The organism is Rhizobium chutanense, from assembly GCF_002531935.1.
Taxonomy (GTDB): Bacteria; Pseudomonadota; Alphaproteobacteria; order Rhizobiales; family Rhizobiaceae; genus Rhizobium; species Rhizobium chutanense.
In genome coordinates this window covers 1-48,824 of sequence record NZ_NWSV01000036.1, presented here as the reverse complement: position 1 = coordinate 48,824, position 48,824 = coordinate 1, and the positions used below count along the sequence as shown (strand labels likewise).

General features: G+C 58.4%; 42 protein-coding genes and 15 pseudogenes. 23 read left to right on the top strand and 34 right to left on the bottom strand.

Annotated features, from left to right (window positions below; genetic code table 11):
- Positions 1–370: 370 nt before the first annotated feature.
- Positions 371–2,815 (bottom strand): beta-glucosidase, encoded by a 2,445-nt coding sequence (locus CO666_RS30440; RefSeq protein WP_004674391.1) that lies wholly within the window; start codon positions 2,813–2,815, stop codon positions 371–373.
- Positions 2,816–3,283: 468 nt separating this feature from the next.
- Here CO666_RS30440 and CO666_RS34760 point away from each other — a divergent pair.
- Positions 3,284–3,464: pseudogene (locus tag CO666_RS34760) on the top strand (hypothetical protein); the annotation flags it as partial.
- A gap of 409 nt (positions 3,465–3,873) precedes the next feature.
- Here CO666_RS34760 and CO666_RS30425 read toward each other — a convergent pair.
- From CO666_RS30425 to CO666_RS30410, 4 genes are all read right to left on the bottom strand, one after another.
- Positions 3,874–4,740 (bottom strand): ISAs1 family transposase, encoded by an 867-nt coding sequence (locus tag CO666_RS30425; protein WP_237353332.1) that lies wholly within the window; start codon positions 4,738–4,740, stop codon positions 3,874–3,876.
- A gap of 286 nt (positions 4,741–5,026) precedes the next feature.
- The gene (locus tag CO666_RS30420; protein WP_097603448.1) at positions 5,027–5,923 is read right to left on the bottom strand and encodes a LysR family transcriptional regulator; all 897 of its coding nucleotides are present in this window, start codon (positions 5,921–5,923) and stop codon (positions 5,027–5,029) included.
- A gap of 131 nt (positions 5,924–6,054) precedes the next feature.
- On the bottom strand, positions 6,055–7,002 hold the full coding sequence (locus CO666_RS30415) for an SDR family oxidoreductase (RefSeq protein WP_004674385.1): 948 nt from the start codon (positions 7,000–7,002) through the stop codon (positions 6,055–6,057).
- Positions 7,003–7,013: 11 nt separating this feature from the next.
- Positions 7,014–7,796 (bottom strand): SDR family NAD(P)-dependent oxidoreductase, encoded by a 783-nt coding sequence (locus CO666_RS30410; RefSeq protein ID WP_170967852.1) that lies wholly within the window; start codon positions 7,794–7,796, stop codon positions 7,014–7,016.
- Between the two features lie 467 nt (positions 7,797–8,263).
- On the opposite strand from CO666_RS30410, the gene CO666_RS30405 reads away from it, so the two are divergent.
- From CO666_RS30405 to CO666_RS30390, 5 genes are all read left to right on the top strand, one after another.
- Positions 8,264–9,115 (top strand): SDR family NAD(P)-dependent oxidoreductase, encoded by an 852-nt coding sequence (locus CO666_RS30405; protein ID WP_008534165.1) that lies wholly within the window; start codon positions 8,264–8,266, stop codon positions 9,113–9,115.
- Positions 9,116–9,146: 31 nt separating this feature from the next.
- Positions 9,147–9,848, top strand: a complete 702-nt coding sequence (locus CO666_RS30400; protein ID WP_008534164.1) for a RibD family protein — start codon at positions 9,147–9,149, stop codon at positions 9,846–9,848.
- Between the two features lie 22 nt (positions 9,849–9,870).
- A complete protein-coding gene (locus tag CO666_RS34945; RefSeq protein ID WP_009982859.1) occupies positions 9,871–9,993 on the top strand; it encodes a hypothetical protein in 123 nt (40 codons plus the stop codon).
- Between the two features lie 480 nt (positions 9,994–10,473).
- Positions 10,474–12,423: a multicopper oxidase family protein gene (locus CO666_RS30395; RefSeq protein WP_037174857.1), complete on the top strand. Its 1,950-nt coding sequence runs from the start codon at positions 10,474–10,476 to the stop codon at positions 12,421–12,423.
- Positions 12,424–12,449: 26 nt separating this feature from the next.
- Positions 12,450–12,842, top strand: a complete 393-nt coding sequence (locus tag CO666_RS30390) for a hypothetical protein (protein ID WP_004674379.1) — start codon at positions 12,450–12,452, stop codon at positions 12,840–12,842.
- Between the two features lie 77 nt (positions 12,843–12,919).
- On the opposite strand, the pseudogene CO666_RS30385 reads toward CO666_RS30390, so the two are convergent.
- The 4 genes and pseudogenes from CO666_RS30385 to CO666_RS30365 all read right to left on the bottom strand — a co-directional run.
- A pseudogene (locus tag CO666_RS30385) lies at positions 12,920–13,587 on the bottom strand (transposase domain-containing protein); the annotation flags it as partial.
- A 47-nt stretch (positions 13,588–13,634) separates the two neighbouring features.
- Positions 13,635–13,922: a hypothetical protein gene (locus tag CO666_RS30380; protein WP_008534161.1), complete on the bottom strand. Its 288-nt coding sequence runs from the start codon at positions 13,920–13,922 to the stop codon at positions 13,635–13,637.
- Positions 13,923–14,248: 326 nt separating this feature from the next.
- Positions 14,249–14,476: pseudogene (tnpB, locus tag CO666_RS34940) on the bottom strand (IS66 family insertion sequence element accessory protein TnpB); the annotation flags it as partial.
- Between the two features lie 217 nt (positions 14,477–14,693).
- The gene (locus CO666_RS30365; RefSeq protein ID WP_004674376.1) at positions 14,694–15,161 is read right to left on the bottom strand and encodes an avidin/streptavidin family protein; all 468 of its coding nucleotides are present in this window, start codon (positions 15,159–15,161) and stop codon (positions 14,694–14,696) included.
- Positions 15,162–15,370: 209 nt separating this feature from the next.
- On the opposite strand from CO666_RS30365, the pseudogene CO666_RS35160 reads away from it, so the two are divergent.
- The 6 genes and pseudogenes from CO666_RS35160 to CO666_RS30340 form a co-directional block, all read left to right on the top strand.
- Positions 15,371–15,529, top strand: a pseudogene (locus CO666_RS35160) (transposase domain-containing protein); the annotation flags it as partial.
- 200 nt (positions 15,530–15,729) lie between these two features.
- A pseudogene (locus tag CO666_RS34745) lies at positions 15,730–15,948 on the top strand (FAD binding domain-containing protein); the annotation flags it as partial.
- Between the two features lie 604 nt (positions 15,949–16,552).
- Positions 16,553–16,831, top strand: a complete 279-nt coding sequence (locus tag CO666_RS35075) for a (2Fe-2S)-binding protein (protein ID WP_008534159.1) — start codon at positions 16,553–16,555, stop codon at positions 16,829–16,831.
- A gap of 1 nt (position 16,832) precedes the next feature.
- Positions 16,833–17,594, top strand: coding sequence for an N-acyl homoserine lactonase family protein (locus CO666_RS30350; protein WP_004674371.1), 762 nt, complete (start codon positions 16,833–16,835; stop codon positions 17,592–17,594).
- Positions 17,591–17,915 (top strand): annotated as a pseudogene (locus CO666_RS30345) (xanthine dehydrogenase family protein molybdopterin-binding subunit); the annotation flags it as partial. The gene CO666_RS30350 and the pseudogene CO666_RS30345, both read left to right, overlap by 4 nt.
- A gap of 178 nt (positions 17,916–18,093) precedes the next feature.
- Positions 18,094–18,494 (top strand): annotated as a pseudogene (locus CO666_RS30340) (transposase); the annotation flags it as partial.
- Here the strand turns inward: CO666_RS30340 and CO666_RS30335 are convergent.
- The 4 genes from CO666_RS30335 to CO666_RS30320 all read right to left on the bottom strand — a co-directional run bounded on the left by CO666_RS30335 (position 18,445) and on the right by CO666_RS30320 (position 19,891).
- A complete protein-coding gene (locus CO666_RS30335) occupies positions 18,445–18,765 on the bottom strand; it encodes a hypothetical protein (RefSeq protein ID WP_008534157.1) in 321 nt (106 codons plus the stop codon). The pseudogene CO666_RS30340 and the gene CO666_RS30335 sit on opposite strands and share 50 nt — an antisense overlap.
- A gap of 321 nt (positions 18,766–19,086) precedes the next feature.
- Positions 19,087–19,230 (bottom strand): hypothetical protein, encoded by a 144-nt coding sequence (locus CO666_RS34330; protein WP_016737394.1) that lies wholly within the window; start codon positions 19,228–19,230, stop codon positions 19,087–19,089.
- A 39-nt stretch (positions 19,231–19,269) separates the two neighbouring features.
- Entirely contained in the window at positions 19,270–19,527 is a 258-nt protein-coding gene (locus CO666_RS30325; RefSeq protein ID WP_008534156.1) for a BON domain-containing protein, read from the bottom strand.
- A 154-nt stretch (positions 19,528–19,681) separates the two neighbouring features.
- Entirely contained in the window at positions 19,682–19,891 is a 210-nt protein-coding gene (locus CO666_RS30320; RefSeq protein ID WP_008534154.1) for a CBS domain-containing protein, read from the bottom strand.
- 270 nt (positions 19,892–20,161) lie between these two features.
- Between CO666_RS30320 and CO666_RS30315 the strand changes: the two genes are divergently transcribed.
- Positions 20,162–21,214, top strand: a complete 1,053-nt coding sequence (locus CO666_RS30315; RefSeq protein WP_008534153.1) for a type III polyketide synthase — start codon at positions 20,162–20,164, stop codon at positions 21,212–21,214.
- 220 nt (positions 21,215–21,434) lie between these two features.
- Here the strand turns inward: CO666_RS30315 and CO666_RS34325 are convergent, their stop codons facing one another.
- On the bottom strand, positions 21,435–21,572 hold the full coding sequence (locus CO666_RS34325; RefSeq protein WP_257784652.1) for a hypothetical protein: 138 nt from the start codon (positions 21,570–21,572) through the stop codon (positions 21,435–21,437).
- Positions 21,573–22,346: 774 nt separating this feature from the next.
- On the opposite strand from CO666_RS34325, the gene CO666_RS30305 reads away from it, so the two are divergent.
- Positions 22,347–23,225, top strand: coding sequence for a response regulator (locus CO666_RS30305; RefSeq protein WP_016737392.1), 879 nt, complete (start codon positions 22,347–22,349; stop codon positions 23,223–23,225).
- Here the strand turns inward: CO666_RS30305 and CO666_RS30300 are convergent.
- The 4 genes and pseudogenes from CO666_RS30300 to CO666_RS30290 all read right to left on the bottom strand — a co-directional run.
- The gene (locus CO666_RS30300) at positions 23,191–23,838 is read right to left on the bottom strand and encodes a BON domain-containing protein (protein WP_008534151.1); all 648 of its coding nucleotides are present in this window, start codon (positions 23,836–23,838) and stop codon (positions 23,191–23,193) included. The two genes, CO666_RS30305 and CO666_RS30300, sit on opposite strands and share 35 nt — an antisense overlap.
- Before the next feature lie 123 nt (positions 23,839–23,961).
- Complete coding sequence (locus CO666_RS34730) at positions 23,962–24,255, bottom strand: PDZ domain-containing protein (RefSeq protein ID WP_245436896.1); 294 nt, start codon at positions 24,253–24,255, stop codon at positions 23,962–23,964.
- Between the two features lie 94 nt (positions 24,256–24,349).
- Positions 24,350–25,219: pseudogene (locus CO666_RS34725) on the bottom strand (S1C family serine protease); the annotation flags it as partial.
- Positions 25,220–25,423: 204 nt separating this feature from the next.
- Positions 25,424–25,666, bottom strand: a pseudogene (locus CO666_RS30290) (alcohol dehydrogenase); the annotation flags it as partial.
- A 16-nt stretch (positions 25,667–25,682) separates the two neighbouring features.
- Between CO666_RS30290 and CO666_RS34720 the strand changes: the two are divergent.
- Positions 25,683–25,823: pseudogene (locus tag CO666_RS34720) on the top strand (alcohol dehydrogenase); the annotation flags it as partial.
- Positions 25,824–25,974: 151 nt separating this feature from the next.
- Here the strand turns inward: CO666_RS34720 and CO666_RS30280 are convergent.
- A pseudogene (locus CO666_RS30280) lies at positions 25,975–26,430 on the bottom strand (pyridoxamine 5'-phosphate oxidase family protein).
- Between the two features lie 129 nt (positions 26,431–26,559).
- Between CO666_RS30280 and CO666_RS30275 the strand changes: the two are divergent.
- Entirely contained in the window at positions 26,560–27,381 is an 822-nt protein-coding gene (locus CO666_RS30275) for a universal stress protein (RefSeq protein ID WP_008534144.1), read from the top strand.
- Positions 27,382–27,458: 77 nt separating this feature from the next.
- Here CO666_RS30275 and CO666_RS35070 read toward each other — a convergent pair.
- The 4 genes and pseudogenes from CO666_RS35070 to CO666_RS30255 all read right to left on the bottom strand — a co-directional run.
- Positions 27,459–28,297, bottom strand: a pseudogene (locus CO666_RS35070) (HAD-IC family P-type ATPase); the annotation flags it as partial.
- Positions 28,298–28,464: 167 nt separating this feature from the next.
- Positions 28,465–29,559: a nucleotidyltransferase family protein gene (locus tag CO666_RS30265; protein WP_012489416.1), complete on the bottom strand. Its 1,095-nt coding sequence runs from the start codon at positions 29,557–29,559 to the stop codon at positions 28,465–28,467.
- Positions 29,560–29,694: 135 nt separating this feature from the next.
- Positions 29,695–30,248, bottom strand: a pseudogene (locus tag CO666_RS30260) (hypothetical protein).
- A 127-nt stretch (positions 30,249–30,375) separates the two neighbouring features.
- Positions 30,376–31,050, bottom strand: a complete 675-nt coding sequence (locus CO666_RS30255; RefSeq protein ID WP_008534132.1) for an MreC domain-containing protein — start codon at positions 31,048–31,050, stop codon at positions 30,376–30,378.
- A gap of 817 nt (positions 31,051–31,867) precedes the next feature.
- On the opposite strand from CO666_RS30255, the gene CO666_RS30250 reads away from it, so the two are divergent.
- Complete coding sequence (locus tag CO666_RS30250) at positions 31,868–33,085, top strand: phospholipase D family protein (RefSeq protein ID WP_164736484.1); 1,218 nt, start codon at positions 31,868–31,870, stop codon at positions 33,083–33,085.
- 87 nt (positions 33,086–33,172) lie between these two features.
- Here the strand turns inward: CO666_RS30250 and CO666_RS30245 are convergent, their stop codons facing one another.
- The 3 genes from CO666_RS30245 to CO666_RS30235 all read right to left on the bottom strand — a co-directional run bounded on the left by CO666_RS30245 (position 33,173) and on the right by CO666_RS30235 (position 39,501).
- Positions 33,173–35,866 carry a UvrD-helicase domain-containing protein gene (locus tag CO666_RS30245; RefSeq protein ID WP_097603444.1) on the bottom strand — a complete coding sequence of 898 codons (2,694 nt, stop codon included), beginning with the start codon at positions 35,864–35,866 and terminating at the stop codon, positions 33,173–33,175.
- 237 nt (positions 35,867–36,103) lie between these two features.
- Positions 36,104–37,345, bottom strand: a complete 1,242-nt coding sequence (locus tag CO666_RS30240; RefSeq protein ID WP_097603443.1) for an McrC family protein — start codon at positions 37,343–37,345, stop codon at positions 36,104–36,106.
- A gap of 5 nt (positions 37,346–37,350) precedes the next feature.
- On the bottom strand, positions 37,351–39,501 hold the full coding sequence (locus CO666_RS30235) for an McrB family protein (protein WP_245436895.1): 2,151 nt from the start codon (positions 39,499–39,501) through the stop codon (positions 37,351–37,353).
- A gap of 309 nt (positions 39,502–39,810) precedes the next feature.
- Here CO666_RS30235 and CO666_RS30230 point away from each other — a divergent pair, with 309 nt between their 5' ends.
- The 3 genes and pseudogenes from CO666_RS30230 to CO666_RS30220 all read left to right on the top strand — a co-directional run bounded on the left by CO666_RS30230 (position 39,811) and on the right by CO666_RS30220 (position 41,900).
- A complete protein-coding gene (locus CO666_RS30230; RefSeq protein WP_097603451.1) occupies positions 39,811–40,053 on the top strand; it encodes a hypothetical protein in 243 nt (80 codons plus the stop codon).
- A gap of 34 nt (positions 40,054–40,087) precedes the next feature.
- Positions 40,088–40,983 (top strand): annotated as a pseudogene (locus CO666_RS34705) (TIR domain-containing protein).
- Entirely contained in the window at positions 40,980–41,900 is a 921-nt protein-coding gene (locus CO666_RS30220; protein ID WP_245436893.1) for a site-specific integrase, read from the top strand. The pseudogene CO666_RS34705 and the gene CO666_RS30220 overlap by 4 nt, the downstream one beginning before the upstream one ends.
- Before the next feature lie 81 nt (positions 41,901–41,981).
- Here CO666_RS30220 and CO666_RS30215 read toward each other — a convergent pair whose 3' ends face one another.
- The 5 genes from CO666_RS30215 to CO666_RS34930 form a co-directional block, all read right to left on the bottom strand.
- A complete protein-coding gene (locus tag CO666_RS30215) occupies positions 41,982–42,926 on the bottom strand; it encodes an Abi-alpha family protein (protein WP_097603442.1) in 945 nt (314 codons plus the stop codon).
- A 124-nt stretch (positions 42,927–43,050) separates the two neighbouring features.
- Positions 43,051–43,278, bottom strand: coding sequence for a DUF2188 domain-containing protein (locus CO666_RS30210; RefSeq protein WP_097603441.1), 228 nt, complete (start codon positions 43,276–43,278; stop codon positions 43,051–43,053).
- 9 nt (positions 43,279–43,287) lie between these two features.
- Positions 43,288–43,494: a hypothetical protein gene (locus CO666_RS30205; protein WP_097603440.1), complete on the bottom strand. Its 207-nt coding sequence runs from the start codon at positions 43,492–43,494 to the stop codon at positions 43,288–43,290.
- Between the two features lie 155 nt (positions 43,495–43,649).
- The gene (locus CO666_RS30200; RefSeq protein ID WP_245436892.1) at positions 43,650–44,180 is read right to left on the bottom strand and encodes a hypothetical protein; all 531 of its coding nucleotides are present in this window, start codon (positions 44,178–44,180) and stop codon (positions 43,650–43,652) included.
- A 457-nt stretch (positions 44,181–44,637) separates the two neighbouring features.
- Positions 44,638–44,766 carry a hypothetical protein gene (locus tag CO666_RS34930; protein ID WP_280951838.1) on the bottom strand — a complete coding sequence of 43 codons (129 nt, stop codon included), beginning with the start codon at positions 44,764–44,766 and terminating at the stop codon, positions 44,638–44,640.
- Between the two features lie 122 nt (positions 44,767–44,888).
- Here CO666_RS34930 and CO666_RS30195 point away from each other — a divergent pair, with 122 nt between their 5' ends.
- Positions 44,889–45,116, top strand: coding sequence for a hypothetical protein (locus CO666_RS30195; protein ID WP_097603450.1), 228 nt, complete (start codon positions 44,889–44,891; stop codon positions 45,114–45,116).
- 172 nt (positions 45,117–45,288) lie between these two features.
- On the opposite strand, the pseudogene CO666_RS34700 reads toward CO666_RS30195, so the two are convergent.
- The 3 genes and pseudogenes from CO666_RS34700 to CO666_RS30185 all read right to left on the bottom strand — a co-directional run.
- Positions 45,289–45,603 (bottom strand): annotated as a pseudogene (locus tag CO666_RS34700) (hypothetical protein); the annotation flags it as partial.
- Between the two features lie 78 nt (positions 45,604–45,681).
- Positions 45,682–46,728 (bottom strand): S-adenosylmethionine:tRNA ribosyltransferase-isomerase, encoded by a 1,047-nt coding sequence (locus CO666_RS30190; RefSeq protein WP_097603438.1) that lies wholly within the window; start codon positions 46,726–46,728, stop codon positions 45,682–45,684.
- The gene (locus CO666_RS30185) at positions 46,725–47,447 is read right to left on the bottom strand and encodes an SDR family NAD(P)-dependent oxidoreductase (protein WP_097603437.1); all 723 of its coding nucleotides are present in this window, start codon (positions 47,445–47,447) and stop codon (positions 46,725–46,727) included. Before CO666_RS30185 ends, CO666_RS30190 begins: the two co-directional genes overlap by 4 nt.
- A gap of 85 nt (positions 47,448–47,532) precedes the next feature.
- Between CO666_RS30185 and soxR the strand changes: the two genes are divergently transcribed.
- Together soxR and CO666_RS30175 are read left to right on the top strand one after the other, a co-directional pair.
- A complete protein-coding gene (gene soxR / locus CO666_RS30180) occupies positions 47,533–47,967 on the top strand; it encodes a redox-sensitive transcriptional activator SoxR (protein WP_097603436.1) in 435 nt (144 codons plus the stop codon).
- 28 nt (positions 47,968–47,995) lie between these two features.
- Positions 47,996–48,514, top strand: a complete 519-nt coding sequence (locus CO666_RS30175; protein ID WP_097603435.1) for a hypothetical protein — start codon at positions 47,996–47,998, stop codon at positions 48,512–48,514.
- The last annotated feature ends 310 nt before the right edge of the window (positions 48,515–48,824 follow it).

Below are 48,824 nucleotides of genomic sequence, written 5' to 3'. Positions count from 1 at the left end.
AAGTCTAAACTCAAAACCACCAATCACTAGGCTCGCTCTTACCCAGGACAACCTGTTGAGGCTCCACATCTAGTCGCCGCCGGATGAAAATTCAGTGGCAGGTCACTTCTTCCATCCCTTGGTGTCCACCTATTTTGGTGGACACCTCATGCCAAAGCTCACTCAATTGCAGAAGGTGCGGGGAAAATCGCGCTTACGATCGTTCAGAAAACATTGCCTGTTTTTGGAGGCGCAGGCGGTGTTTCGCCATGCCATTAACCAAGTACCGGTTTTGAGGCATTCTCTCACTCAACTCACCCAGCTTCACCGCCAAAACTGCATACGTTGGAACTCGACCACTGCCCAATGTGGTCATTGATTTGCGGCCCATTCAGAGCGCCAAGACAGCGCCCTTTTGCGTGACAGTTAAACTCAAACGGATGTCGGTGGCCGAGAACCCAGCCATCACTGCAAATTCCCCCGCCTCTATCCGCCAACGCCGCTCGGTCGTGTCGAAGAAGGCAAATGTTCGGGCGTCAAGTATGAAACGCAACCTTCGTTTCTCACCGGGTTCCAGGGCAATTTTCGAGAAGGCTTTCAGCTCTTTAACCGGTCTGGGTATAGATGCTTCAACATCGCCGACATAGATTTGCACCACTGCCGAACCTGGCCGCTCGCTGATGTTGGTCAATTCCAGTGTCACTGTCACCGCGCCGGCAGCGTCTGGTAGCCCTACCGTCAGGTCCGACATCGCAAAGCTTGAATAACCGAGACCATGACCGAACGGGAACAGCGGCTTAATGCCGTGGCGGTCGTAGTGCCGATAACCGACGAACACACCTTCGTCATATCGCACATGGCCGTCCTTACCTGGATAGACCGCGTCATCCTCAGTATGTGTGGGGTTGTCAGCCCAGCGCACGGGGAAGGTCTGTGCCAGTCGGCCCGAGGGCTCGGCCTTGCCGAGGAGCACATCGGCGATCGCGTTGCCAGCCTCCTGTCCGGGATACCAGCATTGCAGTACTGCACGAGCACCGGAAAGCCAGGGCATTTCCACCGGTCCACCGGTTTGTAGTACGACGATCGTGTTCGGATTGGCCGCAATTACCGCCTCAACAAGCTGGTTCTGCAGACCGGGAAGTGCAATACCGCGAAGATCGGAGCCCTCGGTATCCCAGTCGCCCGTTCTGCCCACGAAGACTACCGCATGATCAGCCTTTGCCGCGACGGCTGCTGCCTCGGCAATCTCCGCTTCGGCCGAAAATCTGCCTATTCCTACCCGAATTGCGGCGATATAGAGGTTGACGTGGTCGTGCCGGGCGTACTCGGCGACGACCTCGTATGTACGGCCGGCTTCGAGCGTGATTTCACCCACGACCTCTTCGCAGCCTTCTTCAAAGAATGTGGTACCACGTATCCAGGAAGCCCAAGCGTCCACCACAAGTCTGCCGTCCACATAGACCCGGCCAAGCCCGGCCGAGGTTAGTCCGACGCGATAGACGCCGGCTTCCGAGGCTGTGAAGATGGTGCGCATTCTAGCCGAAAAGCGAAGGGGATCGACAAAGCCCTCGGCCACGGGGGGCAACCATACACCAAGGCTCGACGGTTCCTCGACGACCTTCACCGGTTCGCCAGCTAGCTCCCTTCCTTGGAAAAACTCGAAGGTTGTGGGGTTTTCGATTAGCGGCTGAAACCGATAATTGTTGCAGCCCTGAGCGTAGCACAGATTCTCCTCACCCAGCGCGTCCACCAGCCCCTGCCACGGACTGATGACATAGTGAGGGTTCAACTGCGCCGAGCCGCCTCCCATCACCTGCGCGACCTTGGCATTGGGTCCAATGATGGCGACCATACCTTGCTGAGCCAATGGCAGGATCCCGTCATTCTGTAGCAGAACTGCGCTTTCCGCTCCCGCGCGCCTGATCAATGCCCTATGTTTCGGTTGATCAATGGCGTACTCCTTAAACTCGCGATGATCGTTGATAGCGCCGGTGCGTTCCATCAAAGTCAGGATATTGCGCACACAGGCGCGGATCGTCTCGACACTAACCTCGCCGCCTTCGACCGCAGCCAGTAGCTTGGAGCCGCGATCGCGGGTCGGGCCCGGCATCTCCAGATCCAGCCCAGCATTCACGGTGGGTGCGGTCGAACGCGAGCCGAACCAGTCCGACATCACCACGCCGTTAAAACCCCAGTCACCGCGCAGAACCTCGTTCAACAGCCAATGGCTTTCCGCCGTGTAAGTACCGTTTAGCTTGTTATACGAAGACATCACGGCCCAGACCTTTGCCCGCTTCACCGCCGTCTCAAAGGGTATCAGGTAGACTTCGCGCAGCGTGCGTTCATCGATATCTGAAGAGATGGTTGTACGTTCAATCTCGGACTCGTTGCCGACGAAATGTTTTATCGTGGCACCGACTTTCGTGGACTGCAGACCTTCGATATAGCCGACTGCAAGTTCCGCCGTCAGGATCGGATCCTCAGAGAAGCACTCAAAGTTGCGGCCGTTTGTGACGCTACGCTGGATGTTAACGGTGGGGGCTAACGAGACGTGGGCACCTTTTGAAAGAACCTCGTCACCTAGGGCACTGCCGATTTCCTTGGCTAGATCCGGGTTCCAACTCGCTCCGATGGCGATGCCCACCGGGAAAGCCGCTGCAGTCACACCTCCGACAAAAGACCCCGCCCCGCGGGCGCCGTTGGGGCCGTCGGTCAAGCGCAATCTCCCTATCCCTAGGCGGTCGATGGGCGGTAAAGACCAGAACGTATCGCCGGAAAGTAGCGAGACCTGCTCCGCCAAGGTCATATTATCGAGCAATGCTTTCTTATCAATCATCTTCTCTGCTTCTTGAATCTCAATACTTACCTGTCCCAGATCAACATCTCAAGATGCATATCGGGGAAGCTGGTGATCTCGGCGCCATGGAGCCGTCCATCCATAAAAAGGACGCCCGTTTGTTCATCAAGGCGTCGCGTCCCGCCGTCGCGAGGACGACGACATGTTCGAAGCCTTCACATAGCCGAGATGCGGTCACCGCTTTCCATTGAAAACAAGGAACATCGCGGCAATCGATTTCAGCAGTGAAAGTTGTGCCGGCTGCGGCAGCGCCGGTTCTGTTACGGAGTTATTCCTCCGCAAGTTTGTGAGACAGTTCGAACATTAGCAAGCTTTATCAGACAATCTGTTGACAGACAACCTCGGTCGCGCAGCTTTCGTGTCGTCATTGATGATTCGATGCTTCCCTCGGAGGCGGATCCCGATTGATGAAGTTTCTTCACCGCCTATGGACAAGGATCGACCACAATGGACAGGCTGTTGTCCCGTTTCCGGCTACAGAGTAATCATTTTCGTACTGTCTTTCATAATCAGCATTTGCGCGGTGGGGTTTTCGGGGCACTACGCCGCGGGTCTCCTACAAGGCCGCCTGGAAACCTCGAGCGAGGTGATGCAGGTGCTCTCGGGTTTCCGTGACGTCTCCGCCTCGTCCGTCTGCATCGCCCTCACGCCGTGCTTGAATCCTCCCTACATATGCAGGCATTCCCGGTTGATATCGATCCAGATTGTCTGAGAGCTACCAGTATTCGTTGATCCTGCCGTTATAGCTTTGCCTGCTCGTCTGCACAAATTTAGATATCGAGAGATCAAAAACGGGCGCCTGGAGGAGAGCCGTGGCAGTACCGCATTCGTACCGGCTGGTCGTGTCAGACAGCCGAAGACTTGCGGATTCTCTACCATCATGGATGGCCTCGGCTCAGAGAGGGATCGGAGGCTGTCACGTATTTTTTTCCGCTTTCGGCATGTTAAAGGATGCCAGGCGATCTTGCTGCCAATTATTTTTCTGGCTGCGAGCGACCGCTTTCTGCCGGCACTCAAATTCCCCTGGTGAAGCAGGGCTATCGCATATGAGCGATGATAGAGATGAGGAACTGATCGTCCCACCCTGCCTTCTTGATCTTTCGACGAATGGAGGCCTTATCTGGATGGGCCCGGATGAGGTTGAGGGCAATCTTTCGTAACAGAGCAATGTTTGCCGGTCCGTGATCCTTACGGTTTCTGGCGGCATCCTCGCGGAACTGGACGTCGAGCACCCAGTGCAGTTTGTTTTCGATCTGCCAATGAGTTCTGGTTACCTCGATCAGGGCGGCAGCCGACATGACGGTGGAGAGCAGGAAGTAGCGGACATGGCTGGTCAGACGGCCATCGGCATGACGGCTTGTGGCCTCGACGGAGCCGATGGCCTGCAGGCCGGGGAAGTCGATGTCATTGACGGCGACGATGCAGGCACGGCGTCTTTCGCAGCGGTCATGGTCATTCTCGGCGGCGGTCTGGACGCCGAGTGGCTCGACGTCGTCCAGACGAGCAATCGTCTGTGCCAGGAGGCCGGGCTGATTGGCCTTCAACGCCAGGGCATAGTCGCCGCCGGCGGAAAGGATGGCATGAGCGGTATCGGCGCGGCAATGCAGGGCATCGGCGGTGACGATGGCACCTTCCAGCGACAAAAGCGCAAGCGCATCGAGCGCCCCTTGGACCTCGTTGCGGCCCGGCGCGGTCTGTTGGCCGATGACCAGGCCGCAACCGGCAGCCCAGACCTTGACGAGGGGCAGCGGCGTCGCCTCGTACCGCCTTGCCGTCGACCGCCACCACGCCTTCCATGCCCTTTGCAAAGGCTTCGGTAAAGCGGCTTCGAAGGCAACCTGATTGAGGCAGCGGAAAACGGTGGAGAAGGTGCCATGGCCGGCGATGCCATAGGGCAGCGGCACGATCGTCTTGAGCCACTTCTTTTTGGAAACGCCGAATCGGCCATGTCGGCGCAGCTTTCGGCGCCGCAAACGATCAGGGCAATGGCAATGAACAGGATCGACATCAGCGGATGACGTGTGTTGCGCCCCGAGGGTCGGGCAGATCTTTAAAACAGGTGGCAAATCGATTCATCCGTACCTCCAAATTATCGGAGAGTTCTTGAGTCGATTTGCCTCAGCAAAACAACTCCTTACCATCCATATGCGATTCTCCTGCCTGGTGAAGCTGTCTCGTCTGGCCGTCACTTCAATCGCCCGCAACCGGCGCCTTAAGGTAGTCGAGAAACGTCCGGAGAGCGGACGGCACCTGTCGATGCGAAACGTAGTATGCATGAAAACCCGGCCCGGTAGAGGTCCAGTCCGGCAGCACGACTTCGAGTGAACCGGCCGCAAGTTTGTCCTCGACCCGGGCCTGCAGGCAATAAAAGAGACCGCCTCCCTCCTCCGCCATGCGGATAGATAGTTCCGAATCTCCGAGCGTGAGAAGTCCCGGAACGTCGAGAGAAACCATGCGATCGCCGTCGCCAAGTTCCCATTTGCAGAGGTGATCTGTACCGGTTCGGATCCGGATGCACTCGTGCGTCAAGAGATCTTCCGGCCGCGCGGGCCGCCCTCGTTCGTTGAGATAGGCCGGAGAACCGACTACGATCCATTCGAGTTCGGATGTCAGACGCGACGCGATCATCCCCTCGGGAACCGTTCCCCCATAACGGATGCCCGCGTCAAAACCTTCGGCGACCATATCGATGAAGCGATCCTCGACGCTGACTTCGACCTCGACATCTGGGTAGCTCTTGCGAAAACTGTGCAGTCGAGGAGCGATCAGCAGCTCGGCGGCGTCACGCAGGGTGGTCACTCTCACTCTGCCCGTAGGCCCGCTCCTGAAACTGTCTAGGAGATCCATCGCAGCTTGAATGCCGAGGAAACGGGGCTCCAGTTCGGCAAGCAGCACTTCGCCGGCGGCGGTGAGACTGATGCTCCTGCTTGTCCGATGAAACAGACGGACGCCCAGACGGGCCTCCAAACCCCTGATCGAGTGGCTGAGGGCAGACCCGGAAACGCCGCGAAGCGCGGCGGCCTTTCGGAACCCCCCCGCGCACGCGATCGCGACGAAAGTTTCAAGGTCGGCCCGCGTTGATACCATGAGTTATGGATACTCGCACTTGTACTGAAAAAGATCGCCCTTGCCGGCGCCGACCTTGCTTCAGGCCGGCCGGCACCTTCAATCCTTATTTAACTGGCCCTGTATTTGGTATGTGATGGCCGAGGAAGCAGTCAAAAATTTGACCTAGTGATCCATGTTGGATCCTGCGAAGGACGGCGGAGATGGCCCGGTCGCTGAAAAACGAAAACGTCCGGGATTAGATCGTCATGCAATGAAGATCTTCGTGTCCACAGCCACGAGAGACGGCACCGGTTGGTTCCGCGAGGCGGTCTAACAGTCCCGGAGGTTCTAGTTCTGAGCTCTCGAAAACGCGGGCTACCAGTCCTGCCGGGTTGGATGGACGAAATGTCGTTGATCGTGATCTCCGGGGGCTGGTCTAGTGCATAGACCACGGCTTCAGCCACCGACGACGGCGGAATACCCTGCTTGTTGAGCTCTCCGGCGATCTTTCTGCCCGTCTCGTCATGAACCTTGTCGGCCCAGCCGGTATCGATCACGCCAGGGCTGATCATAGACACTTGGATCCCGCTACCCACGCCCACCTCCTTCCTGAGGCTTTCGGTAATACCGCGTATGAAGAACTTCGTGGCTCCGTAAACCCCTGCCGCCTCGCCGACATGAACGCCGGCGATAGAGCTCATATTCAGGATGCGGCCGGACCGGCGCTCCAACATCGACGGCAGCACCGCGGCGATCGCATGCAGATAGCCACGCAGATTGGTATCGATCATCTTGTTCCAATCGCCGACGGCGGCATCCTTCCAATAGGAAAAGAGCATGAGGCCGGCATTGTTGACCAATATATCGACCGGGCCGTACGTCGTTGTGGCGAACGCGACGAGGGCCTTGGTACTCTCAAAATCCGTGGCATCAGCAACCTTGTAGCTGGCAATACCTCCCGAACCGGTGATGTCTTCGACGATCTGACTGAGGCGTTCCTCATTGCGGCCGGCAAGGACGACGCGCGCACCTTTTTCCGCCAATCCTCTGGCGGTCGCCGCTCCAATGCCCGAGGAAGCCCCTGTGACGATGGCGACCTTGTTTTTCAGATGTGACATGACGTGCTCCTTCACTGCGGTTGGGTCAATTCGGCTTGCCGCGCGGCTTTGACGGGCTCGGGGGTCGTCCGGTTTTCCAACACCTGGCGCTTGGTTTCCTGATCTCCGCCGACGATATGGTCGATGCCGTTCATGAGAGCCTCGAACCCCTGCTGGGCGACGAGCGTCTTGTCGTTTTTTTGTTGGCCACCGAGCTTCGTACCGCCCATTCCAGCGTTCGCGTGGAAGTCGCTGTTGGTGGCGCCCGGAAGGAGTGCCGTCACCGTGACCCCGGTCGAGCGCAACTCCTCGCGCAGAGATTCCGCGAACATGTAACCGAATGCCTTCGACGGGCCGTAAACGGTTTCGTATGGCGTGGGCAGGGTCGCCGAAACCGAGGAGGTGATGAGAATCCTGCCGCGGCCGTTCTTGACCATATGTTGGACGACGCGTTTGGCCATATGGACGGTCCCGGTTACATTGATCGCAAGCAGGCGAAGCTCATCCTCGAGATCGTTATCGACAAAGGCGCCGCCAATACCGATACCGACGTTCAGAGCCGCGGCTTCCAAGGGGCGCCCCAGCCCCTGCGTAAAGGTCCAGAACCTCTCGACGCCATCGTACGTCGAGGCATCCGCTTTGAACGGATATGCTTCGGCATCAAGGCTTCGTAGCGCATCGGCGGCCTCGTTCACCTTGTCGCTTGAGCCTGAAATGGCGACATCGAATCCATTCTTGGCGAATTGTTTGGCAAGCTCGAAGCCTATTCCAGATGAGCCGCCCGTGATCATTGCGAGTGGTTTATTCCCTGTCATGATTTCACTCCTTTGGTTTGGTCAGCACCACGATCGTCTCGAGGCGCTGGTGACCAAATGCCCGTGGAGCCGATTGGTTACATGAGCAAAATTGATCGGGGCGGTGAGTGAAAATCATCCACCGATCTGGCAGGGACCAGGAGTGCGTTACCTTTTTGGTCCCGTCCGCGGTCGAACTGGCCAGGCATTCCCTACGTCACGAAGGCCCTTGAGTGAACACGGCTCATCGGTGCGTGCGATCCCGCTCACTTCAAGTAGCCGTCGCGCTACCCTATTCTTATAGTGCGATCGAACGGTCGTTCGCAGCCCGCGGATATGATCCGACGACCCAAGCGCCCGAGTAGCGTTGATGGACTTCTCTGCGCTGGTGCCATCGGCCGGCACGCTTCTCGGAGAAAAATTCCACGGCGACGGCTTGTCCGGCACACCTTCCAGCGGTGACGGTCCAATGACGGGAAAGACAAAAAATGAGCGAGAGAATGAACAGCGTCGTTGCTCCTGGCCGCGTTGCGGTCATCACGGGAGCTGCGAAGGGCATCGGCTTGGCAATCGCGAGGGCTCTCGCGGCCCGCGGCATGAAGCTCGCGCTGCTGGATCTCGACGCCGACGCACTTGAGGATGTTACTTCGACACTCGACACGGACATCCTGATCGTGAGCGGCGACGTATCAGATTTGTCGGCACTGACCAGGTTGCGGGACGAAACGATTTCGCGGTTTGGCGACGTGGCCGTTCTAGTAAACAACGCGGGCATAACGCAAGGAGCCGGCCCTTGGGACAATCCTGCAAAGTGGCGACGCCAGATCGATGTAAACTTCCGAGGTGTTCAGGCCGCGCAACACGTCTTCGTGCCCTACATGATCGAAGCCGGTCGCCAGTCGGCCGTTGTCAACCTCGGCTCCAAGGAAGGTATTACGACTCCTCCAGGTAACGCCGCATATTCGGTGGCGAAGGCAGCTGTCAAAGTCCTGACCGAACAGCTGTCGCACGAGCTTCTGAAGGAGACGGGAGGTCGTGTTTCGGCTCATCTCCTCGTCCCTGGCTACACGTGGACACCCATGAACATCGCACTCAAGCCGCAGGGCATTGCGAAACCCGATGAGGCATGGACCGCAGAGCAACTGGTGGAATACTTCCTGGTCCGTCTGCTCGACGAGAATTTTTACATCATCTGTCCGGATAACGCGGTTACGTCTGCGATCGATGCCAGAAGGATCCGCTGGGCGGCCGACGACATGATCCTGAACCGGCCGGCGCTTTCACGCTGGCACCCCGACTGGATGGATAAATTCGCAGCCTGGTTGAAGGCAGGTCACTGACGGTGGAATGTTTGTAGAGGAGAGTAATCCAATGCCCAGACCCTATGTAATCTGTCACATGATGTCGCCGCTGGATGGCCGATTGATCGTCAATGATTGGGCCGAGGCAACCGGCCATTCGGTCGATGAGCTCGTGAAGATCTATGACGGCCTGCATGAGAAGATCGGTGCCGACGCCTGGCTTTCGGGAAGAGCGACGGGAGAAGAGTTCGCGGACGCCGTCGACCGCCCCTATCAAGCAACCGGCACAGCCGCGCGACCGATCCATATCGCCAACCCGGACGCCGGCGAGTTCGCTGTCATCGTGGATAAGGACGGTCGGCTACGCTGGGACAAGAGCGACATTGACGGAGCTCACCTTGTGGTCCTGACAGGATCTGACGTGGATGATGCTTACCTGGCGGGCCTCACCCAGGCTGGCGTTTCCTATATCGTCTCGGAGAAAGATGGCGTCGATCTGAAAAACGCGCTTGACCTTCTTGGAACCGAGTTCGGTGTGAAGCGCTTGATGCTGGAAGGCGGGGCGCAAACCAATGGCCATTTCTTGAAGGCGGGTCTTGTTGACGAGGTCAGCCTGGTCATCTTCCCTGCGATCGGAGGCAAGTCGAATACACCGGCCATATTCGAGGGCGGCGAGGATGGGCTTGCCGGCAGGGCGAGGCTCACGTTTATCAGCGCCGAAGCCGCTGGCCTCGGCTCCGTGCATCTGAGATATCGCGTTGGACGTCCATAAGAGACGTCCATAGGAGAAGATTGTGGAAGGGCTCCCTCCTGCCGTCGTCGAAATGATCGTCGAGGAGCAGGGCGCGATACTCCTGAGCAAGCAACCTTGTTTCGAGATCATCGCGCAGCGCAGAGAGCCGGAAGAACTGGCGTAGTCTGCCCGTGGTGTCTCTCCGATTAGGCGGTGTGATGAACGGTATGTGACGCCGACATTAATGCCCGCGGCGGTGACCGCGATATGAGCGTCAAGGCGTTGCTCGAGTGCAGCTCGACAAACAAACAAGGTGAGACGCGTATTGCCGCACGTAACGATGCTCCCCACAAAAATGTCGGGCCTACTACACCTGCTGTCAGGTTTGTCAGGTGCGCGCCATGGTGCTGTTCCGCCCGACTTCCTACCGCGCTCTCGTGGAAGTCCTTGAAGCATAGGCACAAGATTCCTTCTGAGGCTCGATCCGGCCAGAGTGGCATGAGTCTTGAAACTTTCTCGTCGCGCGGCGGCAGCTGTCTTCTCCCGAGAAAGCGCGCGAGTCAAAGTCGAATTGCAGGTGAACGCATGGTGACGCAGTAGAACTTTGTGGATGCGGTTCGACCCGGGGAGAACAAAACTCCGGGCAGAGGTTTGGGAGGGTTGTTTGTCTGTGTCTGACAAAATTGCGATCTTCGGTATGGCGAGCGTTTTTTCGGTCACCCATGCGCTATTCGCAGTCGCTCAAGAGGCCAGGGCCGTGACTAACCCCCTGGCCTATATGCTGCAACCTATCACAAAATCCCAGGGGATGCTGAAAACCTTCGAACAAAGCCGGGAGACATTTCCGGGCGAGGTTCTGCTCGATATGAACGCTACCTATCTCGACCGACAGATCTACAATCCGGCCACGGCGCGCTACGACCACGTTAAACTGCGCGGCTATCAAGACGCCCGCCAGACCGGCTTATCCGGTGCCGACACGCCATTGGTTGGACCGACCATCGATCTACGGCCCGGTCAGACGGTGCGGGTAACGCTTCACAACCTGTTCCCTCAGGATTCCACCTGCGGCATCGGCGGTGGCAGTGCCAATACCCCCCATTGCTTCAACGGTACCAACCTGCATTCGCACGGTCTCTGGGTAAATCCGTCTGGCAATGGCGATAATGTGCTGATCTCAATCCGTCCCGGCGTTTCGTTCCAATATGAATACAACATCGCCGTTGAGCATCCCGCCGGCACCTTCTGGTATCACCCACACCTACACGGATCAACCGCATTGCAGGTGTCGAGTGGCATGTCCGGGGCGTTGATCATCCGTGGCGATCGCATGCCGACACCGACCGAGACTGGCGATATAGACCGCCTATTGAAGCAGCCGGGCGGCTCCGATATCGCCGAACGGGTTTTGGTGCTACAGCAGATTCAATATGCTTGCACCGATAACAATGGCGACATCACTTATGATTGCCAGCCAGGACAGGTGGGCGGCATCGAAAGCTACGATCAGTTCGGACCTGGCAGTTGGCCGGCTTCGGGCCGCTTCACCAGCGTCAACGGCCAGGTGCTTGGTCAGTTGGCATCAGCGGAGGCTGGCTCGGTCGAGCGGTGGCGGATGATACACGCCGGGGTTCGCGACACCATCAATTTCGAAATCCGGCGCAAGACCGGGACGACCGCGTTCCGCACGCTTGCGGCAGCGGACACCGACAGATGGATCGACCAGAATTGCGGCAAGGATACTATTCCGTATGGGGTGGTGGCCCAGGACGGGCTGACAATGGCGCAGGTGCAGATGCGGCAGCAAGCGATCCTGCAACCGGGCTACCGCGTTGACGCGCTGGTGGTGTTGCCAGGAGCGGGTGACTACTGCATCATCGATGGCGCCGCACCGGCAGCGGCCAGCGTCAACCAGGAGGCTCCAAGCCGACGGCTTCTCGGCATAGTCACTGCAGTAGGCGGCCATGCCGTCAATGGCGAGATCGGCACCTATCTTCAGGATTGGCTGATTTCGGCGGCTGAGCGCACGATGTCACAGAATGTCGCCGGCAAGGTTATCGATGACCTCAAGAACGAGATGTCGCTCTCAAGCTTTATTCCCCATCCGGACATCGACGCGGGCGAGGTCACCGGCGAGCAGCAACTGGTGTTTAACATCGATGTGAAACAGCCGGGTGCCACCTTCTTCGAGGTTGACGGCAAACCTTATGATCCCAACCGCATCGACCGGATGTTGCCGCTGAGCGGAGTCGACGAATGGACGCTCCGCTCGGATTTCGTCAGCCACCCATTCCATATCCATGTCAATCCGTTTCAGATCATCAAAATTGTCGATGCGGCCGGCAACGATGTCAGCGCGCTTGGCGCCGATGACGACGGCGATCCGCAATATCCAGGCTTGAAAAATGTCTGGAAGGACACGCTGTGGATCAAGAATCCCGGCACCGATCCGTCGGCGCGCTACACGATCACCGTGCGGACGCACTACCAGCGCTATATCGGCGAGTTCGTTCTGCATTGCCACATCCTCGATCATGAGGACCAGGGCATGATGCAGAACATCAGGATCACCCTGCCGGACGGCCAGGGTGGCACCGTTTCCGGCCATCATTAGGGCGTCGATCGCCATTGGGAGGAACTATGAGCTTCACTGGCACTTGGAGTTATCGCAGCCTGATCAACAATCCCGATTTATCGGTTGATTTCAATGCACTGGAATTTGGCCAGGGAACGCTGGTGCTGACCGAGTTGGCTCGGCGCAAGGTCGGCGGAACCATTGGTGGGCCCGGGTGGTCGCTGGAATTGACCGGTACGGTGCGTCCGGGAGACCCTGTCGAGCTGCAATTCACTGGAAAGGGCGATGTGGCCGGCGAGACCTGGATCTACAGCTATCGCGGCTACATCGTGCCGAACTGGCCGAATGGCGTCGATCAAAGGGACGCCATTGTCGGTAGCATCGTCCGCGACGTCCCGCATTCGCATGGGGTCGCCGCAGCCGGCTACGTTGCCTCCTGGTATGCCGTGCGACAGTGATGCTCCAGCATTTGCCGCAGCTCGAAGACATTCGGATCAACATTCACCGGCCAGGGTCTAGGTCGACGGACCGATGCCTCACATTTGAACCGCGTGCTCTGGCGGTTCAGCGGGATGTGCTGCCCGAACTTGTCGAACACGATCGTCGCCAGCAACTGAGGGCCGATGAAGCCGCGCGGGCGTCGCATGGAACGGTGCGGGAGCCTGACTGATCGCCTCGCAATCGCGGCAGGTAAATTTCTCGCGCACCGTCTCGATCACCTTGAATCGGCGCGGGATATCCTCCAGCGTTTCCGTCACATCCTCGCCCAGCTTCGACAGCCGCGAGCCGCCACAGCAGGCACATGCCGTCGGCGCTTCGATGACGATGCGTGCGCGCTCGACGTCTTTGGGCCACGCCTTGCGCACTGGACGCTTGCGGGCGAAGGCGCGCACGGACTGCGTTCTGGCCGCGGCCTCTTGGACGCTCAGTTCGTCCTCGGCGGCCTACGCCACGAGCTCTTCGAGCTGCAAATTCCAACTGATCGATCAGCCGCTGCGTGCGCTCGCGGCGCGGCCCGTGCTTCTCGCGCTCCAGCTTGCCGGTCAGCAACTGCAAATGCACGTTGAGCGCCTCAATGCTCGACAGCCGCGCCTTCGCGTTGGCCGCGTCCGCCTCAGCTTGCAGCCGCGCAGCACGTTCGGCCAGCAGCGCCGGATGAGCGCTGGCAAGGTCCGATGGCAGGGTAAGCGGCGGCAATGTCATAACGACATTGAATCAGATTTATCAACAATTTCAATGCAAAAATTGAGTCAAACCCGGCTGGGGCGCCAGGTTTCCTGCCGTGCGCGCCAGTCAATTCCCTCCAGCGACAACGCATGTTGATGCCCCTCCTGGTGAGGCTGAATGATTCTCAGATCGAGTTGATGAATGGTACGGTTGCGAAGGTCGCGAACCGCGTTGACGACCGCTGGGGAATTTTGGAACAAATATGCTCCGGTTGATTGCTGGTCGATGAGCAGGCGCTTCCGCCTGATTTGAACGTAAATCCAATTGACGGGAATATCGAGCCTGGCGGCAAGTTGTACGGCGCTGAGCAAACTAGGTTCGTGTGTCCATCTGTTGCGCTGTGCCTTTACCTAGATGCCCGCTGCAAGGCGGAGGCGTTGCACAGTGATTGGCAAAACCTTCTCCTCACAATTGGGCGAATGGTGTCCTTCGCGCGTCAGTATTTCAGGCTTCGACATATCCCTGTGTCGCAGACACGGGTATCAGCAAGGTCGATCCACCACGATGTTCAACCTCATACGACGGCGCGAAGTTGCCGCCTCTACGTCCCACCTCACGCATCACATTAAAGGAGCGTCCAAATAACGGATGGCTCGGATCCAGCACCTCGATCTTGTCCGGTGATGATTCGTCAGACTCACAAGCAGGGATATTTCTGTAGACCTTCGAGCAGATAACCGAGCTGCGCCGGTGTGATCACCACCGTGCCGTCAGCGGCTGACGGCCAGATGAAGCGGCCGCGCTCCAGCTTCTTCGTGAACAGACAAGCGCCCTGGCCGTCACGCTAGATAAACCTTCCTCGCTCCAATTTTTTCGTGAACAGGCAGGCCCCCTGGCCATCGTGCCAAACGACCTTGATCAGATCGCCGCGTTTGCCCCAAGGCGGCGCATCCTCGGATGCTTACTTTTGTCCGGAAAGTTTTGGCCGCATTGAACTCATCAAATAAGGATTTGCGCCGCGCGGACGAGCACGCGGCGCTTTTATTCGGCAGGGAAAGCAGCTTCGTCTAAGCCTTTGGCCATATTCGATGAATTCTTGCTCCACAATCTCTGACGGGCCAGCGCCGGCAGGGCAGAGGAGATTAATCCTTCAAGAGGCTTTTGTTCTCAGTCGTCGGCACGTACTGGAAAGTGTCTTGTCCTTGCTCAATGGCCGGACCGGAGCCGCCTTCGTAAGCGAGGTTCCAGCTCGTGACTATCTCAGTGTTGTTGCCGTTGACCTGTGCGTAGCCGGTCCATCCGGTTGCGGAATTGCAGTTCTCCGTCGAATTGTTCCAGCCGACCGAAAATGCGATGAACGTCCCGTTTACCCTTCCTGTTAGCGGATAGGGCGAGTTCTGGCATCCGGTGCCCTGGGCTCTGTTTACATATTGGCCGGAGACATTTCCGAACGAGTCGACTTGAATGATCATCGTCGAGCCGGACTGGTTCTGCCAACTGCTGGAAGCCGATGCGATGCTTGAAAAATCCTTGAAGTTGCTTGCATCGAAAGCAAGAGCTGAGGTTGCTACAGCAAACACAAGTGCTGCAACTGCATTAGTACGGATCATGGTTTTTCCTCCTGATGTGCGCCGACCGTCGGCGATCGTACCGAAGGTTGCATATAAACTCGTAATAATCAATCAATCCGAGTAGCAATTTCCCGGGTTGAGAAAACCGAAAGACGGGCCGCGCGTTGCGTGGCGCGGCCCGAGAACGAGCATCAGGAGTGAAGACTTACACGATGCAAATTACGAACGGGATAGCGCAACGCTAATATTTGACCATCATTGGAACGGACAAACTGCATGGCCGCAACCCCGAGAGCTACCTCACGGACGTCCTAACCCAGATCAAAGATTAACCGGTAGATAGGCTTGAAGACCTGTTGCCGTGGAATATGCTTCCGACGGTCTCCACTGCGCAAAAGGCCGCCTGATGGCTCGTTCGATGCATATCTGCACGATCGAAGACGTGGCCACCATGACCGGCGAGAACCTCGAACTGCTCAGAGAGATCGTATCCATCCGAGCAGGGCCGCGGGATTTTGGGCGCCGCGCGTAGTAACGTCGGTTCATGGAGATCGGATCGAACTGCACGGAGATCGGGTGAGAATCGGCGCCGACGGTACGCCATCACATGACCGCGACAGACCCGATCATCCGCCAACACTTGCCGATCGTGCATGAGGCGATGCATCACGTCACCCATATGACCGTGCGCAACCGCGGCACCTTCGGCGGCAGCGTCGCGCATGCGGATCCAGCGACCGAGATGCCGATGATGACACGGTTCCTCGGTGGGACGGTCATCGCCTCCTCTCAGCGCGGCAGACGCGAAATACCTGCAGCCGATTTTTTTGTCGGATCGCTGGTCAACTCGTTGGAACCGGACGAGTTTGTAATTCGCGTCGAGCTCGACGCGATGAGACCGGATGCCGGATGGGGATTTGAGGAGTTTGCAAAACGCCACGGGGACTTCGCACTCGCTTGCTTTGCGACGACGCTGCATTGTGTAGATGGCAGGGCGTCTGACGTTCGCGTTGGCATGATGGGCGTTGGTGAAACCCCGCTGCGGCTTGAAGAGATCATCGAGGACGGATGTTTCCGAGCCGGCTCTCGATACGGTGGCGGATCGCCTGGCTGGAATCCTCACGCCCAACACGGATATCCATGCCTCTGCAGATTACCGCAGGCATCTCTCAGGCGTCCTTGCCAAACGGGCCCTTCGCGCCGCCTGGAGCCGCGCGAACCACGAAAGGCTTCAAGCAAGATGAGTGAGAAGACGATCACCGTCAGCGTCAACGAAGCGTATATGACGCGCACGATCGAAGCACGAACGCTGCTGAGCCACTTCCTGCGCCAGGATCCTTTGCCTGACCGGAACCCATGTCGGGTGCGAACATGGCGTTTGCGGTGCCTGCACCGTCATTCTCGATGGAAGGAGCGCACGCTCCTGTCTGATGCTTGCAGTGCAGGCAGACGGGAGCGAAATCGAAACCATGGCCAGGGAAGCGTCGATACTCGGACGAATCCAAGAAGCGTTCCGCCAGCATCATGGCCTGCAATGCGAATTTGTAGGCCCAGTTTCATCGTTGGCGATCATCGACCTTCTTCGCCACCATCCGCTGGAAACCGATGATAAGATCAGGGAAGCGCTCTCAGGAAACATCTGTCGTTGTACGGGCTATGAAAACATCGTCAACGCCGTCCGCGAACTGGCTAGCAAGAGAGGACCTTAAGATGAAGATGCATTTTCTCGAGGCCGGCCGCCTTCGTATGCGCCGGTCCATCTACGTCCCTGGGGCGCTGAAGGAAGAAGCGATTGAATTGCCGGTTCACGCCACCCTGATGCGCCATCCCCAAGGCAACGCGCTGTTCGATAGCGGATGCAATCCAGAGGCCGCCATCGATCCAGGCGCGCGATGGGGTGGGTTAAGCAAGGTTATGACCCCGATCTTTTCGCCAGAGCGGACGGTCGTTCATCAGTTGAAGACTCTTGCTCTCGATCCCGAGGACATAGATGTTGTGATCTGTTCACATCTGCATCCCGATCATTGCGGCTGCAACGCGTACTTTCGGCGCGCAACGATCCTCTGCCACGAAGCGGAGGCGCAGGCCGCCACGGCAAGCGGTGCAGAAAATCAAGGCTATCTTCGAGGAGAATGGGACCAGCCCCAGGGTTTCCAGACCTTCAATGCCGAGCATGACGTCTTTGGCGACGGGCGCATCGTCTTGCTGCCCATGCCGGGTCATACCCCCGGAATGACCGTCGCCCGTGTCGAGCTGGAAAAAGATGGTTCATTTATACTCGCTTCAGATGCTGCCCCGCTCCAGGCGAGCGTCGACACCGGTATCGCTCCGAGAAATACTTGGAACATCGAACTCGCCGCAGAGGCACTCGCTCGCCTGAAAGCTCTTCGGGAGCGGGGAGCTTCTATCATTTTCGGCCACGACGACGCGCAATGGCAAGAGTTGCGAAAGGGTGTGGAGTTCTACGAATGAGCCAGCAGGACCATTCCGTCGAGCTGCGGCCCAAACTTGTCGGCAAGCGGGACAAGCGCACCGAAGATCCACGTCTGCTGACGGGTGTTGGTCAGTATGTCGATGACATGGCGCCGCGGTATGTTGCATATCGCATTGCGACGCTCCGACCAGCCACATGCCCGAATCCTGAACATCGATGTCGGCGATGCGTTCTCGGTGCCCGGCGTCGTCGCGATCTATAACGCGAGCGACCTGGAAGGAGAGATCAAACCTGCCATACCGACCTCGCGTATGCCTGGTTATTACGCCACCCCCATATGGCCACTTGCACGCGGGAAAAGGTGGCCGTTCTATCGGATCGTGTCCCAGTACGTGGCGTAGGTGACGGTAGGGAGTAAAGCCGAGCGCCCGCGCGCTTCTCGTTGCGCTGTAGCGGGTGACCGGCTTTGCGGGCGGCCATCAGTGTTTTTCCGCTAGGGTCGGGTTGTTCAAGACCAACCTGACGGAAAGATCACCGATGACCAATGACATGATGAACGTGCGCTCCCTTGTTGAGAAGAGTGCCGATGCAGATTTGTTGCGTGAGATGATCGGTCTTGCTGCCGATCGGCTGATGGAGCTGGAAGTAGGCTCGGCTACGGGTGCAGACTTCGGTGTGAAGAACTCGATGCGGCTCGCACAACGCAATGGCTACCGTGACATCGGGAGACGCGGGCTGGCACCGTCGAGCTTCGCATTCCGAAGCTGCGCAAAGGCAGCTACTTTCCGAGCTTCCTTGAACCGCGCCGCATGGCAGAGAAAGCTCTGACGGCCGTTATCCAGGAAGCGCATATCCAGGGAATCTCGACTCGTTCTGTCGACGACTTGGTCAAGGCCATGGGTATGAGCGGCATCTCCAAAAGCCAGGTGAGCAGCCTAACATCGGGACGAACGCAATCTGCGGGGCGAAGGTGGCTGCGACGGCCATCCTCATCAGCGGCTGGAGATAGATCAGATAACCGCCCACGGTGACAAGGATGCCGATCTGGAGTAGCGGCTCGGAGATGCTGGTCCCAACGAAACTGCCCACCGGTTCCGCTTCCGCAAAGACGATCGACAGCTCAACCCCCTCGAGCGTGGATTCCGATGGCGGCGTCTCGGCCCGATGCAGAACGCGCGCCCCGAGCCAAAGCGTGCTTTTTTCGCCCACCCAGCTTCTTTAGAGGTTGGAGGTGAATTTATCGCGCCCTTCAACACTGCGACCGCGAGATAGAGGGAGACGAGAAAGAGAAGAGACCGGTATGACGCTTGCTCGGTCGCCTCATTGACGATCCGGCGCTGGAGTTCGAGAGGCGCCGCGCCGATAACGAAAAGAGCCAGGGACAGCCCTGCGACCAACGCCTGATGACGCCTTCCCATCAGCCAGATGAAGCCGAATAGTTCGGAGAGCATCGAATCCGTCGCGCCATTTGCGGGACGCGGCCGGACAATTAAATCCTGGAGGGCCAGATGTTCATCGCGCACTCACGGGTCAGAGAGAGCGCTCGACGCGCCCGGTTCGGGAGTCGTCGGATGGCCTCACCAGTAGGACGCTCACGACCGTCCCCACCATGAGGATCAGGATGACGAGGAGAAGCCTCGACACGACGGCGTCTGCGATGACCCTGACAAACATGACGGAAACTCCAGGGACGATTTCATAGTTTGAGAGAGCTCACCATGCGGTATCCAGGGTGATGTTGTTTACCACGCCGCCGACGCCGCGGATGCTTTCCGCCGCCACCCTGGCCGCCGAGCATTCCAGCTCCGTCTCGACCTCTCCCCTCAGGGTCACTGCCCCGTCGGAGACGGTCGCATTGACGATGGGGAACCTTATTTCGAACTCGGTTTCCAGGCGGCCACGAACGGCCGTCCCTAGGGCCTCGTCGCCGGAAGCAGTACACTGCCGTCGAACATCGAGAAGCGCTCGCATCAAGTCGTGACGGCTGATTATGCCGGCGAGTCTGCCGTTCGGTGTTTGATGTCGTGGGCCTGCAGGAGTTCTGCGAGCTGGCTCGCGGTTGCGCTCGGGGCGGCGCTGACGACGGGCGTCGACATCACGTCCTTGACGCGCCAGCTTCGGGCCTTCACATAGTCCGCCAGTGCATCTTCGCGGTCGCGCGTATGCGGTACCGCCCGTCTCGCCCAGGATGACGCCACCCGGCGCAGCAGGTCTCCCCGGTGACGATGCCGGTGAGCCGCCCTTCGCCATCGATGACGGGCACCGCGCCGATCTTGCTGGCGTTGACGATCTCGACGGCTTCCCTGACGTTGTGTCCCTCGTCGAGCGTCGTCACGGGGTCGTCATGATGTCTCTAGCAAGCATCGCGCTGTCTCCTTTTCGATCGGACAATTACGGAGCCAACTTGTTGAGCGCATTGACGTGGATCAAGGCAGACACGAAGCCGCGGGAGGCATCCTTCACGCGTCGTCGTCTCTGAAGCCTTCCGACGAAGTGCGGCGTCAGGCTCGCCCGCATTGCAACTTATTGAGGATCGAGGCGTTACGGTTCGGTCTCGTCCTCGCGCGGCGTACCAAATTCTTCCCGCGCCGTCGCAAGGAGTCTTATGCAGCAACCCGTCAAGCTGGTATCCGTCGGCACCGCCGTTCCGCCACATGTCATCGACCAGCGTGACGCGGCGCGAGCCTCGCACACCGCGTTCTCATCGCGATTTGGCGATTTCGAAAAGCTGGCAAGGGTGTTCGAAACCTCGGGAATTCGGCGCCGCTATGCCGTCCGGCCGATCGAGTGGTATCTCGAGACGTCGGGATGGCCCGAACGAAACCTCGCTCATATCGAGGGCGCTGGTGCAATGTTCGTCGCCGCCGCCAGCAAGGCTCTCGTGTCGGCGGGCATTGCAGCAGGCGATGTCGACACGATCGTAACCGTCTCCTCGACTGGTATTGCGACACCTAGTCTGGAAGCGAGGGTAAGCCGAGAACTGGGCTTCCGGGACGATGTCGAACGGGTTCCCGTGTTTGGCCTCGGCTGTGCCGGCGGAGTCTCTGGGCTTTCAATCGGGTCACGGCTGGCGGCATCCCGGCCAGGCTCAGTCGTGCTGGTGGTCGCCGTCGAGACCTGCACGTTGGCATTTCGCATGGACAAGCTTACGAAGGCGAACATCGTGGCGACCGCCCTCTTCGGCGACGGGGCCGCCGCCTGCGTGGTGCGTGCTAGTGAGACCGGTCTGGCCGAGGTCGAACTTGCAGGCCAGCATACGTGGCCCGACACGCTAGACATCATGGGATGGAGCGTCGATCCGGAGGGTCTGGGCGTGATCTTCGATCGTGCGATACCACCGTTCGCCGAAACTCATGTGCTGAAGGGCGTAACGTCCATACTCGCCCGATCAGATCTTGCTCCTGCCGACGTTGACCGGTTTGCGTGCCACCCCGGTGGATCAAAGGTTATCACCGCCTTGGAATCGGCGCTTAAACTAAGCCAGGGAACCCTCGACCAGGAACGTGAGGTTCTCTCGGACTATGGGAACATGTCCTCGCCAACCGCGCTGTTCGTACTCGAGAAGCTTCTTGCGCAAGGACTACCCAGGAGAACTGTCCTGACGGCGATGGGACCGGGCTTCACCCTTAGCTGCCTCTCGTTGACGGCTGCAGCATGACCCGGCGATCATTCTCCAGGACGTTTTAAGATCGCATCGTTTGCAGAACGAACAGGACTCGAAACACGTAGCTGACGCTGCAAAGGCTGCGATTGCCGTGGGACACCCCAAGTCGAAGGCGAGGTTGCCACCTCGCACTCGAATCCTTTCTCTTGCGTGCCGGCGTAGCTGCGGCAGTATGGCTGGTGGTAGTCGCTACCCAATCCGGTCCTCTGTCGCACTAGGAGGAGCGTGCCCAGCGCCAATTCTGGATTTCCGGCAAGTCTTCTCCACGCTCCCGCACGAACGCCCGGTGCTCGTCGAGCTTTGCATGCAAGGCTGCCGTCACATCTGGCACCTTTTCGGCGAGGCCGGGCACGCGCGCGATCGGTCGCGATGTCTATCTGCGTGTATCTGAACCATGCGATCCAGCCATGGCACTGAATGTGCATCGGCAAACAAAAGCGGATTTACAACCAACGTTGTCAGATACGTCTCCCCCAAGCGGGATTGATGTCTCGGGGGCCAGTGTCTCTCGATTACGCCTGTCATCGATCGCCGACCTCGGCAGGCCACAAGGAGTGGGAAACTTTGATCTCCTACGCACTTTGCTCATCGCTTCCCATTCCTAGCTGCATTGAAGCGTATCTGGGGCAGAGTGACTTCAAATAGGCGCTTCAGCGGAGTCCACCGACCGAGGCACTGGATGTTCGCAACCAACTGCCGCTTTTCCGGAAGATGATGAGTTAAGGTGGCAGGAAACGGAATAAGACTGGTTGACGAGAAGCCCGGGAAAAACAACAGAAACTGGTTCGAAAGTTCTTGTTCGTTCATCAGCGCTTTTTGTTGGATTGTGAGAGCACGGATCCTGCCAACTGCTTGGTAGCAGTGCTGTATTTCGTGCTCGATAGAACCTGCGAAGCCTTGTCCTCCATCGCAGCTCCTGTCTGCTTTGAGGTGCCCGCCTGCAAGGGCTCTGTTGCAAGATCGACTCCGACTATGTCCTGATGTACCCGGCGATCCGCCCCGGCAGCTACGTCCTCATTTCCGTGACCGACACCGGCACCGGAATGACGTCCGATGTGATGGAGAGGGCTTTCGACCGTTCTTCACCGCGAAACCGACGGGCTCGGGAACGGGGCTTGGGCTGAGCATGGTCTACGGTTTCGCAAAGCAATCCGCAGGGCACCTGCAGCTCTACAGCGAACTTGGCGAAGGGACGACGGTGCGCCTCTTTCTTCCACGCGCCGACGCCGGAAAGGATTCTCATCCGAACGAGCAGCGGGCTGAGGAAGCCCCGCCTCGGGGCACGGAAACTATCCTGGTGGTCGAGGACGACGCGAGAGTTCGCCGAGTGACGGTCAGCCGCCTGCAGACGCTTGCCTACTTCGTGATCGAAGCTACGAACGGGATCGACGCGGTGAAGGAGCTGGAGGCGGGGCATGACGTAGCGCTCCTGTTCAGTGATGTGGCCATGCCGGGAATGAACGACGACGAACTGGCCCGGAATGTCCGGGAGCGCTGGCCGAGGGTGAAAATTCTCCTGACGTCGGGCTTTTCTGAACCCCATGCCGCGGACAAGGAGATCGAAGCGGGCGCCGGCTGGCTGAAGAAGCCGTACACTGCATCGGAGATGTCGACCCGTCTCAGGCTGCTGCTCGCCACGAGGCCTAATAGCGATTCTGCTCGACAGCAGGATTTCAATTTAGAAAAATCAAACCCAAACCTCAATCGCGCTGCCGTTGCGGGGACTCATATCTTTCTTCGCGGAAGATCCCAGCCTACGTCGCCACCCAAGGTCGCTCTCCAAGAACATCAATGGTCGCCTTGTGCTCGCGACGGAGGCTCTGCAACGGGTGGTGCGGAATTTCGTTCCGAAGACGAGATCTGCGCGCAAGTCGATCAAGGAAATTGGGCTCTATGCGAAGGGCGCTCAGCGGCGCCCTTGCTGCTGAGTGTGGGCAGAGCAGTAATGTCTAGCCAATCCCGATATTCGATCACCCGACCGTCAGTCGGTCGTCGAGAGTGCTGATCCCTGGAGCGGACCATGCAGCGCGCTCCGCCGCCTGCCGTTCCGACCAGGTCTTCACCTTGCCGGAGAGGATTACCTTTCTGCCTTGGACGTCGATTCTGATTGCATCGGCCTCAAGAGCGGCGTCGCGCTGGAAAGCATCCTCGATGCGTTTCTTGACATCCACCGCCGTAATATGCGGCTTCAGCTCCACTAGGTTGGACACCCCTACTACGCCGGCGAGATCCCGCACGGCGTCGTAGGCCGCGTTCTTTTGATATTGCCACTCGACCTCTCCCCGCAAGGTGATCCACCCTTTGAGGACCCGCACCTGCACCGAATCCTTTGGCACGGAAACGTTCCAGTCGAGCATTTTGACAGCTCGCCGGGCGATGTCGTCGTCGTCTGTTTCCTTCGGCCCGAAAATCCGGACCTCGATATCGGCAGCTATTCCGCGCACGCCCTTGACGCGACTAACCACGCGCTCTGCGGCTTCTTTCTCCGCGTAGGAGCGCACGTGACCAGTCAGTGTGACGATCCCGCTATCGACCGCGACGCCGATATCAGCCGCGTCGATGCTGGGCTCGAATTCCATTTCGTCGAGAATGTTCTGTCTGAGTTGAATGTCGTTCATGACAACCTCCTTCAGGTTTGCGACGTGCCGATCGTGACAGCGCCGCAGATTTTCGTCGTTGATCTTCATCAAGCACGAGAGCGACCTTGGAATTTCAGCGGACAGAACACGGTCTGCGGGCTGCTACTGGGTCTGCACGTCAGCGGCCACGAAGAGGCGGTGGCCGTTCCTCACGACGGTGATGAGAGCACGGGCATGCTCCTTCACGAGTATTGAGAGGAGTTGCCCGACGTCCGTCACCGGCTGCTGGTCGAGAGCGACGATAACGTCGTCCGGCTGCAGGCCGGCCTGTGCCGCGACCGAACCCTCGGCGACGACGACGACGCGGGCGCCGGGACCATGGAGAGTTCGCCATCTCGGCGTCGGCGAGAGGGCCGCGGGCGATATGAATGGTACGCGAAGCAGCCGGTTCGGCAACCGGTGCGTCGGACACCACGGGAAATGCTTCTATCCTTCGGCTCGCGCGGTCGATCTGGAAGGACGGCTTGGACTGCAACGGTAGCGATCCCACAAGCCTTCGAACGTCGGACGCGCCGCGCACCGTCCTTCCGTCGACCATCCGAATGACGTCGCCCGGCTGAATTCCTGCATTTGCCGCCGGTGAACCCGGAAGGACTTCGCTGACCAGCGCGCCCGCCCCTTCATCGACGCCGAACGCCTTTGCGAGACCGGGCGTCAGGTCCTGCGTTAAAATTCCCACCTCGCCGCGTACCAACTTGCCGGTCAGGATGAGCTGCCGCATCACGATGCCGACAGTCTCGGCTGGGACCGCAAAACCGATGCCGATGCTTCCTCCGGCGGGGCCGATGATCGCGCTATTGATCCCGACCACGACGCCGTCCTCGCTTACAAGCGCGCCGCCCGAATTGCCGGGATTGGTCGACGCGTCCGTCTGAATGAATCCTTCGTACCCCTCCGATCCCACGGCACGGCGCCCAAGCGCGCTTACGATGCCCATCGTCGCGGTCTGGCCCAGGCCGAAGGGATTCCCGATCGCCACGACGACGTCGCCGACGTGAAGCGAGGACGCGCTTCCAAACTCGGCTTGAACAAGATGATCAGGTGGAATTTGAACGACAGCGACATCCGTCTCGGGATCGGCGCCGACAAGTTTCGCCTGGAAGCGTCGGCCGTCGGAGAGCGCCACCTCGATTTTTGAGGCGCTTGCTATGACATGCTGGTTGGTGACGATGTAGCCGTGGACCTCGTCGATGACGACACCCGATCCGGCCGATTGGAAGCTGTGCTCTGCCGGCGCAGCGTCGTCAGGTAGTCCGAAGAACTTTCTGTAGAAGGGATCAGCAAGCGTTGCATCCGCGTCGTCGAGTTCCCTGCCCTGCACCGAGATGCTGACGACGCTCGGCACGACACGCTGGAGCATCGGCGCGAGCGACAGGCTGTCTGCAACGGCTGGAGCCGACAATAGGCTCTCACCTGCGATGAAGAGCGCCGCCAAGGCGAGCAACGAACGCGACATCTCTGATCTCCTTGCGGAAGCGCCGCCGGTTGTCGGCGGACGTCTTGACGAAGAAGCTTTTGTGTAGCGCAAGCAAAGCGCATTGATCCTTGTCAAGGGGAACATCGGCTACGGAACGATCACGGCGGCTCCAGAGACACGGCCTGCGCGCAGATCGTCGAGAGCCTCGTTCGCATGCTCGAGGGGGTAGACGCTGGTGAAGCATCTGACCCCTGCCGCCTTCCCGATCGAGAAGAATTCCGCCCCGTCGCTCCGCGTCAGGTTCGCCACCGAGACGACCCGCCGCTCGCCCCAGAGCAGACGATAGGGCATGCTCGGAATGTCTGACATGTCGATGCCGCCGCAGACCAACGAGGCCGGACGGAAGTTCACGCTTGATCTTGGCGCCGTCTGGACCGGGTTTTCCGGTGAAAGGCCGCCGGTGCCGCTCGACGCCGCCATCATCTTCGCGCCGGCCGGCGAGCTCGTGCCAATGGCGCTCGACGTGGTGCGGAAGGGCGGAACGGTTGCCGACCGGCAAAGATCTCGTCTTGAATCAGAGCGCCCGCGCGAAACGCGGGTGCGAGGTGAAATTAGATGTGGCGCTTGGATATAGGCCGCGTAGATATGGCATGTGGTGCTCCGATTGTGGGATGCGGGTTCGGCTCGAGCATCGACGGTCATTCCGTTCTGACTGCACTGCGTCCCGACACGGCCGTGACGGCAATGCCGTAGAAGACATGAGGAGAGCCATCGGGCATGGGGAACTCCTGGGGCTTTATAGAGCCGATTTCCCACCAGTCCGAATACTTTTGGAGAAGACCACGCGTGGAGCCGTTCGCTTTGTCGCGCCTCGCTGTCAGGAAATTCCTCGAACCTGCCTTCGACGACGATGCTCGTCCACCCGCCGGCGCTCGAACGCTGCTCGATGTGTAGGCAGACCTTGTCGTTCCCCGCATCCAGTCGAGCTTCTTGCCGGGCATGGTGAAGCTATAGGCGACGCCGTTGGAAAAGGCGAAATAGATCGCCGCCACGTAGAGCTGCCCATCCTTGCAGCATGCCAGATGACCGAAACGCTCGTTCTCCAGGATGCGGTAGCACTCACCGGGGTTGATCTCCGTCAGATTGATCGTCATGGCCGTGTCCTCCAGCTTCGATGAAGGCGCGATTATAGGAGCTTCATTGCGCCGCGGCCTTGACCAAGCGCAATGCGAACTCTCTCAGCGGCATGCATCATGACGGAAGTTTAACCTCAGGAGGCAAGCATGAAGCCGCAGTTCCATCTCCCGTTGTCGACCTATCCCGACGCGAGTTCCTTCGCCATAATCGACAATGCTATCGGCCTCGCTAGGCAGAATGACGCCCATCTCGTCGCCAGTATCCCACAAGTCCGGATCCCCCAGGTCCATCCGCCCTTTCCCACCGTTATCGATGTCGAGACATGGCGGGGACAAGCAGAACGGTATAGCCGGGACAGCGGGACTTCGCTGCGGGGACACATCGCCGACGCTATTTCGGAAACTGGCTTCGAGGTGCGAATCCACGGATTCGAGGTCAGGGAACCGTTCGTCTATGAACGCTTTTCTGAAATTGCCAAGTGCTACGACCTTTCCATCGTCGAAGCCTCGGAGCTCTCCCGGCAACTCTCCGAAACGCTGCTATTCGGAAGCGGCCGTCCGCTCGTGCTATTTCCAGCCACCAGCGTCTACTCTCGTGTGGACACGATCGCCGTCGCCTGGGACGGCAGCGCCACCGCAGCGCGCGCCCTTTCCAGCGCACGGGTCTTCATCGAACGCGCGATCAAGGTGCAGGTCATCTCGATCACCGACGACAAGGAGATCGACGAGGCGAACCGCGCCCTCCTGATCTCTTCGTTGAAGCATTCGGGACTCGACGTGGATGACGTATCGATCCAGGCAGGCGGCGAGACCGCGACAGGCGCCATCCAATCGGCCGCGCTGGAACGAAAGGCGGACCTTCTGGTCGCGGGCGGATTTGGCCATTCGCGGCTTCGTGAGTTCATCCTCGGCGGCGTCACTCGAGAACTTCTCGTCAAGGCCGAGCTACTAGTGCTTCTCGCCCATTAGAGGGCGCGAAGGGCGTTTAGAATGACCGCGACGTCGATGGCCTCCTAAAGCAATGCCCCGCCGACTGGCGGAAGGTATTGAAGCCGGTCTTCGAGCGTGATCGTGCCAGCCGGCGTGCCGTCAAACACTACCTTGACACGCATTGCGCTGCCTGACCCGTTAGGCGTCTCCTCCGACGCCGACGCGCACGCCATCGACGATTCCGGATCCCGCGGTCTCGGTCACCTCCGATGGGCGGCTCACTCCCAACCCACGTCTATGCGCCTCGTCCACCAGCGCGCGTCCGACCACATGGCCCGACGCCTGGTCCAGCGAGGCGGCCAGCCGCAGGATCCTGTTAGGATGCTCCGATCCCTCGATGTGGCCGACTTCGGGCTGTCCCGCGGTGAGCGTCCCCGTCTTGTCGAACACCGCCACGGTGGCCTGGACGAGTGCCTCGAGAGGTCCCGCACCCTTCACCAGAACGCCCTCCTTCGCAAGTGCGACGGGTACGGCCAGGATCAACGGACAGGGCGTGGCGACGACCAGCACGGCCACGATCCTTGACAGGTCTCCGGACATGAACGCCGAGACGCCTGCAATCGCTACCGTGGCGAACAAGAACCACACCGAGAACCGGTCGGCCAGTCGCATCAGCTTCGCCTTGGAGCGCCTCGATGCTTCCACGAGCCTCACTATTCCGGTATTCCGGCATAGGTGCTGTCTCGGCGCGACTTAGAACGCGGATTTCGATCACGTCCCCCTCGTTCGTAGCGCCACTTGAAATGTTGCCATCCCTCGCGATGCGCACCCTTAAAGGCTCTCCGGTCAGGACCGCCTGGTCGATCGTCGCGACTTCGCTGACGAGAGCCCCGTCGGCCGGTACGACGTCGCCCTTGCGTATCAGGAGCACGTCGCCGACCGCGATCTTCTCGATTGACCCCCTTGCTATGTAGATCAGCGCTTCGCCTGCCCGGCGCTGGCCGGGGCCAGATCTGAGACCGTGCGATGCAGATATTCGGCACAGGACCCCGCAGGACCATATTCATCTTCATTGTCTTCACGACTTCGAATCAAATCAACTGCTTAGCCTTGAAAGACGGCCTATTCTCCAAACGGAAGTTCAATTTCTTCGCCGTTTCTTTTTCCGCCCTCGGTCAGGACCGTGTTGAGCCGCTCGGCATCTTGTGCTGGCAGCATTCCCGCCCCGGTTCGAATACCTTCTCGCCATGTAGGCCCGCGCCTCCATGCTTCGTTGTAGACGAGCGCCAAGTCGGTAGATCGCCTTGTCTGCTGCAGCGCTTCGAAGAGCAGCGCAGCTTGTCGGATGTCCTTCTCACGCTTCGCCGGCCCCTGCCCGTCCGTGTTTCGGCGGCTGGCGACTATTAGCTTGTGGACGGCATACCGGGACGGATCAGGGACGACGACCGGAACACCGCTTCGGTGGAGCAGCATTGTCCTGACGGGTTCCCTTATGAGGAAGTCGAGAAAGCGCAGTGGATCCGCGCTGGCGCCACCAAGAGCGGGCATCTTCGCCGGCTGATCGATGTAGTCATCCGAACCACGGTTCGACGTCAGGAACTCAACCCTGTAGCCGTCGGCATTCTGAAACGCTGACGATACCGCGGCTCCCGATCGATGTGGAACTGGACGAAAGCTGGCGTCGACGCCCTGCAGCAACTCAAGGATCGGAGGCAGACTATCTTCGACCTCCCGACTGATGGCATAGTCCTGGGCGATGTCAGCATCGCCGGTCAGGATCGCAGCCATGGGAAGACGGACACCGAGCAGTCCTGAATAGCACTGAAAGGCCACCGTGCCTATGAGAATACCCCGGAGCCGAAAGAGACCGCCATCGGCAAGAGCCTCGACGATATCGCCCGACATGGCGTCAGGGGCGATCATCCCGCCTTCGCGGGTCAGGGTATTTACCAAGCGCCTGCGAGCGCGTAGATCGTCCTTGTCCCGCTTATGATCAGCTACGCGCTGTGCGATAACCGGATCATCAGCGGAACCGACGTAACGACGTTTCGTACCACCATGTCCATCCGGGATGTCGAAATACCAGTACTTGCGCCCCTTGATGTTTGCCGGGGTGAACCGACCCTCCGGAGGGAAATCGGCCGTCCAAGCGGCGTCGAGCGAGCGCTGACCGAGCTCAGCGAGCATCGTCTGATACATGAGGTCGATGGACTTCATAGCTCGACTCCAGGGTTATACTGTTTTTCAAAAACAGTATAACGGTCGTGAGGATAGGTCGCAAGATAGGATGCCGCCTCTATCGCCTTGAAAGGACACCTGCAACAAGCTTAAAAGGCAGGCAGCGCGTCACGCTCATCGTTCAAACCGCTCCAGCATTTTTCTCAACTGCGCGTTTTGCAACGTTAGCTTTCTGGCCAGCTGATCCCTGAGCATCCTGATCTCGTCATCGAGGCTCATCCCGTTTGCAGTTTGGATAAATTGGGGATCGTCTGCAATCGCCACCGCTTCCTTGCTGCGGCTCCTTTGCTCGCGCGGTGCGACTCGGCAATTCGCTTGAGCCTAGCGGCATCATTCGCAGCGGTGACGTCGAAACCAGTACCACCTGATATAGCGGGATCAGCGACCTCCACGATTTCGGCAACTTCGCCGTCGACCTTGTCGTGGACATCGCTTTCGGCTTCTTCGGAATGCACAGGCTTGAGGGAAATTGCACCGGGTTGACCGTGACGAGGTAGCTCCGCGCCTGCCGGCCGACCATCGCTATTCAGGCTGTCCTCGGCAGGCGTTTCAGTCGGACCAGAACTAGGCAACGCCTCCGGCGAAACCTTCTCGGTCGAGCCGCTTTCTCGCTTTTGTTCGCGTCCCGGTGAGACCAGTCGGGCAAGAAATTTCCAGGGAGACGCCATCTATCCGACCTCGCGTTTTATCCCGCAAGCAGGCAGTAAGTCTTCATTCCGGCAACAGCTCACCGTCGCCAAATTTTATCTCTTGATAAGCATGGAAATGCGGCCGGCGATTGACCAGCTGCTTTTATCAATCGAGCTTGAGCCGTTTGCGCAGATCGGCATTTTCAGCGCGAAGTTTTTCAGCCAGAAGCTTGCGCAGCCGCTGATTTTCCTCTTCTAACTGCAGGAGGTCCGCCATTTCATCGATCGCTGTCATCGGCGCGGCAGGCGCCGGCTGCACAGCCTTTGGAGCGCGGCGCACCGGTGCGCGTTTGGCACTCGCCGCAGCTTCGACCACCTTTGTCTTGCGCCCTCTCCTCTTCACACCACCGGCGCCGGCCAGAGCAGCTGCTGGCTCTGCCGTAGTGTCAGCTGACGCGGTTTCGAGTGCCGCGGCTTTCTTGGCCCTGGGTTTGCGCTGTTTCTTCGGCGTAATTGGCGTTTCGACAACGGCCGGCACATCGGCACTGGTTGCAGTATCAGTCTCGTCGGCCATGCTCGTCTCCTGTGTATCTGATGCAGTTGTCGACGGCTCAAGAGGCGGTGTCAACAACGACTCAGCCTGATCTGGTTTTGGTAGAGAAATTTCGCTGTTGGATTTGCCACTCTGAGAGCTATCCGACAGAAACGGCATTGCCTCTTTGTCTAGGTCGCGAGCGACGGATTTTAGGTCCACGTTGCCCCAGATCGAGTTCGACCTAGTATCGAGTTTTCGTCTGCCGCTTTTGTACTCGACGGCAAAACTGCGTTGCACTTTTTTCAATATAAAAGCCCTTGAAAAATTCACGGGATGATTTGGTGATGGGGTGGTGTATCCGAAATAACGATTACCGGACTGCCCGTCTATAGCCACGCTCGAATGTCCACCTCACCTTTCCAGGAGCAGAATTCGTGGCCAGTCGAATGGGGGATGAGACGGGTGAGGCTACATTGGCCCTGAACGAAGTCAAACCGTACTGATTCAAAAGTTGCACGTGGGCAACTTATCGGCGAGCTTCCTTGTTGTGCATCGCCGGAGTCTTAAAAGATTTTAACTGCCGAACCCTCAATCGAAGAAGCAATGCGCCTGTCAACCTTGTCTTTCTTTGCTCGCCTGCCGGGCCAGTTCCCTTCGATCCATTATGCGATCCTAGACGCACAAATCGGAAACAAACACAGCACAACGCTCGTGTCTGCTGCAATGCCCAACTTCCTTAAGGGATGAACCCCACCCAACTCCATCCAATTGCACTCAGACTCCAGCCGCAGCCGATTCCGACGGTTCGGCTCACCATCCTGAAGCTTCAAGTCTGCGCGCCCATTGGCTTGCCGCATTCGCGGCCACCCAGCAAGCGAGCGTGCGAGGGGACGCGTGCCTCAGGGCGAAATTTGGCTCCCTCGGCGGGTCCAAGGTGTCTTGCGTGTCGCCCTCACAGAACGGAACCAGCCAAGGTAGGCGCCCTTGAGAGGCTATTTTGCCAGGCGATGTCGATTGAGCGGATGGGCGGCAATCAAATCCAAAGACTTCACATGTAAGGCCTTGGTTCTGAGTGTGGGACTTGGGCCGTCGCTTGACGCCGGCTTAGCTTTTGGGGGGAATGATGAAGGTCACGCTGCTTAACGCCGGAACAATGCCAGCCCTGCTGAATCGCCTTATTGGCGACCATGATGAAATCCAGATCGCAGTAGCTTGGGGATACAATGGGAAACTGGCCGATCGATTGATGGAAAACAAGGCGAAATTTCGCTCCGTCACCTTCGGTTTAAACGGCTTTGCGACCTCACCCGATCTTGTTGAGCGGCTAATCGGCACCAAGAATGCCTTCATCGCCAAAGCAGACAAGGGGATCTTCCATCCCAAGCTCTATTTGTTTCGAACCGGAAGTGAAGCTGAAGCCATCGTCGGAAGTGCCAATTTCACGAAGGGCGGCCTCGGCCTGAATCACGAGGCTTGCCTGCACATCGAAGGCTCTGCCAACAATGAGATTTTCGACCAGATACAGAGTGAGCTTTCCGGCTATGATGCACTGAAACAGCCTGTCACCAAGATACTTGCGGATAGCTATCGTCGACAATTCGAGGCCGCTCGAAAGCGGCGCGGCCAGCGCGACCCAATCCTTCCCGACGACAAGAAGAGCGGGAAGGGGCTCATCTCGTCCTTGGCCATGATGAGTTGGGACGAATTCGCGCGGACCGCAAAACTCGACCCCCACCATCATTTCAAGCGCCGCATGAGACTACTTCGCGAAATTCAGCGCCTTTTCGCAAGTGCCGGCCGGTTCTCTGACCTTTCAGTGACAGAATGTAAGGGGATCGCCGGCACGCTCGGCAACGCCGAGAAGGAAGCCGTAGGCCTTGGGGGCCATGATTGGGGCTGGTTCGGCTCGATGGGCGGTAACGGCGACTTCGCCGGTCTAGTAGCGAAGCAAGACCGCCAGCTTGGCGCGGCCTTGGACTGCATCCCCCGGAAAGACCCGGTAATGCTGGAGGATTTCACGGAATATTGTCGCAGATTCCGCAAAGCGTTTGTGGATGCCAAAGCCCATCACATCGGCGAATACCCTACCGCGACGCGGCTTCTCGCCATGAAACGTCCGGACACGTTCGTTTGCGCGAACGGGAAGAACAAGGCCAATTTGGCGAAAGCCTTAAATTTCGCCCCGACAACACTTGCGTTGGAAAATTACTGGGATCGAGTCATTGTGCCGATCCAGTCATCGCCTTGGTATAACGCACCGCGCCCAGACGGGGATGATAGCGAGTTGTGGGATTATCGAGTCGCCATGCTTGACACGATCTATTACGACGAACATGCCTGACCACGCTTACCTCAGCATCCTGACGGCCATGCCGGACATCGATGGCCACCCCGCCCCAAGTCACCTGTGGGGTTGATGTGAGTCGCTTCACCTCCTTCTTCGCAATCTCGACACCGGTCGAACAGGGCTTCGCTCAGTCCGACTGCAATCGGGAAACTGATTGCACCCACAAAATACCGAGCCGTCACGATTGTGGATTTCGATGATCTGGCCCACTAGGCAGGTAGGACACTGGCGTAAAACAGCCCCTTCGGTCGTCTCGAAGCGGACCTCAGCGCCCGCGATCTCGCAAAGTTCGCGGATGTATCGTGACGGCTGGCGGCTGTTGGTGACGATGTACACGCCGCGGCTGGCGCGTGTCAGCGCAACGTAGAACAGGCGCCTTTCTTCGGCGTAGGCAAACGTTTCGGGGCGGGGTATCACCAGATTAAGAAGTTCGTCGTCTTCGACCCGGCTCGGCACACCGTAATCGCCTTCGCTGACATCAAGCAGGATCGTATAGTCCGCTTCGAGTCCCTTCGCCCGATGAAACGATTGGCCGGAAACCTCGATGTTCGCAAAGGACGGTAGGGTTCCTTGAAACGGGTCAACGTGATTGTATCGCCACAGCACCAAAACCTTGAGCGTGGTGCCTGGTGCACTCCGCCATTGCGACGCAATATCATCCAAGAACGCATCAAGCCGCTCGAGAATGCGATGACAGGCCAACCCGAAGTCTGGCCTGCCACCTTTGCCATCGATGGGTATCACCCGTATCGAGCGAGGTACCGCAGCACGTATCGAATGCACCGATTTCGTGATCTGTTCCGGATTCCGTTGGACGAACTTCGCGGCCGTCTCCGCAATGAGCTGGTTGCACCGATAGGTCTGCTCAAGGCGCCCCTGCCAACTGGCTCCGAAATTCGCCTCGAACTGCATGAAGATCGTGATGTCAGAGCCAGCGAAGCGATAGATCGACTGCCAGTCGTCTCCGACCGCGAACACCTTGCTGAACGCCTTCTGCTGCTTGAGCGCCTTGATAAGGTTGGCCCGCGGCTCGGAAATGTCCTGGAACTCGTCAACAAGGATCAGAGAATACGGGCTTTGATATCGGCCGGTCCGGATCAGACTTACAGCATCGGCGATCATCGAGTCGAAATCGATCCGCTGGGATTCTTCGAGTCTCCGGGAATATCCTTGCGTGATCGTCCACACGACGCGCGCATAGAGCTTGCCACGCTCCTTGTCGTGCAGGGTCTTGGCGCGCTCGAGCAGCATTTCGAGCGTCAGATGACTGGCGCGGATATGCTTGATGCAGGTGGATATAAGCTTGTGATAATGCTTGATCACGACCGGCTCGAGGGCCTTAGTGATTTCTTTATAGCTCTTGCGCTCGAAGGGCATGGCGCGCCGTGCCAGTTCCGCTTCAAGAGTGCTGAGCATCGTCTCGCTGCTGGCCTGCGCCGAGGTGGTCTCGAAAAAATCGATCTCTTTCCGGCGATACGCCTGCCGTTTGCTGTCGGCGTGTTGGACATAATCTGCAAAGGGCGAGGTGCCGTCGGCGTCGAGCGCAAAGTGCTCATGCACCGTGTCGGTCAGCGGATAGTAGAAATCGGGATGCAGGTGTCGAAAGGTGCCGTCCTCATTTTCGATCTTGATCTGCCGCTCGTATTCGAACGCGACGGAGTGCAGCCATAACCAGTTGGCGATCTTCTGTTCCTGCAACGATTTGACGGTCACTCCGGAAAGCGAACCTATCGTAGCGGCGCCCTTCCTGATGCGATCCGACACGTAGCGGCGAAAATCCATCTCGACGTCGAAAACCGCGGCCGGCATGTCTGCTTTGGGATGGACCACAAGCAGGTCGCTCCACAATCTGGCAAACTCCAGATCTGTCTCGACAAGGCCTCGGATGATCTCTTCTATTACCTTGGTCTCGCCGCCAGGATGATCTACCCAGTTGGCAAGCTGGGGCGGGCGTCCCTCCACGTCTTCAATTATACCGCGTCCAAGCGCGTGAAACGTCGTGACGCGGCACTCCAGCGCGCTTTCCTCGACCCCGAGCTGTCTCGCAATCCTGGTCCTGAGTTCATCGGCGGCGCTTTTATTGAAGGCGAGAAGCAGAATCTCGTCTCGTCGATAGAGCTTCTTTTCCAACACATAGGCTACCTTGCCGACCATGGTCGCCGATTTGCCGGAACCGGCGGAGGCAACCAGCAGATTATTGTCGTCCAGCCGGATACAAGCCTCGCGTTGCTGATCGGATAGCGATCGCCCATCGAGATGGTCGAAGAAATGCTGGAATTCAAGCAGCTCAGACCTGACGAACGCTTCATTATAGGCGTGGCGAACGCTCGGGTCGGTCAGCATTGCGAACGAAGCCGGTAAAGACTTCTTGAGCCCGACCGGCATGAGTTGTGGATCGAGAAGCGGATGAGCGAGCGCCGCGGCGGCATTGCCGGGCACGCTCGTGATAGCCTGTCCAAGATCGGCTTGCGCGAGATATTGCCGGTTGCCTGCTGTGATTTCTCGAAGTTTGGCATCGACATCGAGCAAGCGCTCTCTCTCGTTGCCGATGAGGCCAAAGAGGTAGGCGTTGATGAATGCATGAACGTCTGCGACTAGTTGTGCCGCAGATTCACCCGTTAGCCCTGACAGGGTTTCCGTTCTGTTGCGTGTGCGGACCTCGACGGCATGCCAGAGGAGAGCCTTGCTAGTGGAAACGGATACGATCTCGAGGCAGCGGAACTCTTCGTCGCCATCCTGACGCAGCCGGACGCTTTCAGGTCGCCCCGAGTCCAAGGTCAGCTTCCAGTTTCTTGAAGAGAACAATCTCGCAAGCAAACTGGGGCGATATGTACGCGCCCGGCCAGAGAACAAGTTACTTAGAGCCACATCCGATATGCCCAGAACAGCGATCCTCGGAACCGTGTAGCATCAACATATTGAGATGTTCCAAATCATCGCGAGGGCGGCAACGAAATGCGCGCCGGCCCGATCCTGCGGCTAGCGAGCAATGAGGGGCGGCACATGCCAACTTCAGCCTGCGAGGAATGTGTACGGAGCCTGCCGTCGCTCCAAGTCGAACGGTAAAACATGCAACAGCAAATTATCTGACAGTTTGAACGGCGCCCGCATCATGGGGAAATCCGACACCGCCGGGTAGACGAGGTACATTTCACCAGTACCACCGAGGTATTTTTGCCCGTACGCAAAGAGCTGATAAAAATCAGCTTGGCTCAGCTCGTAGTTTTTGTCGCGATCATTGCTGAGCCGTTTCCATTTCGCGTCGATAATCCATCGTTGGTCACCACGCCTGACGAGGATATCCGGTTTCATCTGAAACCAATCCTCTCCTTCCTGTGAGCAAAGGTGCATGGCGCCGTGCTGGGGGTGGATCTCGAAATGCTCAGGCGCAATCATTCGCAATGAGCCCAGCACGTAGCGCTCAAACAGCCGCTCCATCGGAAACAGCATGCTCATCCCGTGATAATCTCCGGCAAGCGCGAATGGCAGCCGATGTGTCAGTAGAAGCTCGCATAGCGGTCTGATATCCGCATAGTCAGCCAAATGGCGGTCTCGTCCCCAAAACTTAAGGTCCGCGTCAATGTTCCGGCTTTCCGGAACGTCGGCGAACAGGGTGGAGAGCTCGCGCGCCAGACGCCAGTTATCGCTCGTCATCGATCGTCGCGCGATGTGTTCAATGGCCGAACGAATGAGACGGTTCTCCGGCCTGTCCAGCGAATAGACATCGTGCGTGACGTGAAACATATGCGCGCCGCCTGCTGCGGCGCGAAGCTGCCGGTTGAAATCGAGCCTGCCTCTCAAAAAGGGCTCTCTCGCCTCGATGGAGCGATATGCCTGGCGCGGGCCGCGCCGGGCAAGATCAAGTGCCTTAGCCAGGAAACTAGCGGCCAACCACTCCGTCATCGGGAGATCAAAGGCCTCGATCGTGGCCCCGCCTCCGATTCTTGGCGTGAGATTCAGCGCTTCGGAGACCATATTGAAAAGCAGGCGGCGGGCCTGCGCCACCCCCTCCGATGAACCGATATGCTTTGGCAGGATTTCAATTCGAGTTCCGCACGGTGTCTCCACCACGCCGACATAGTTGCGAAGCTTAAGGGTTCGCGGCCCCTCGAGCTTCACAAGCGATGGCGCCCCTCCCCGATCGCGCCCGTGACGCGCGAGCCATTCGAATGCGCTCGCGGGAACAGTCGCCAGGTCAATCGACCCGGCCGCCTCATCGATCGTAAGCCTGGCAAACTCCCTGACGGTCAACATGCCAACTAACCGATGATTTGCTGATAGGCCGACGGTCTGTTGAGGGCCTCGGCGTTTAACCGCCAGACTTTGTTTGTTGGCACGGAAATCTCGCCCGCCCCAAACAGAGAGACGGAGCCATCAGCACTCTCGACGATGAACCGGTCCGCCGGATCCACTTTTCGGTGATCATTCAAGACGAGGCGGATACGCTGCCAATCGTCAAAGAAATACTCCTTCAAAAGGGGCAGAATACGCCGGGAAAAGAGCTGTTTCAGTTGGCCAACATCGTCCGCGGCTTCAAGATGCAGGAAGTAGGCGTGGCCAAGTCTGTGTTCCCGGTCGAGCAGTGCCTCAATGCGAGCGTTCATCACACTCAGTAAGGCGCCTATGTTAACTCCAGCGAGCTCGATCTCGTCCAAGGTTTCAGGTTGTGGCTCGATTTCCTCGAACACGAAGCGCCGGCGCAATGCCATGTCGATCGAGGCCAAAGAGCGATCTGCTGTGTTCATCGTGCCGATAATATGTACCCCGACCGGGACTCCGAAGGGAGTTTTGGAATAGGGCAGCATCGTCGTCAGTGCTTCGTCAGCGCCAAGCCGCTTCGATGGTTCTATCAACGTGATGAGTTCGCCAAGGATCTTGGAGATGTTGCCTCGGTTGATCTCGTCGATGATCAGTACCTTCTTGCGTTCATGATCTTCGGGCCTGGCTTCGCTCGCGATCAGCCGCTCGACGATTAGCGGGATAATGTTGTTATAGCCATTCACAAGGAACTTCTCGAGACGGCTGTCGGGTACCCGATCGAAGACGAGCTTGTCGCGAATATCTGCGATTGAGATGCGGCCCTGGCGAACCAAACCCGCGAGTTCATCGAGAAGTTCCCATGGAAGCGGTAAGCTCGAACCGTTCGGCTTTTCGAGCCAGAGGATCTCTGGTGTTGACCTCGTGACCACGTAACCACTGGAGAAGCGCTCACCGACGGGGATACGGGCCTGATCGGCTGACGGCTGACAGAGTGCTTTGAAGATACCGTCCTGTACGTGGTAGCGGATCGCTCCGTCGGGAGTCGTCTCGGCTCGCAATCCCTCGACAAACTCTTCATAGCTGAAGCTCTGGTGGAAGGTCACGAAGCGAATAAGCCCCTCGGTAACGAGATCATCGAAACGCTCTTTCAGTGCGTCGCGATCGCTCTCCCGCTTTGCAGCGAACTCAGGATCAAGGATCGCCAGGGCTCGATCGACGACACGATAGGTCTTTCCCGTACCAGGTGGGCCGTAGAGAATCTGATTGAGCGGAGCGGCGACTTTGCTAGCGGAAGCGGGTGTATCGGCCGCCAAAGCCTCGCTCGCTGCGGACTCCTCGATCTCCTGCTCCTTCAGCCACTTTTCCTTGATCTCCTGCTGATAGAAATCAATCGGACCACCGCGCTCCCGCTCGAGGTTGTGCCGAACAGTCAACAGCTCGCGGTCCTGCTCCACCTTCGACATGCGTCGAAGAGCCTGACGGTCAACACCGCCGAGTTCTGAAAGGATCTTCCGGACGTGCCCAGGGCTCGCAATGCGTTCAAACTCGTCTGGAAACATAAGATGCGGCAGGATGTGCCGCAATTGCCGATATCCTTCGTCCGGCACTCCGTCAATCCACTCCGCGAACGCCCAGGGGTCGCCCAGGACAGAATCGCGCTCTGACGCGCTCATGGCTTTCAGTCCGATCATGGATTTGATCAAGAACCGAAGCTCTCGCGGCTTATGGTTCATGAATCCGGGACCAGCTGAACCAAGGCCACGCAAAATGTCGTCGGCCATCAACTCATCGGCGAGAGTGCCCGAAAGGGTCTCTCCTGACCATCCCCATGCGGTCAAGATTGGCCGCCGCTTGGCATCCGGCCCCATGTTCGTGGGAAAAAGGTTTAGTATCCAAAGCATCTCTGCCAGAAGCTTGCAGGTGGCCGGCGACGCATCATGAAACTGGCGCTCGAGCTTGACATGAAAGCTGTCCTTGCTTCCATCCGGCCGACCATTGAAGCAGCGATCTGCTTCGGACAGAGCCTCCGTTGTCCAAAGTGGCTCTTCGCCGAAAAGTGAGCCATCTACCCGCAGGCAGCGGTCGAACCATACGGCGGCGGCCTTTAGCGTCGCCTCAGAGTTCGGATGAAACGGACTGTATCTCGTCATATGCCCCCCAGCGCGCCCGACTATTTGGGCGATCTACCCTGGATACCGAGAGAGGTATATTTTTTGCAATCAGAAATGTTGTGCAGGATAGTTGACCGCTGCTGATCAATCCCACCGATGGCTGTTCCTTATCGGAAAAAGTTGTCAGCGAACTTACTGCGGCGACCAAGGGCCCTACGACAGAATTTCAAGAGAGGATTTTCCCGTCGCCTTGAACGGAATCGAACCTGCGACCACCACATTTCCGAGAGCTTATAATGCTGATTATCTATGATAATGTCCTTTATCATAGATATGAAAGGTCGACGAATGGCACCGAGCCGTCAGATGCGAATTCAGCATAAAGTTCACGAGATCGATGCAGCCCTGCGGCTCAACGGCGAATACCATCTCTATCGGGACGAAGATTCTTTCGCTGTTCTGGAAGGGGTAAGGCGCATGCACCAGTTGTCACAACTCACCGTGATTGAACCGCCTGGACGCTTCGGCGGTGAGTACGTTCTTCGGCTGGTGCGGGAGCCAACGGGTGATGATCCCCAGATCGAGCAATAAGTTTGAAACGCTGGCACAGACAGGGAGATAGCTAGTGGATGATCATGTCGAGGTGCTGAAACTCCCTCCGTTTCCGTCACGGGCCTTGGTCATTGCGTCGGTCAATATGCTCAAGGTTGAAGGGCATGATGGTTTCGAAGCTATGCGCCTGGAGTGGGATCTGCAGGATACTGATGCAGGAGGGGGGCGACGCTTAGTGCGCGGGCGACCTCGCTAGCGACCTATGTGCTTCGCGATCCGGAGCTTCGTACCCCTGACGGAATCCCGCTGCAGTCTGTCATCGTTGCCAGAGCTGGCGAGATTTATCGCCGTGGTTGGGTCAGCAATATCGGTGAAAGGGAACGAAACGCATTTAAAAGCGCTTCCACCGCTGCAGGTTCCATGAATGATGTTTCCGAGAGCGGGATCATCTCCACCGAGGACTACGGCGATGGAGTTTTTCCTGATTCAAGCGTGAGCAAGCCGAGGTCCACCATGCCTGCGTCCAACAAGGTATTTATCGTGCACGGCCATGACGAGGGCGCTTTGGACAAGCTGGCCCGGTTCTTGGAGAAGTTGAAGCTCGACGTTATTGTTCTCAAAGAGCAACCGAACCAGGGCCGCACCATCATCGAGAAGTACGAGGACTGTGCCGGTGAGGTCGGTTTCGCAGTGGTGCTCCTCACACCCGATGACGTGGGATCATCTGTGGCTGCGCCTGGCCACGCGCAGCGCGCGCGCCAGAACGTGATCTTTGAACTCGGATACTTTTCTGGGAAATTGGGGCGCGGAAAGGTCTGTCTGCTGCGCAAAGGCGACGTGGAAATTCCGTCGGACCTATTCGGTGTCGTCTATACCGATATGGACTCGTCCGACGGCTGGAAAATGGCTCTTGTGAAAGAGCTCAAGGCGGCCAAACTGGAATTCGATCCCAATCGGGTGTGGGCATGAGCCAGGTTGTGCCCAGTCAGCCACGCTTCTATGCGCTTCCTGCGATCGTCGCCTTGGATGATCTTGGCAGCCGTCGATTCCTGGAATTCTTCACGGCACAGATCCGCAATCCAAATACCCGTCGCTCTTACGCCAAGGCAGCCGTCGAGCTTCTGCGGTGGTGCGAACACAGCGGTGCCCGATCGCTGGACGCCATCACACCCATCCACGTCGCCGGCTGGGTCCAGGAGCTGACTAGGAGCCACGCCGCACCAACGGCCAAGCAGCGCCTGGCCGCCGTGCGGCACCTTTTTGACTGGCTAGTAACGGGCCATGTCATGCAAACCAATCCCGCTCATTCCGTCCGTGGACCAAAACATTCCCGGAAGAGGGGCAAGACGCCGGTCCTGGCTCCGGAGGAAGCCCGCCAGCTGCTCGACAGCATCCCGGCCGACACCCTGATCGGCAAGCGAGATCGGGCGCTGATTGGCTTGATGACCTACACCTTTGCGCGGATTGGTGCCGCCTCGAGCATGGAGGTGAAGGACGTGTATCCGCAGAACCGGCGCCTATGGGTGCGTCTACATGAGAAGGGCGGCAAGCAGGTGGAACTGCCCTGTCATCATACGTTGGAAGCCTATCTCGACGACTACATGGCTACAGCGGGCCTGAAAGCGGATCTGCGTGCGCCGCTGTTTCAGACGATCAAGAGGCACAGGACGGCTATCTGGATCAGGCCCTCGCGCAGGCCGAAGCCTATGCCATGGTTCAACGCCGGGCCATCGCCGCCGGCATCAGCACGGCCGTTTGTAATCACACCTTCCGCGCCACCGGCATCACCGCCTACCTCAAGAACGGTGGGACGCAGCAGAAGGCAGCCAACATTGCCAATCATCGTCAACACGCACGACCCAGTTTTACGATCGCCGCAGCGATGACGTCAGCTTGGATGAGATCGAGCGGATCCTCATTTAATTTGCCTTGTCTGCGAAGGATCGTTGCGTCGGAAGAGTACGGCATTACTGATGGGCCTCGTCTAAAAGGCCGCACGCTTGTGCCAATCGTGTTCCGAACCCCGTAAACATTACGGGAAGCTCGAAAGAGTTCTCTGTCGAATGTTTTGGCAGCAATCCTGGTAGCTTCGCATCCTGTGCCTCCGCCTGCTGCAAAATCTCGAACCGCTGTACGAGATTGTTTAGAACTTGAAGCAGGTTACGCTCGTTGATGTTAGCGATGTTCGGAAGTGCCGGCATGCGAAGCGGCAGTGGAACGCGTTCGATTACACCTTGCCGAAGGAGATTGTCCGCCCAGCCTGAATTAGGAAGTTTGTGCAGCTCATATAGAATAGCCTTGTCTTCTAGCGTTCGGTGCGCTTTCCGGCGTGTCTCCGCATTAAAACGTCTTGCCTCTTCTACCGCTTCGCGCTCTTCATCGGTCGCTTTTTGGAAATCTCGGGGCAGGGCTATTCGCACAAGCCGTTTGAGTTCCGCATCGGTGCGGCGCTTGCTTGCCAAAAAATCGATGATTTTGGCATCTGAGGGAGAGAGGCTTTCCAGTACACTTATGAAAGGTCGTTCAGCGGTGATCGCTGATTTTGGGTCCAGCACCTGAGTGAAGGGTCCCGCCCACAGGTCTCGCAGGTTTTCATCATCAGCCAGCGACATGCCATTCATTAGCATGTGCAGCTCTTCTTCCTTCGGGGGCGTGATGGCTTCAAGCTCCACGCCAGCGGCATCGAGATTGGCACGAACTTGGCTGAGCCCGAGCTGCGCATTTTGCTCACGCTTCCGGCGAACACGGTCGGCATAGATCCCGATTTTATCGGCGAGAAGACTGCCAGTTACTTTAGCGGCAGGGTGCAGCAAAGCGGTGATGATCTCCGCGAGGCTGCGATCGATTTCCTTGCCTATGCTGACATCTACAGAGACCGCAGGCTTCGAGTTGGCGTCATTACTTTCGGTCATTCATCGTCTCATTGAGCACCAAAAGATTTTGTTCATAGCCCGTCCAGCAGGTGCAAGAGGATCTTGCACCTGCCTTCGCAGATGACGTTACGGCCGATTGGGAGGCTTCGGCCGTAGCAGGGATTTAGCCCTTGGATGACCTCGGGTCATGACCATGGCTGTCGGAGCGCTGAATGGCGCCGTCCTTGCCATGGATCTGCAGTTCCGTCTGCTGGTGCTGGCTGATCGGCCGGGCGAGCTTTTCCGCTTCGGCCTTGGTATCCGTGCGGTGGCTGGCCTTCTGGTCGCCGTCGCGCTTCACCTGCCAGCCACCGTCCTTGTGGGGCATTACTCGATGGGTATCACGTGCCATGGTCTTACCTCACATATAGTGGCGGATTGCCGGCAGGTCTGCAGGCGGAACGTCAGGGAACTTCTGGCCGGTGATGACCTCGCTGACGCGGCCCTGGTTCAACTCGCCGAGGCGGGCTGCGATCTGGGCCTGGTTGAGGGGGCTGTGTGCCCAGAGACCCTTGATCTTCGAGGCGAGGATCGGGGTCAGCCGGGGGCTGCTATTACGATGCTTCATGCGGTTTGAACCTCTCTAGGTCTTGACAAAGGCCCTCGACAACGCACTTTTACGTTTGCGGACTAAAAGGCGTTCACCGTTGTCAAAGCGGTGGTGTCGAAGGGAGTTCCGTTTCGTCGGAACTCCCTTATAATATAGCAAAATCCTCAAAAAAATCAATCTACTAGCGCCGATTTTCGGTGCGTTTTGATGCTTTTTGATCCGCCTTGATAGGGAAGCGGGCGGACCTTCTTGTCCTGGCGATCGCGTTCAATGCGTCGTTTTCGGGCCAGGTTTTCGGTTGTGCCGGAGCGACGACCGCCAACGATCATGCCTTGAGGTTGGGCCGTGGCCCGATAGATCTCGGCCCATTTGGGGTCGCAGCCTGCGAGAACGTAATTGCGCATCACGGCGGCCGGACGCTCGGTAATCATAATGGCCTTTGCGTCGTGAATACCGTTGCAGCAGCGTTCGACCCAGCGCCATAGCTTCTCTTCGAAGGCCTTCAGGCAGCCGGGCGGCAGATGAACGATCCAGTGAACGTGAACGTTATGATCATCACCTGGCTGGAGAGTAAGGAAAGGCGCGTCGTCTCTTACGTTTTCGAAGGCATAGGCGCCGGTGGCCTCATGACGAAGTGGCGGGGGGAGTTGGCGCGTCGTCCATTTGCCGAAATGGTTCTGTCTGATTTTGGCGAAGGCCTTCACGGCCTCACGCGGATCGCAACCGGTGCAGGCGAAATTGATGGTTGCGTGAGTGTTGAGCGGCCGCCCGATGCGGCGCGCCTGCTCGTCGATGTAGTAAAGGCTTCTTGCCGCTTTTCGGCCGATAAAAAGGCTCTGCAGATGATACCCCTAAGAAAGTCTTAACTCGGCGCCTCTTTATCTAAGCTGTGGCGCACTGTTGCTGTCTCAATATAGGAATTGGTTGTGGTTCGCGGAATACGCGCATGGCGGTTCTTTCTCCGTTTCCCGATAAATTTTGACGATATCAACAGTTTGTTTCGATAGCGGAACAATTTCTGACATTCTAAGCTGTCCATTACTCATCTGATGGCGGCACCATATGTGCCAGGTCGGCAGGTTCCCCTCACCTTCCCCACGTCAATCCTCCGCACCTGAAAGCGGGCCGCGTGTCCCGCTTTCCCGCTGACGCGGCCGGTGCTCACGCATAGACGCGCCGCCAGAAGATCAGGCCGATCAGCACGATCCCGATCAGGGCGGCCAGGGTTTGCCCGTAAAAACCGACGCCCTCGATCCGCATGTTGAAGATAACCAGCTCAAGTTTATTCATTATATCCACAGCAGGCTCTGATTGATGAAGGCAAGGATGAGTGACCTGTCTTCAATCAAAATGAGAGATGTTCATCTATGGAGATTCTGATACCATCCATGTCATCAAACGGAGTGGGCGTTGTGGCTGTAACAAGTTTGGTCCCTGATGCGCTGTACTGGGCGCGCTCATCGAAGTATTTCGAGGGCAAGATTACGGTAGTACAGGTCTCTACTATCTTCGGCGCAGAACCCGACTACTGGACGTTAGCACTCCTCGGCACTGATCAGCACGCCATGCCGGACGATTTCGAATTTATTGGGCCCGCCGAACACCCGGCGAAATATCCGCTGCGTCAAGCCGCCGAGTAGCCCGCACTGGTGCGGCATCTTCATAGGTGGATTTAAGGCGGTGGCAATTAGAATTGTCGCGGCAGGACATCGGCGTAGGGCCTAGACGCTCCGGTCGCATCTTATGCGTTCGCCAACTTCCTCGGTTGCGCGCCCTGATGGGAATCGAACAACCGCGGCGCCGTGGCTACCATTAGTCAGCAGCAAATCTACTGAAAATTCCTGCCCTGATCTTCAGGGTATCGATATCAAAGGTCCGGCACAAACATATCTCCGAGCCGAAGCCCCGGCGCCGGCCGTTCGTGAGAATCCGGGCTGCCTGAAGAGCCGTGCGCGAACACGTCGCCGCCGCGTCCGGTCGGCGCCCAGAATTTACTGTCGCGCCCGGCAGGCACGACAGATCGGCCGAGAGATCGAAGATCTACTGAGCGACGAGGTGTTCCACGTCGGCCTCCTGCTGTATCCTGCCATTGATCACGATGACGCCGAGCACCACCTTGCGCGAGCGAGCCGATGTTCCAACCGGCCTTACGCGACGCTTCAGTGCCGCCAGCCAAGGAACGGCGATGCAAACTGCTTTATCCATCTAAGGTTCGCGCCAATTAGGTGGCGGTTGACGGTTAAGCAGCATGGAATCGCCGAATTCATGCGCACGATAACCGTATGCAGTTAGAGCGGTGGAGGCACTGGCGAGGAGGCTGTCGTCGGCGAAGGCGCGCAACAGCTCGAAATGGCTTTCGCCCAGCTGGTGGACGCCAGTGAGAACCGCATCGACGACGCGGAGCGGAGTGCCCCGTGCGATACGCCCTGTCGCAATACCATCTCCGGCACGCACGCTGCCATCGGGATTGGCGGCTGCTTCAAGTGCGCGCACGACGCTCGTGCCGATCGCGATGATGCGACTGCCCTTGAGCTGCGCCCGCGCTACCTGCGCCACGGTACATTCAGGGATGTGGTACGGCTCGTCGAAGGGAAGGCGCGAGTCGAGCGCGGGATCGCCGGTGGAAGAAATGCCGGCGGCATGCGTGAGTGTTGCAAAACCGATCTCGCGCCGACGCCAAGCTTGCAGTGTGCGCCAGTCGAGCGCGAAGGAAGCCGATGGCGCCTCGAACGCGACCGGCCGGGCGGCAATTCTCGTCCAAACATCCCACAGTGCCAGCGGCTCCGGAACATGCGCGTATTGAATCGGCCTACCATGCTGCGCCAGTCCTGCAAACATGGCTGCTCGGGTGCCTTGGAAGCTAAGCTCGAGAAGGCGAGGATGGTCGAGAATGCGCTTAACGACGGCTTGAAGTGGGCCGAGCTGGAGGCGATCGCCTGATGACAGCGCAGGGGGCGGCAGCCGATCTTCCGTGCGGGTGCGGTGATCGCCCGAGCCGAAGACGATCGCAAGGAAGCGGACTGGAGCGGAAGGTGACAGCCAGCCGGCTAAGCGGATCTCGATTGTCTTTCCACATTGGAGATGCGTGCCGTGCAGGCTGGCAGGCAAGGTCGCAGCGTCGTTGGCGACAACCAGATCGCCAGGATCGAATAACGTCCCGAGGTTAGCCCGCGGCAGGTCGCGCATCGTGCCGTCCGGCTCCACGACGAGCAGCCTGGCCGATTGCCGATCGAGCCGATCAGCGGCGATCACGCGTGGGCTCCGGCGGCAAGCGCATCGTGACTCGGCAACGCGTCGAGCATCTTTTCGATGATCTCGGCAGCGGCCAGTTCCGGATCTTTCAAGGTCGACCGATCGGCGTCTGGTAGCGCCAGCGCGTGCAGCGGGGTGTCCATATCGCCCGGGTCGAGGGCAAGAAACCTTATTCCATCTCCTTTCGCCTCCGCGTCCCAAATCGCCGTCAGATGGGCAAGCGCTGCCTTGCTCGCGCCGTATGCGCCCCAGCCGGGATAGGCGTTGACCGCCGCGTCGCTGGAGATGTTGATCACCAGCGCGCCGCGGCCCTCGCGCGCCGACGTGGCAAGCGCACCGAATAGGGCTTTCGTCAGCCGGAAGGCGCCAAGCAGGTTGACTACGAGGGCCGCTTCCAGCTCCTCGCACTCCGTGTCGGCAAGAAGCGCCAGAGGCACAGGACCGAGGCTCGATGCATTGTTGATCAGGACGTCGACGCCGCCAAGATTGGCACTGATCTGCATCGCGATCGGATAGATGTCTTCCTTCTTGCCGATATCGGCGACAATGCCGTGCGCACCCGTCTCGGCTGCGACGCGTCCGACATTCGCGGCGGTGCGGGCGACGAAGGCAACGCTCGCACCCTTCTCGGCAAGCTGCCGCACAAACGCCAGTCCGAGGCCGGAAGTGCCGCCGGTGATCCCTACGCGAAGTTCTTGAAGATCGATATTCGCCTGCATTGCGGTGCTCCTTCAATGGGTACGCCTAACTGCTACAAGTTCAAGTTAACTTGAAGTCAAGAGAGCTTCGTGCTTTTATTTGTGCATGGATCCGATGCTAACCATCACCGACGTGTCGCGGCGCAGCGGCATTGCCTCATCAGCTCTGCGCTTCTATGAGGAGCGTGGGTTGATCGCATCCGAGCGCGCCGGCTCGGGACATCGACGCTATCACCGGTCTGCATTGCGGCGGATCGCTTTCATCGTCTTTGCACAGCGGATCGGGTTGACGCTTGAGGAGATCGGCGCCGAGCTCGCCAAGCTGCCGGCCGATCGCGTACCGTCACGTCGGGATTGGTCGCAGTTGTCGAGCGTGTGGGCAAAACGTATCGACCAGCGCATAGCCGAGTTACAGCGCCTGCGGTCCGGTCTTGGCGAATGCATCGGTTGCGGCTGCCTGTCGATCGACCGATGCCGGTTGGCGAACCCTGCTGACGTGGCAGGACGCAAAGGCCCGGGGGCGAGGTATTGGCTCGGGTGAATGAGCCTCCAACAATGACGAGGTCTTGATGCTAGACTCTCTCGGCCTGCTCACGCAATCCGGCGACCATACCATCTCCAGCCTGATCAGCGCGAACTCCCGACGCGTGGAGGCGCAGCGCCAGCAGGACATCCTGGCCAAGGGCCGTATCAAGGATGTCAGGGCCCTGTCGGATACGCTTGAAGAACATTTCGGGCCGACAGTATGGGGAAAGACGCTGAATTACCGCCTCAATGCCGACGCCTTGTGGGGCACGATTGAGGCTCTAAGACTCACGCAGCCAAAGGATCTTTTCCAGGTCCTGTCGCCTGCGCTGCTTCAAGCAACCGTGAAGAGAACTATTCCAGCATTTTCAAAATACCTGAAGGCCACCGACCAGCTCCGGCCTAAAATGGTCGTCGAAAGTTGCGATCTGTTCCTGGTCGCGCTGCTCAAGGGATCTCACGCGACAATAGCGGGCCTTCCCAAAACCAACAGGGGACCGGCAAAGCGCCATCTCTTCTTCGCAACCGCTTTTGTCGAATTTGAAGCGTCTCAGGAAACGTAATCGCTGCTGCCGCCAGAACCGGATGAACTGTCCTCATTTCATTCGACGCTCTCGGCCAGGCTCGTGTTTGAATTTCAACCGTGAACGTTCGCTTGGCGGGAAGCAGCCTGTTTTCGTTGTTCGGCATCGTCCTCACTCCGGGGCCCACCTCCGGGTGCACGGCGATCACCTCCGACCGTTAAGAGCAATGTGCAATGATTATCGGCTGATGGCGGACATCGCTTCGATTGTCGGTAAGCGACAAGCTGACCCCATCTGGCGTCAGTAGCGTTGGCCGCTGTATTGCGGACAGACGATTCACAAACTGTGA

Coding starts and splice junctions, on each gene's coding strand:
- CO666_RS30300 (WP_008534151.1), bottom strand. CDS start 23,838: ATGAACGACATTCAACTCAGACAGAACATTCTCGACGAAATGGAATTC.
- CO666_RS30365 (WP_004674376.1), bottom strand. CDS start 15,161: ATGATCCGTACTAATGCAGTTGCAGCACTTGTGTTTGCTGTAGCAACC.
- CO666_RS30420 (WP_097603448.1), bottom strand. CDS start 5,923: ATGGTATCAACGCGGGCCGACCTTGAAACTTTCGTCGCGATCGCGTGC.
- CO666_RS30390 (WP_004674379.1), top strand. CDS start 12,450: ATGAGCTTCACTGGCACTTGGAGTTATCGCAGCCTGATCAACAATCCC.
- CO666_RS30275 (WP_008534144.1), top strand. CDS start 26,560: ATGAAGCCGCAGTTCCATCTCCCGTTGTCGACCTATCCCGACGCGAGT.
- soxR (WP_097603436.1), top strand. CDS start 47,533: ATGGATCCGATGCTAACCATCACCGACGTGTCGCGGCGCAGCGGCATT.
- CO666_RS30230 (WP_097603451.1), top strand. CDS start 39,811: ATGGCACCGAGCCGTCAGATGCGAATTCAGCATAAAGTTCACGAGATC.
- CO666_RS30235 (WP_245436895.1), bottom strand. CDS start 39,501: ATGACGAGATACAGTCCGTTTCATCCGAACTCTGAGGCGACGCTAAAG.
- CO666_RS30215 (WP_097603442.1), bottom strand. CDS start 42,926: ATGACCGAAAGTAATGACGCCAACTCGAAGCCTGCGGTCTCTGTAGAT.
- CO666_RS30405 (WP_008534165.1), top strand. CDS start 8,264: ATGAGCGAGAGAATGAACAGCGTCGTTGCTCCTGGCCGCGTTGCGGTC.
- CO666_RS30265 (WP_012489416.1), bottom strand. CDS start 29,559: ATGAAGTCCATCGACCTCATGTATCAGACGATGCTCGCTGAGCTCGGT.
- CO666_RS30400 (WP_008534164.1), top strand. CDS start 9,147: ATGCCCAGACCCTATGTAATCTGTCACATGATGTCGCCGCTGGATGGC.
- CO666_RS30415 (WP_004674385.1), bottom strand. CDS start 7,002: ATGTCACATCTGAAAAACAAGGTCGCCATCGTCACAGGGGCTTCCTCG.
- CO666_RS30210 (WP_097603441.1), bottom strand. CDS start 43,278: ATGGCACGTGATACCCATCGAGTAATGCCCCACAAGGACGGTGGCTGG.
- CO666_RS30410 (WP_170967852.1), bottom strand. CDS start 7,796: ATGACAGGGAATAAACCACTCGCAATGATCACGGGCGGCTCATCTGGA.
- CO666_RS30185 (WP_097603437.1), bottom strand. CDS start 47,447: ATGCAGGCGAATATCGATCTTCAAGAACTTCGCGTAGGGATCACCGGC.
- CO666_RS30250 (WP_164736484.1), top strand. CDS start 31,868: ATGAAGGTCACGCTGCTTAACGCCGGAACAATGCCAGCCCTGCTGAAT.
- CO666_RS30220 (WP_245436893.1), top strand. CDS start 40,980: ATGAGCCAGGTTGTGCCCAGTCAGCCACGCTTCTATGCGCTTCCTGCG.
- CO666_RS30440 (WP_004674391.1), bottom strand. CDS start 2,815: ATGATTGATAAGAAAGCATTGCTCGATAATATGACCTTGGCGGAGCAG.
- CO666_RS35075 (WP_008534159.1), top strand. CDS start 16,553: ATGCTTGCAGTGCAGGCAGACGGGAGCGAAATCGAAACCATGGCCAGG.
- CO666_RS30205 (WP_097603440.1), bottom strand. CDS start 43,494: ATGAAGCATCGTAATAGCAGCCCCCGGCTGACCCCGATCCTCGCCTCG.
- CO666_RS30175 (WP_097603435.1), top strand. CDS start 47,996: ATGCTAGACTCTCTCGGCCTGCTCACGCAATCCGGCGACCATACCATC.
- CO666_RS34930 (WP_280951838.1), bottom strand. CDS start 44,766: ATGAATAAACTTGAGCTGGTTATCTTCAACATGCGGATCGAGGGCGTC.
- CO666_RS30350 (WP_004674371.1), top strand. CDS start 16,833: ATGAAGATGCATTTTCTCGAGGCCGGCCGCCTTCGTATGCGCCGGTCC.
- CO666_RS30240 (WP_097603443.1), bottom strand. CDS start 37,345: ATGTTGACCGTCAGGGAGTTTGCCAGGCTTACGATCGATGAGGCGGCC.
- CO666_RS30305 (WP_016737392.1), top strand. CDS start 22,347: ATGGTCTACGGTTTCGCAAAGCAATCCGCAGGGCACCTGCAGCTCTAC.
- CO666_RS30325 (WP_008534156.1), bottom strand. CDS start 19,527: ATGCGAGCGCTTCTCGATGTTCGACGGCAGTGTACTGCTTCCGGCGAC.
- CO666_RS30315 (WP_008534153.1), top strand. CDS start 20,162: ATGCAGCAACCCGTCAAGCTGGTATCCGTCGGCACCGCCGTTCCGCCA.
- CO666_RS34330 (WP_016737394.1), bottom strand. CDS start 19,230: ATGTTTGTCAGGGTCATCGCAGACGCCGTCGTGTCGAGGCTTCTCCTC.